Source organism: Sphingopyxis sp. (assembly GCF_034380315.1).
Classification (GTDB): domain Bacteria; phylum Pseudomonadota; class Alphaproteobacteria; order Sphingomonadales; family Sphingomonadaceae; genus Sphingopyxis.
In genome coordinates this window covers 115,100-170,278 of record NZ_JAXMPB010000007.1, presented here as the reverse complement: position 1 = coordinate 170,278, position 55,179 = coordinate 115,100, and the positions used below count along the sequence as shown (strand labels likewise).

The window sequence follows — 55,179 nt, the reverse complement described above, 5'->3', positions numbered from 1 at the left end:
CAAAGGTCGCCTTGGTCTGCCCCGGTGACAGGCAGGCCTGCCCGATCGTCGCCGCCTGTTGGTCGCCCGCCATGCCGCAGATCGGGATGGCGCCGCCGAACAGGGCTGGATCGGTCGCCCCGACGGTGGCGGTGCAGCCGGTGATTTCGGGCAGCAGCCGCAGCGGCACGCCCAGAATGTCGCAAAGCTCGGCGTCCCAACCGCCCGCGCCGTCAATGTCCATCAACAGGGTGCGCGAGGCATTGGTCGCGTCGCTCACATGGACACCGCCGGTCAGGCGATAGACGAGATAGGATTCGATCGTGCCGACCGCCAGCCGTTCGCCCGCCTCGGCCAGCTGTGGCCAGTTACGCAGCGCCCAGCCGATCTTGCTGCCGGAAAAATAAGGATCGAGCAGCAATCCGGTACGCTGCTGGACCAGTGCCTCATGTCCCGCCTCTTTCAGGGCGGCGCAATCGGGGGCGGTGCGGCGGTCCTGCCACACGATGGCGGGGGCCAGCGGGGCGCCGGTCTTTCGGTCCCAGAAGACGATGGTTTCGCGCTGGTTGGTGATGCCGATCGCGGCGACATGATCGGCACCGCCCGCCCGCATGATCATTTCGCGGGTGCAGGCCAGCGTCGCGGTCCAGATTTCTGCGGCATCATGCTCGACCAGCCCTGGCCCCGGATAATATTGGCGAAACTCGCGCTGTGCGCTGCCCAGCGGGGTGCCATCGGCGGCGAACAACATCGTGCGGGTCGATGTCGTGCCCTCGTCGATGACGATGATCTTGTCGGCCATGCCTCTCCCTTTCGCGCCGACCTTGGGCCAGCGACGCTGGGGAGGCAAGGGCGCGCGGCGGTCAGATGGTGTCGAGCGGTATCTTGAGATAGCGGCGGCCGTTCGCCTCGGCCGGGGGAAGCTCGCCCGCGCGGATGTTGACCTGAAGCGACGGCAGGATGAGCTGGGGCGCAGCCAGCCCCTTGTCGCGCGTGCTCCGCATCGTGACAAAGGAATCTTCGCTGACGCCCTCGTGGACGTGGATATTGGCGCGCTTCTGCTCGCCGACGGTTGACTCCCACTGCGGTTCGCTGCGGTCCTCGGTCGGATAGTCGTGACAGGTAAACAGGCGCGTCGCGTCGGGCAGCGCGAAAATCTTGCCGATCGATCGAAACAGCGTGCGGGCATCGCCGCCCGGAAAGTCGGCGCGCGCCGTTCCATAATCGGGCTGGAACAGGGTGTCGCCGATAAAGGCGGCGTCGCCCACGACATAGGTGACACAGGCCGGCGTATGGCCCGGCGTATGCAGAACCGAAATTTCGAGCGCGCCGAGCGGCAGTTTGTCGCCTTCGTCGACCAGCCGGGAAAAAGCGCTGCCGTCGGGCGTTACATCGTCGGCGCCGAACAGCGGTGCAAAGATGCGCTGCACATCGCCGATGTGGCGGCCGATGACGATCGGAGCGCCGGTGCGTTCGTGGATATGATGCGCAGCAGTCAGATGGTCGGCATGGGCGTGGGTTTCCAGCACATAGGTCAGCGTCAGTCCGCGCCGTGCGACCTCGTCGAGCAATCGGTCGGCGCTCGCGGTCGCGGTGCGTCCGTCGCGCTGGCTGAAATCCAGAACCGGATCGATAATCGCGGCCGCGCCGGTTTCCGGATCGGCGACGATATAGCTGACGGTGTTCGTGGCCGGATCGAAAAAGCCCTGAACGTCGGGGCGGAGTTCGGAAGCGGTCATGGTGGGTCTCCTTTGTTATTATATTAGTGCTTGCTAAATTAGAATCAACTAATATATTCGCATCATGATCGACCTGACCCAATTCGACCTTGCCGCGTTCGAGGCCAGCGCCACTCGTGCGGCGGCGCTTCTCCGTTCGCTCGCCAATGAACGACGGCTGATGATCCTGTGCCAGCTTGGCGGCGGCGAGTTGTCGGTGGGCGAGTTGCTGCCGCGCGTCGGCCTGTCGCAATCGGCGCTGTCACAGCATCTTGCGCTGCTGCGCGCCGAAGGGATCGTCGCGACGCGGCGCGAGGGGCAGTCGATCTTTTACCGTCTCGACGATCCGGCAGCGATCGGCGTCATCGCCACGCTCGCCGAGCATTTCTGCCCGCCCGCACAAGGACTTTTGCCATGACCCGCCTGACCCCGATCACCCCCGCCGCGCTTCACGAAGGGATGGCGGCGGGTCGCTACACGCTCATAGATATTCGCGAACGCGACGAGTTCGCGCGGTCGCGTATCGAAGGGGCGGTCAATCAGCCGCTTTCGGAATGGGAGGATGCTCACCTCTCCCTCGCTCCTGATCGCGATGTCGTCTTCACCTGTCGTTCGGGCATGCGGACCGAGGCAGCGTGCGCACGCCTGTCCGCGCGCGTGGCAGGAGAAGCGCTGTTGCTGTCGGGTGGTGTCGAGGCATGGCGGCGCGCCGGCCTGCCGCTGGCAGAGGATGCCGGCGCGCCGCTCGAACTGATGCGCCAGGTACAGATTGCGGCGGGCTCGCTCGTCCTGCTCGGCGTGCTGCTGGGCTGGTTGGTCGCGCCGCTGTGGTTTGGTCTTTCCGCCTTTGTTGGCGCGGGACTGGTCTTTGCCGGCGTGTCGGGTTTTTGCGGCATGGCGCGCCTGTTGTTGCTTGCACCCTGGAACCGGCGAGCGCTGGGCTGACATGGCCGAGGGCCTGATTCTGGCGGCGCTTGGGGGCGTCCTGATCGGCTTGCTGCTGACATTGTTCGGCGGTGGCGGGTCGGTGCTGGCGACGCCGTGGCTGATATATGTCGTGGGCGTTGCCGATACCCATGCGGCGATTGCGACCTCGGCGGCGGCGGTTGCCGTTAATGCCGCGACCGGGCTTGCGGCGCAGGCACGCGCCGGGCGCGTCAAATGGCCGTGCGCTACGGTCTTTGCCATTGCCGGGCTGGCGGGATCGGTGACGGGCGCGTGGCTTGCGATGATGGTCGACGGGGCCATGCTGATCCGCGCCTTTGGGGCCATGATGATCGCGATTGCGGTATCGATGCTGATACCGCGCAAAAGTGAAGGCGATCCGGCGGTGCGGTTGACCGGAACGATGATCTGGAAACTGGCTCCGGTCGGGTTGGTCGCCGGGCTGGCGGCCGGGTTCTTCGGGATCGGGGGCGGGTTTCTGATCGCGCCCGGATTGATGGCGGCCACGGGAATGACGCTCGCCAATGCGTCGGCCTCGTCTTTGTTGTCGGTGACGCTGTTCGGCAGCGCGACCAGCGCGACCTATGCGCTGCATGGCCAATTGCTGTGGCCGCTCTTCGCGGCGCTGGTCGCGGGCGGGGCGGCGGGAACGGTGCTGGCGATGCCGCTGCTGCGACGGATGGAGGGACGCGCGGCGTTGCTGCGCTATGGCTTTGCCGGACTGGTGATCGCGGTCGGTGCCTACATCCTTCTACGCTGACATCTTGCCAAATCGCGCCGATCGTGCCATATGATTGTGCAGCGCAGCATGGCGGGCCTTCCCGCCGCAACCACCGGCAGCGTGATTATCCCGACCAAGACAGGCGCGGGACGAGCCGGAGAAGCGCTTTGTCCCCAGAGGCACCCTTTCACGCGGGTCGTTTCGAACCCGCCCTCGCGCGCTTCCGGTGCATACCGGCGGCGCCGCGACCATTTTTGTGAGTAATGTAATGGAATTCAAAGACTTTGGTCTGCACGCCGACATCGAGCGTGCGCTTGCGGCCAAGCGCTACAGCCAGCCGACGCCGATCCAGCAACAGGCGATTCCCGTCCTCCTTGAAGGACGCGACCTGTGCGGCATCGCGCAGACCGGCACCGGCAAGACCGCGGCCTTTTCGCTGCCGTCGCTGCACTATATGCTGTCGAACCCCAAGCCGCGCACCCCGCGCGGTTGCCGGATGCTGGTGCTGTCGCCGACCCGCGAGCTTGCGGCGCAGATCGCGCAGAGCTGCCGTGACTATGGCCGCTTTGCCAAGCTGTCGGTGTCGACCGTGTTCGGCGGCGTGCCGATCAATCGCCAGATCCGCGATCTGGGGCAGGGCGTCGACATCCTTGTCGCGACCCCCGGCCGCCTCCTCGACCTTATCGACCAGCGCGCGCTGCGTCTCGACGATGTCGAAATCTTCGTCCTCGACGAAGCCGACCAGATGATGGACATGGGCTTCATCCATTCGCTGCGCCGGATTGCCAAGATCCTGCCGACGGAACGCCAGAATCTCTTTTTCTCGGCGACGATGCCCAAGGAAATCGCCGCGCTCGCGCAGCAGTTCCTCGATGATCCCGTCACCGTTTCGGTCACGCCGCAGGCGACCACGGCCGAAAAGATCCGTCAGCGCGTCACCTTTGTCGAACAAAAGGAAAAGCAGGCGCTGCTCCACCATGTGCTGCGCACCGAGGAAATCGATCGCGCGCTGATCTTTACCCGCACCAAGCATGGCGCCGACCGCGTCGTGCGCCATCTGAAGGGCGCCGGGATCGACGCCTTTGCGATCCATGGCAACAAGAGCCAGGCGCAGCGTACCACCGCGCTCCAGGCGTTTCGCTCGGGTCAGGTGCGCCTGCTCGTCGCGACCGATATTGCCGCGCGCGGGATCGACGTGTCGGGCGTCAGCCACGTCATCAATTTCGAGATTCCGAACGTCCCCGAACAATATGTCCACCGCATCGGCCGTACTGCGCGTGCCGGGGCGGAAGGCATTGCGATCAGTTTCGTGGCGCCCGATGAAAAGGCGTATTTGCGCGACATCGAACGCGTGACGCGCACCCGCGCCGAACCCGCCAAGCTGCCCGAAGGTTTTTCGGAAATGGTCCGCAACCTGCCCAAGCCGGTGAACCCGCCGCGCGATACGGGAAGCCGCGGCCGCAATCCGCAGCGTCAGCGCGAGGAAGCGCTGCGCGGAAAGGGCGCCAAAGGCGGCTCGGGCGGCGAGGGTGCACAGGGACGGGGCCCGCGCCGCGAGGGCGCGGCGGGAGAGGGCGCGCAGCCACAGCGCAATCGCCGCTTCCGTCCGCGCAACAAAAGCGTCGGTGCGCACAAGGCCGCGGTCAAGCGCGTCGGCTAACGCCTCCGGCCTTGCCGAAAATGTTGAGCCATTCTGGCGCGTTGACGCACGGCGTCGATGCGCTAGTCTGGCGCCAGCTCTGAGGGGGGCCTGATGATCGACGAAGATGATTTTGAATCGCCGCCGCCAAGGCGGTCGTTGTTCCGGCGCAAGCGGGTTCTGATCCCGCTCGCGGCGCTGCTTGCGCTGCTGGTCGCCTTTCTGCTGCTACGCACGCCCGACACCGATCGTGACGCCATGATCGCCAAATATGGCGGCAGCGACGCGACTTTTGCCGTCGGACCAGCGGGTCAGCGGATTCACTATCGCGATCAGGGGCGCCGCGACGCGCCTGCAATTATCCTGCTGCACGGGTCGAACGCCAGCCTTCATACGTGGGAGCCGCTGGTGAAGCGGCTGGGCGCCGACTGGCGTATCGTAACCCTTGATCTTCCCGGCCATGGCCTGACGGGGGGCACCCCGGACAAGGATTATGACGCGACCGGCATGGCCGCCGCGGTCGATGTCGTGGCGGCAAAGCTCGGGCTCGATCATTTCATTCTGGGCGGCAATTCGATGGGCGGCTGGGTGTCGTGGCGCTATGCGCTGGCGCGTCCGCAGCATGTCGACGCGCTGCTGCTGCTCGATGCGGCGGGGATGCCGCTGCGCGCGGGTGAAAAGGCGCCGCCGCTCAACCTTGGCTTTCGTATTCTGCAATATCCGGTCGGTCGCTGGCTGATGGAACGCATCACGCCGCGCGATCTGGTCGAAAAATCGCTGCGCGGGTCGGTCGAAAAGCAGGATATCGTCGACGATGCGATGGTCGACCTTTACTGGGAGTTGCTGCGCTTTCCCGGCAATCGCGAGGCAACATCGCTGCGGGCGATGCTCGACCGCGATCCCCCGATGGCTGACCGTATCGGCGCGATTGCGGTGCCGACCTTGATCCTGTTCGGAAAAGAGGACCGGCTGATCAACGCGACCGCCGCGCAAAGCTTCCACGAACGCATCGCGGGGTCGGAGGTCGTCCTCTTGGACGGCATCGGCCATCTGCCGATGGAGGAGGCCCCCGATGCGACGGCTGACGCCATCGCCGATTTCCTCAAGCGGCGTTTTGTGCCGCGCGCTCCGGACGGTCCAGAAACGCCCTGATCCGCGCCGCGACGGTCGCGGCGTGGGTAAAGGGAAACAGATGCGATCCCGGCATCATCTCGATTTCGGCGCCGTCGATCAGGTCGGCGATTGCCTGCCCGTGGCATGCGGGCACCACCCCGTCGCGTTCGCCCATCAGCACCAGCACGGGCACGTTGCCGATGCGGGGCAGCGCGGCGGCGCTCGACCATCCCGCCATCGCCATGCTTTGATAGGTAAGGCCGAGCGGCGTCGCGGTGGGCAGTTTCAGCCCGCTCGCCAGCATATCGTCGTCGAGCAGCGCTGCCCAACCGATCCCCGGCGCACTGACCGATGGCGTTGTCGCCATCAGCACGAGTCGACGGATGCGCGTTGAAAACTGGACAGCGACCTGCTGCGCCAATGCGCCACCCCAACTGAACCCGGCGAGGTCCAGTGCTCCACGGTGCCCCAACCGATCGGCGATTTCCATGACGGTCGCGGCCATCGTCGGCGCGCTATAGGGCAATAGTGCGTCGGGTGATCCTCCAACCCCCGGCATGTCCAGCGTCCACACTTCGCGGCCGGTAATCTGGGCCAGAAGCGGGGCTGCGGCGCCGATATCGGCGCCGATGCCGTTGAGGAACAAAAGAGGCGTCCCCGGCGCTCCTTCCCGCCAGCGCGCGACGCGCAGCGACAAGCCATAGAGATGATGGGTGCTGAGTGCGGGGCGGCCGCCGATCCGGGTCATGCCCGCCGCCTTGGCATGTTTCGATGACGGGCGAAAGTCGCTGGTTGGATCAATCGCTCGCCTCGGTCGCGGCTCGGGCTGCCTGTTCATAACGAAGGCAGTCAAATATCTTGGCCCCCGCCAGGAACACTGCGCCGCTGCATGCCGCCATCAACAGCTTGCCGCCGAACCCTGGATATTGGTCGAGATAGGCAACGCCGCGCGCCATGGCGCCGACCGCGAGTGCATAGATGATCAGGCACGCCTCAAAGCGGGTCTTGATGACAAACAGGCGTCCGATCTTCTTCAGCATCCCATATCCTCCGCCTTTTCGACGCAAGAGCCGTGCCAGTGGCGCAAATCCGGGATTCGGTGCCGCGGCATGATGGTAAACTGTAAATTAACCCGACAGCGGAGGGAAGGGGGAAGCCCCGCTTTGCCTGTCCTCCATTGGGAAATCGCCCGTTCGGCGCTGTCCGCCCGCCGGGTTGTCATGATGGAGCGGTTTGAAGGACGCCGCCAGGGGCGGGCCGGCTAAGCCTATTGCAGTTCGTCCAGCCCCAGCGCCTTCAACAGCGCGGCCCGCGCCTTGCGTACGTCGGTCACCAGTGCCGTGGAGGACAGGTCGCCCGGCGTGATCGCCTCGGGCCAGTGGCTGGCGATCACTTCGGCGATCGCGTCGAGCTTTGCCGCATCGGCCATGAAGCGCGGATCGACGGTGGCCGGATCGGCGACGACGCGCAGGCGCAAACAGGCGGGGCCGCCGCCGTTCGCCATCGACTGGCGGACGTTGACCGGGAACAGCTTGCGGATCGGACCATTGCCGGCGACATGCGCCTCCAGCCAGTTCCACACCGACGGCGTTTCGCGCGCTTCGGTCGGCAGGACCAGCCCCATGCCGCCGCCGCCGGGCAAGCTGACGAGCTGCGCGTTGAACAGATAGGATTTGATCGCATCGGGCAGGCTGACCGCGTGGGCGGGCACCTCGACGATCTCGACCGCTGGAAAGGCTGCACGGATTTCGGCATGCGCGGCGGCGCGGTCGTGAAAGGCGGTTTCGTGGGTGAACAGCACCCGCTCATTGGCGACGGCTACGACGTCGTTGTGAAAGGCGCCGCCCTGAATCGCGACATCCGACTGGCGGATGAACAGGGTGCGCGCCGGGTCGAGCCGGTGGCGGCGGGCGATCGCTTTCGATGCGTCAAGGTGCTGGCGCGCCGGAAAACGGCCACCGCCAACACCATAGACGAAGATTTCGACACCGGCACCGGCATGGCCGTCGCACAGCCGCATGTGGTTCGCCGCACCCTCGTCGCCGAACGGGGCGGGAACGGGGCCATGCACGGCAAAGGCCGGGTCGGCAAAGGCCAGCCGCAGCTGCGCCAGCGTGCCCTGCCATTCGTGGCTGCGGTGCGGCATCGTGACAAGATTGGCGACGGTCAGATGGCATTTGCCGTCCGCACTGTCGGCGGCAGGGGAAACGGTCGCGGCGTTGGCGGCCCACATCGACGATGCCGACCAGGCTTGCGCCCGCAAATGCGGCTCCGCCTCGTCGAGCGTGGTCGCCAGCATGTCCAGCCAGCGCGCATCGGGGCGGTCGAGCGGCATGAAAAAGCCTTGCGGCAGACCGAGCGCCAGATTGTGGCGCATCTTCTCAATCCCTTGCAGGGCCGCCGCGCGCGGTTGCGATACGTCGCCGGCGTTGGAGGCAGAGGCGATGTTGCCGCGGCTCAGCCCCGCATAATTGTGCGTGGGGCCGATAATTCCGTCGAAATTGATTTCGGTGAGCATGAAACGCCTTCCTCTCAAACCCCACCTCCGGACAAGAGGGAGGCCTGTCCTTCTTTTATCGCCCGATCCAGCTCAGCGGATCTCCGGCTGCTACGCCCAGCCGGACGGCAGTTTCGGCGTCGATGGTGGCGCCGTTTCCGACCTTGCCGAAACAGCAACGGAAATCGGCCAATTGGCCAGTGGCGACCAGCGCATCCTCGCCGCCCTCGGCGATGCCCGCCAGTTCGACATGCTGCGCGTTGCGGATGCTCGCGACCTGATCGGTGCGCGCGGTCATTGTTGGCCCGCCGTCAAAGATGTCGACGTAATTTTCAAAGGCAAAGCCTTCGTTCTCCAGCATCCGCATGGCGGCGCGGCCGGTCGGGTGCGGCATGCCGATGACGCTGCGCGCGGTTTCGGGGAGCATCGCGATATAGACAGGATGCTTGGGCATCAGGTCGGCGATGAACTGGTTGCCGTGGACCGCGTTGAACTGGTCGGCTTCCTGAAAGCTCATCCCGAAGAATTTGCCGGCGACCCCGTCCCAAAAGGGCGAGCCGCCCGCTTCGTCGATCACGCCGCGCAGTTCGGCCAGAATTCGGTCGCCGAAGCGCGCGCGGTGGCGTGCGATGAACAGATAGCGCGAGCGTGCGAGCAGCAATCCCAATCCGCCAGCGCGCGCCGCGGGGTGCAGGAACAGGCCCCCGACTTCGCTCGACCCGTTCAAATCATTGCTTAGCATCAAAACCTGAGCGTGAAAGGTACGCTCCAGCTGCTCGCTATGCTTGCTGTCGGTGCCGATGCGATAGGAATAAAAGGGCCAGCGCTGGCCGACCTGCCCGAAAATCTGACAGGTGCCGCGCACCTCGCCGCTGTCCAGATCTTCCAGGACCAGCAGGTATAGTTCGTCCGACGGATATTCGCGGTCGCTGGCAAAGCTCGCCTCGGCGCGCTCCAACTTGGCGCGCAGCGCCTTCTTGTCGGGGGGCAGGTTGGTAAAGCCGCCACCGGTCAGCTTCGCCATTTCATAGATGCTCTGAAGGTCGCCCGGCTTGGCCGCACGGATCACATAGTTCACACAGTCCCCCGTTCCGCTATTCGCATCATGGTCAGTGCCGACAACCGGGCCCGCTCGGCCAGGCTGTCGACGATCAGAAATTCATCCGACGAATGGATGGCACCACCGCGCGGCCCCATGGTGTCGACCACCGGAATCCCGCATGCGGCGATATTGTTGCCGTCGCATACGCCGCCCGTGGCTTTCCACGCAATATCGATTCCGAGCGCCGCGCCGCAATCGCGCACCAGCGTGAACAGCCGCGACGCCGCGGCGTCGAGCGGCTTGGGCGGGCGGTTGAAACCACCGTGCAGATGGCAATGCACGTCATGCTCGCGCGACACAGCGGCAATCGCGTCGCGCAGCGCGGCCTCGGCCGCTGCCATGGCTTCCGGCGTCGCGGGGCGCATGTTGACGCGCAATATCGCCTGATCGGGCACGACATTATTGGGGCCGCCGCCGTCGATTCGGGCCGGATTGACCTTGAGCTCGGGGGCTTTCAGCGCGTTGAGGCGCAGCGCGAGATCGGCCGCGGCGACCAGCGCGTTGCGGCCCTCTTCGGGATTGCGCCCGGCGTGTGCGCTGCGGCCATGGATCAGCACCGAAAAATTGCCGCTGCCCGGCCGGGCGCCCGCCAGCGTGCCGTCGGGCAGCGCGGGTTCATAGGTCAGCGCGGCGGTCTTTCCTTTCGCCAGCTCGGCGATCAGCGCGGCAGAGGCGTGGCTGCCGGTTTCCTCGTCGCTGTTGATCATCACGTCATAACCGACGCGGGGGGCGAGTGGCGAGGCTTCCAGCGCAGTCAGCGCGGCGAGGATCACCGAAATCCCACCCTTCATGTCGGCGGTGCCGGGGCCGTTCAACACGCCGTCTTCCAGCCAGCGCAGCGTCTGAAAGGGATGATCGGCGGCGAACACCGTGTCCATATGACCGGTCAGCAGCAACTGCACCGGCGCTTCGGGGCGCACGCGCAGGTGCAGATGGTCGCCGCGCTGTGCCGTTTTGATATTGCCGGCGGCATCGACGCTTTCGACCGGATCGGGTGCGACCAGGCGGATGGCGCCGGGCAGCACCGAAAAGGCGTCGGCCAATTCACCGGCCACGGTCTTCAGCCCGGCCAGATTGCCGGTGCCGCTGTTGATCGCCGCCCATTGCTCGACCTGGCGCAGCATCGGGGCATCGGCGGCACGTTCCAGCGCCGCATTTTCGATTGCGGTGAATTGGGTCATCGCGCGGCTATAGCGAGCGCCGCAGCGCTTTTGCACCCCCGCCGAAGAGAATTGTTGTCGATATCGCCATTGCGGCCGTCCGGCGTGATTTTGGCGTGCCGTACGATGGGGATGGTGCGGCAGGGAAAGGCAGGATATTCAGGCGCTTGATACTGCATCGATGGGGACGAAAAATGGCGGAAAAGGGCAGGGCGGCGCTTCTATCCCGCCGCGCGGCGATCGCGATGACGGCCGGCGCCGCGGCCACCGCAATCTTGCCGCGAAGCGCGGCGGCGCGCGGAGCAGGGCGCAGCTGGATTCCGGGCGCGGCGCTCGTCGAACGGTTCGGGCCGTGGATGCGACATCATGCGGTGCCCGGTATGGCGATCGCGGTGGTGGAGGATGGTGCGCTAGCCTGGCAGGGGCACTATGGCGCCGCCAATATCGAAACGGGGCAAGCCGTCGACACGCAAACCCTGTTCCAGGCGGCCTCGCTGTCGAAGCCGGTGTTCGCCTATGTCGTGATGCAGTTGGTGGAGGAAGGGCGGGTCGCGCTCGATGACCGCGTCGCCGATTATGTCCGCCCGACCGGCGGCGCGGATGATCCGCGCATCGACGCGGTCACGGTGCGCCATGTCCTTTGCCACGCGACCGGCCTTCCGAACTGGCGTGACGAACGCAGCGCCGACGATCTGCTGGTTCCGGCTTTTGCCCCCGGACAGGATTATTCCTATTCCGGCGAAGCCTTTTACTGGCTGCAGCAACTGGTCGAAGCGGTGACGGGACAGGGCATCGCGGCGGTCATGGCCCAGCGGCTGTTCACGCCCGCCGGGCTCGATATGGCGATGGGGTGGTCGCCCGAACGCGACCGCCGCGAGGTGGAGGCGCATGGGGTCGCCCCGGACGGGCGGCCAATGTTGCTGCCCAGCGCGTTCCGGCGAGAGCATTGGCCCCGGCTGCACGCGGTCGCGGCGCGATGGGGACGGCCCGTCGCCACGTGGCGCGAACCCGACTTTCATGCCGCGTGCGCGGTCATGCGTCCGCACACGGCCGAAGATTTCGCGGGCTGGCCGATGTGGAAGTGGCGCCTGCCCGGCAATGCGGTCGTCGATGTGGCGTCGAGCGTGCGTGCGAGCCCCGCCGATTATGCGCGGTTTCTGGCGCTGATGATGCCGGCGTCGGCTGCGACGGGTCGCCCGCTGATCAGCGACGCATCGCGGCGCCTGATGCTGACGCCCCAGCTTGAGCGGGCCGATCGGCCGCATCTGCCGCGAGGGATCGGCTGGGGGCTCGAGCGCGATGGCGGCGACCTGCTTTTCTATCATTGGGGGAAAAATGGCCGGGCGCATATCTCGGTCGCGCTCGGCGATCCCGCACGGCGGCGCGGGCTGGTGGTGATGGTGAACGGAGTGAACGGCGGGGCGCTCGCCGAACAGGTCGCCGCCGCGATGACCGGCAAGCGATACGCCAGCATCAGCTGACAGCAGGGGTCGTCACGGCGGCGGCGCGGGCATCGCGCGCCCGATACCGTAAGTTACTGTCTCTTCGTCGCGCCAGCCGCGACAGTCCGATCGCAGGCGGTGGATTCGCGATCCGTTAACCGAAATTTCGTGCCCGCCTGAAAAAGGGGCCGTCCATAATGACAAAAAAAGTGGGTCGATGACTGCTGCCTTCGTTCTTGGCATCAACATGTTTGTGGTCGGTGTTTTTGCCGTCGCCTTCGGCGTGGTCGCCGCGACGAATCGCGGGGCCAGGGGCGCGCGGTGGATGGCGTTCGGCTATGCCTCGGGCATTCTGGCGGTGGGGCTCGAATATGTGCTGCCGTGGCAGTCCGATCCGACGCCGGTGGGGGTGTCCATCTACCTCGCCTATCTCCTCGCCATGACTCTGTGCGTCGTCGGTATCGCGCGCCATTATCGCGCCGATCCGCCGTGGCTGGTCGTGCTGACGATCTGGGGGGGCAGCATCATGATGGTGCCGCTGATCTTTTCACTGGCCTATGGGTCGCCGCTGCGCCTCGCGCTCTACCAGTTTTCCTATTTCGTGATGCAGGCGCTAGCGCTGATGCTCGTGTGGCGATCGGGTCAGCGCCAGCGACTCGACATGCTGCTCATGTGCCTTATGGCGCTGGCCGCCCTGATCTATATCGCCAAGCCGCTCATCGCGTGGAAAGTCGGCACTGCCGCCACGCCCCAGGGTTATATGGAGACGATCTACGCCGCCATTTCGCAAAGCCTGGGGGCGGGAACGCTGGTCGCGCTGGCGCTGGTGCTGTTGCTGATCATGATGCGCGACACGACCGCGGAAATCATCGCCCGGTCCGAAACCGACGCCTTGTCGGGCGTGCTCAACCGCCGGGGTTTTGGGGCCCATGCCGAACGCGCGCTGGACAAGGCGCGCGAGGCGGGACGCTCGGCCGTGCTGGTCGCGGCCGACCTCGACCATTTCAAGGCGATCAACGACAGTTTCGGTCATGCCGCGGGCGATGGTGTGATCGTGCGCTTTGCCGCCATGCTGCGCGCCGCTGCCCCGGCCGGGGCGATCGTCAGCCGTCCGGGGGGAGAGGAGTTTGCGGTACTGTTGACGGGGGCGACGCTCGCCGACGGCCGGCTTTATGCCGAAGGCGTCCGGCGCGACTTTGCGTCCTGCTCGTTGATCGACGCCGGGGTCGATTCGCCCGTTTCGGCATCCTTCGGGGTGGCGCAGATGATGCCGGGCGACGGCCTGTCGAGCTTGTGGCGGCGCGCCGACGATGCCCTTTATCGGGCGAAGGCGGGGGGGCGCAATCGGGTGTCGCTGGCCTTGGCAGAGCTTCCGTCCGGCACGCGCAGGGCGGCGGGCACGGCGCTCTAGGCGGCGGTTGCCATCGCCCTGTTTTCGCGGCATAGGCGGGCGGCCCTTTCCTCCCCGGGTCAACTTGCGCATCCGCGCCGACCAAAGGGTATTTGCATGACCGACTTTCTCGACCGCCACGGCCTGTCTGTCGATTCGCGCCTTGTCGCCTTTATCGAAGAACGGGCGATTCCGGGCACCGGGGTCGATGTTGATAAATTCTGGGCCGATTTCGCGGCACTGCTCGGCAAGTTCGCGCCCGAAAATGCCGCGCTGCTGGCAAAGCGGGAGGATCTGCAGGCGCAGATCGACGCCTGGCACCTGGATCGCGCCGGTCAGCCGATCGATGCCGCCGCCTATCAGGGCTTTTTGCGCGAGATCGGCTATCTCGTTCCCGAACCCGCGCCGTTCCAGGTCGGTACGGCAAATGTCGATCCCGAAATCGCGGCGATGGCGGGGCCGCAGCTCGTCGTCCCCGCGCTCAACGCGCGCTTCGCGCTCAACGCCGCCAACGCCCGCTGGGGCAGCCTTTATGATGCCCTTTATGGCACCGACGCGCTCGATGCGCCGCCGGCCCGGCCCGGCGGTTATGACGCCGAACGCGGTGCAGCGGTGATCGCGCGGGCCAAGGCCTTCCTCGACGAAGCGGTGCCGCTGGCATCGGGCCAATGGGCCGACTGGCAGGGCGGACAGCTTCTGCTGGCCGATCCTGCGCAGTGGGTGGGCAGCAAGCCCGGCGGCATCTTGCTCAAACATAATGGCCTGCACATCGAATTGGTGATCGACGAAGGCAGCGCGATCGGTGCGACCGATCCGGCGGGCATCGCCGATGTCGTGATGGAAGCGGCGCTGACGACCATCATCGATCTCGAAGACAGCGTTGCCGCGGTCGACGGCGAGGACAAGGCGCTGGGCTATGCCAACTGGCTCGGCCTGATGCGCGGCGATCTGGTCGAAAGCTTTGACAAGGGGGGAAGGACGGTGACGCGCGCCATGGCCGCTGACCGCGACTGGACCGCTCCCGATGGCACGCCCTTTACCCTACATGGGCGCAGCGTCATGTTCGTCCGCAATGTCGGCCATTTGATGACGACCCCGATGATCCGCCTGCCCGACGGCTCGGAAGCGCCCGAGGGGCTGTGCGATGCCGTCATCACCGGCCTGTGCTCGCTTCATGACCTCAAGGGGCTGGGGACGCTTCGGAACAGCCGTGCGGGCAGCATCTATATCGTCAAGCCCAAGCAGCATGGACCGGAAGAATGCGGTTTCACCGACCGGCTGTTCGACGCGGTCGAGGATATGCTCGGCCTTGCGCGCCATACGATGAAGGTCGGGGTGATGGACGAGGAACGCCGGACGTCCGCCAATCTCGCCGCCTGTATCGAAGCGGTGAAGGACCGCATCGTCTTCATCAACACCGGCTTCCTCGACCGGACGGGGGACGAGATTCACACTTCGATGCGCGCCGGGCCGATGATCCCGAAGGGCGAGATGAAGGCGAGCGACTGGATCGCGGCTTATGAGGATCGCAACGTCCGCATCGGGCTGGCCTGCGGCCTTTCGGGCAAGGCCCAGATCGGCAAGGGGATGTGGGCGATGCCCGACCTCATGAAAGCGATGCTGGACGCAAAGATCGGCCATCCGAAATCGGGCGCCAACACCGCCTGGGTGCCGTCGCCGACCGCCGCGACGCTGCACGCGCTCCATTATCACTTGGTCGATGTCTTCGCGCGGCAGCGTGAGATTGCGGGAGAGGCGGTGCCGGGACTCGACCGGCTGCTCGCAATTCCCGTCGCGACAGGGCGCAACTGGAGCGAGGCGGAACTCACCCGCGAACTCGACAATAATTGCCAGGGCATATTGGGCTATGTCGTGCGCTGGATCGACCAGGGCGTCGGCTGTTCGAAGGTGCCCGACATCGATGACATCGGCCTGATGGAAGACCGCGCGACCTTGCGTATTTCCAGCCAGGCGCTTGCCAACTGGCTGCTCCACGGCGTTTGCACGGCAGAACAGGTCGATGCGGCGCTGGCGCGCATGGCGGCCAAGGTCGATGCGCAAAATGCCGGCGATCCGCTTTACGAGCCGCTGACTCCCGACGGCATCGCATGGCAGGCCGCGCGCGCGCTGATCTTCGAAGGCGTGACCCAGCCATCGGGTTACACCGAACCGCTGCTCCACAAATATCGGCAGATGAAGAAAGCCGCGGCCTGACCGCCCGGCCACGGCTACTGGTTGGCGGCCAATGGCCGCTGCCGGTTCCGGCGCCGGCTATGTCCGCGAACGGGGAAGGGTGAGCGCCGGGTCTGGCCTTCGGGGCGGCCCCCTGGGTCTCGGTCACGCTCCCTTCTGTGCCGCGTGCGACAATCTGCTGTCCTACGATATGGCGCCGCGCTAAGTTCTTCCCAAGTTGTCGTTGGGCGACGGCGGGGGATATAGGCGTTCGGCATTCCGGCGATAAAGTCATGGATACCGCATTATTGGGTTTCTTGTGCGGCGCTTTTGTGGCTTTAAGGGTCGCGCGGGGTCGCGATCAACATCGGTAAAAAAACCGAATCCAGAGTGAAGTTGCGCAGTTTTGCAGGCTTTTTTGCGTGCGGCACGGGCAGGGGGCATGGATGATGACGGCACCGTTCAACTTCGGGCAGCAACGCTTTTTGAAAGCGCTGACAGAGGCGCTCTTTCATGGCGCTGACATGGTGATTTCGGCCGATCAGGTCGTCGACAATGTCAGCGCGCTGTTCGCAAAAGTCGGTGGAACCAAGCTCGACGAAATCCGCCTGTCGCTGACGGCAACCGAACTGGTTCTGGGTGGGCCCTTTTTCACCGAGGACAGCGTCGCCGACCGCGCGGAAAAGCTGCGGTCGCGTTTCCAGCATAGCCAGATCGACCTGTTCCAGGACATGGCGCGGCTGCGCGGCATCATCTACGCCTGCTATTATGGCCATTGGCAACCGGGCGGCGAGGACGAAAATGTCGCCAACCCGGTGCACGCCCAGATCGGTTTCACGCTGCCCAAATTTCGTCAGCGCGGCGCTGGAGAGATGCCGATCACGCTGGTCGAGGGGCGAGAGATTGATCCGGACCATATTCTGGACGGTGCGACGCTCGACGACGAATATGACGTGATCGTCGTCGGATCGGGTGCGGGCGGCGCGATTGCGGCGCATAATGTCGCGGCCCAGGGATATCGGGTGCTGATTGTCGAGGCGGGGCCTTTCCATTCGTCGCCCGACATCAGCCATCACGAACTCGACATGATCGCGCGGCTGTACAAGCATGGGGCGCTGCAAACCTCGACCAACCGCGATTTCGTGGTTTTCCAGGGGCGCTGTGTCGGCGGTTCATCGACGATCAACAACGGTATCTGCCTGCGCGTCAACGAACCCGGGCGTACGCATCCCGATGCGCTCGACGTTCTCGCCAAATGGGCCAGCATCGGCGCACCGGTCGATGCGGCTGACTTTCACGCCGCCTATGATGCGGTGCAGCAACGGCTGGGCATCGCGCCGATCGAACCGCGCAGTGGGCGGCACAATGGTCCGCATCTGATCAACGGCTGGAACGCCTATGCGGCGACCTCCACCGATCCGCGCGATCAGCGCGCGGTTGCCGACTGGTTCGCAAAGAACTTCGGGCCGCCGAACACGCCGAACGCTTGTGCCTATTGCGGCTATTGCAACGCGGGCTGTGCCTATGGCCGGCGAATGGGGATGGCGCAAACCTATCTGCCCTGGGCCTGCCGAGATCATGGCGCGCGGATTCTGCCGGGAACCAAGGCGGCCGAAATCGTCTGGCAGACCGCGATCGACGGGCGGCGCGAGGCGGAGGCGGTGCGGCTGGTGTTGCCCGACGGCAATCGCGTACAGGTGCGGGCGCGCGTCGGGGTGATCGTCGCGGCCGGGACCATCGCATCGTCCAAGCTGCTTCATCGCAGCGATATTTCGGGCACCGGCTATCAGGTGTCGCTCAACGTCGCTTCGCCGGTCGTGGCGTTGATGCCCGAAGGTGCCGGGGGCAATGCCTGGGATGAAGACCAGATGACCAGCTATGTCGATCGCGGCGATTTCCTGCTCGAAAGCCATTTTCAGCCGCCGATGTCGATGGCTTCGCTGATGCCGGGCTGGTTCGGCGACCATGCCGGGCGGATGAAGAATTTCGGGCGCGTTCATTCGGCGGGCATCCTGTTCCCCGCCGACCGGCGTGGCCAGATCGTCAATGGCAAGCTCAAGTTCCGGCTCGATCGCGAAGATGACCTGCCGGTGCTGCGCCGCGCGATGGCGACGTTGACCAAGGTGCATTTCGCCGCCGGGGCGATCGAATGCTATCCCGCGCTGTCGGTGGGGCAGACCGTGACGCCGGACATGGACATCGACGGCTTTTTCGAAAGCGCGATCCGCGAGGCCGACGATGTGACGCTGTCGAGCAGCCATCCGCACGGCGGCAATACGATGCACGAAAATCCCCAGCATGGCGTCGTCGATACCGACTGCCGCGTCCATGGCACCACCAATGTCCTTGTCACCGACGCCAGCGTTTTCCCAAGCTGCATTCGCGTCAATGCCCAGTGGACGACCATGGCTATGGCCCACTATGCGACTGCGCGCGGCGATCCGTTCCGCTAATCCGCCCCTGCGTCCAATCCGCCCAAGCGGAGAACCGGGTGCCTCGCCATGTCGGCCGGATTTGTGTAGGGCGCGCGCATCATGACCTTCACCGTTGCCGCCCTCTATCGCTTCGCCCCCTTTGACGACCCCGCCGCCCTGCGCCAGCCGCTGTACGACCTTTGCACTGCCGGGGGGGTGAAGGGGACATTGCTGCTGGCGCGCGAGGGGGTGAACGGCACCATCGCTGGCACCGAAGCGGCGATTGGGGCGGTGATCGCACATATTCGGGCGCTTCCGGGCTGCGCCGACCTCGACGTCAAATATTCGTCGGCCGCCGCCATGCCCTTTCAGCGGCTCAAGGTCCGGCTGAAAAAGGAAATCGTCACGATGAAGGTGCCGGGTATCGACCCGGCCCGCCAAGTGGGCACTTATGTCGCTCCTGCCGACTGGAACGCGGTGGTCGACGATCCCGATACGGTGGTCATCGACACCCGCAATGATTTCGAGGTCGGCTATGGCAGTTTCGATGGCGCGCTCAATCCGCATACCAAAAGCTTTGGCGAGTTTCCCGACTGGTGGCGCGCCCATGCTGGCGAATTTGCTGGAAAGCGGATCGCGATGTTCTGTACCGGCGGCATTCGCTGCGAAAAATCGACCGCCTTCCTGCGTGCGGAAGGTATCGACGATGTCGTCCATCTGAAGGGCGGTATCCTCGCCTATCTGGAACAGGTGCCCGCCGCCGACAGCCGCTGGCAGGGCAGTTGCTTTGTCTTCGACGAGCGCGTCAGCGTCGGCCACGGCCTGATCGAAGTGGGGGACAAGGCATAGGCTGCGCCAGCCGCCCCGGAATGCTTACCCTTGCCATGGCGGCGCATTTTCCCCACATCGCTGGGCATGAACGCTCCCAATCCGCCGCTCAAGGCCGCCATCGTCCCCGTCACCGCCTTTCAGCAGAATTGTACCCTTTTGTGGTGCACCGAAACCAACAAGGCGGCGTTCGTCGATCCCGGCGGCGACCTCGAAAAGCTGAAGGATGCGGTGCGCCAGACGGGGGTGGAGGTAGAGAAAATTCTCGTCACCCACGGCCACATGGATCATTGCGGCCAGGCGGGGATGCTTGCGAAGGAACTCGGCGTTCCCATCGAGGGGCCGCACGAAGACGACCGTTTCTGGATCGAACGCTTTGCAGAGGACGGCGCGCGTTTCGGTATGGTGGGCGAAGCGTTCGAACCCGACCGCTGGCTGGTCGACGGCGACAAGGTGACGGTCGGCAATCTCAGCCTCGATGTCATCCACTGCCCGGGGCACACGCCGGGTCATGTGGTGTTTCATCATGCGCCGTCGAAACTTGCGATTGTCGGCGATGTGCTGTTCCAGGGCTCGATCGGTCGCACCGACTTTCCGCGCGGCAATCATCAGCAACTGCTCGATTCGATCACCGGTAAATTATGGCCTTTGGGCGACGATACCGTCTTCCTGCCGGGGCATGGTCCGCACAGCAGCTTTGCCCAGGAGCGACGGACCAATCCCTATGTCGGCGATTCGGTCGTGGGGTAACATCCGGGCGGTGATCGGCGCGCGAAGGAGAAGACCGTCATGCGTATCAACATCGCCACGCTGGGCACACGCGGGGACGTCCAACCCTATCTGGCGCTGGCCCGGGGTCTCGTCGCGCGGGGGCACGCGGTACAGATCGCCGGTCCCGAACAGTTCGGTGAATTTGTCGGATCGGCGGGCATCGACTTCGCCCCGCTGCCGGGCGAGTTTCTGGCGCTGCTCGATACGCCGGAGGGCAAGGCCGCGGTTGCCGGGGGAAAGGGTTTCAGCGCGGGCTTCAAGCTTTTGAAGCATGTGCGGCCGCTGATGGGGCGGCTGCTGGATGCGGAATGGGACGCGGTCCGCGCCTTTTCTCCCGATCTTATCATTCATCACCCCAAATCGATCGCCTCTCCGCATATGGCGGAGCGCCTTGGCATCCCGCATATTCTGGCCTCGCCGCTTCCCGGCTTCACGCCGACGGCGGCCTTTCCCAGCCCGCTGCTGCCGATGGCGAATCTTGGCCCGTTCAATCGAGCCAGCCATCGCCTGTCGATCCATGGCGGCGAGCTGTTGTTCCGCAAGATGCTGCGCGAATGGCGCTTTTCCACGCTCGGCCTCGGCAAGCGTCGGGCCGGGAGCGGTCCGATTGCCACGCTCTATGCCTACAGCCCTCATGTCTTGCCAAAGCCGCAGGACTGGGATGATTCGGTCGGCGTCACCGGATATTGGTTTCTGGACGAGGGGAAGGGCTGGACGATGCCCGCCGGGCTCGGCGATTTCCTGGATCGGGGCGACCCGCCCATCTATGTCGGTTTCGGCAGTATGCCTGGCGTCGATCCCGTCCGGCTGGGGGCGGTGGTGGTGGAGGCGCTGGCCAGGGCCGGGCGCCGCGCCATCGTTGCGACCGGCGGCGGCGCGCTGGAGATCGGCGACGTGCCGTCGCATGTGCATGTCCTGTCGTCGGCGCCGCATGATGTGCTGTTCCGGCACGTCGGCGCGGCGCTCCATCACGGCGGAGCGGGGACGACCGGTGCGTCGTTGCGGGCGGGGCTGCCGACGATCATCTGCCCCTTCATGGGGGACCAGCCTTTTTGGGCGCGTCGGGTCGCGGCGCTGGGATGCGGGCCGCCGCCGCTCGATCGTAACCGGCTGGATGTCGCGGCCTTGGCCGGCGCGTTCGCGGCGACCGGAGATGCGGGAATGAAGGATCGCGCCGCGATTCTCGGCCGGCGAATCGCGGCGGAAGATGGTGTGACGGCGGCGGTCGAGCATATCGAGCGCGCCGCCGCCGGTTGCGGGTGGTGATTCTGAACGACCCGATGCGTTTCCCGCAATTGCGCGTCGCTTACTGCGCGGCGGGCGTTTCGGTTTCGACGATCTCGGTCGCGATGATTTCGGTCGGCGTCATATAGACGGCGGCCAGCGCGGTAATCGCCAGACCCAATTGGGTCAGCATGGTGATGATGGTGCCGGCAAAGCGCGCCCACATCGTGCCATCCATGCCGACGGCGTGCAGGACGCGGCCGACCAGATAGAGCGCCCCGGCGCCCCACAGCCACAGCGAAGATCCCGTGCCCAGCTCGACCAGCGCGATCAGGATCAACACAAAGGCGGTGTTTTCGACATAATTGCTGTGCGCGCGCATCCGCCGCGTCACCAGTTCATTGCCGCCGTCTCCGACGAAGATCTTTTCCTTGGTCCGGACGCGCCCGACGCGCATAGAAAGCCAGATGTTCAGCAGGGCCGCACCGGCGGCTATCGTCAGGCTGACGGGCAACATGATCATTTCGCTTCCCCTTGTTTCTTGGCACGCGCATCAGGATCGCGCGGCGGCCCAGGCTGTGGCATTCCGTCGCGCGTACCGCAAGCCTTGGTATGGCGGACCTTCGGGGCTTGCCTTTGTGGGCAAAAACGCTATAGCCGCGCCCGATCCGGCACCCGACACCATCAGGCGTTGAGGCACCTTCCGGCGGAAGATTATCCTGCGATATCAGTGCAGGGCAGCCTTCGGCGCGGCGGGCGGGCCAGTCATTCTCCGAATAGTCGGGGGGCGACAAATCCGGGTTTGCCGATTCGTGTAAACAATTGAGAATGCAGGAAATATCATGGCCGTCCCCAAGCGAAAAACCTCGCCCTCAAAGCGCGGCATGCGTCGTAGCCACGACAGCCTGAAGGTTGAAGCCTTTCAGGAATGCCCCAACTGCGGCGAACTGAAGCGCCCGCACAATCTTTGCAACGCTTGTGGCCACTACAATGGCCGTGAAGTGGTGTCGGTCGGCGCATAAACCCTAGCCGGAGGGCTAGCCGGAGGGGATGTTCATGAGCCTGACACCGCGAATCGCGATCGATGCGATGGGCGGTGACGTCGGCGTGCGCGTGATGTGCGCCGGCGCGGCCATGGCCCGCCACCGGCACGATGGGCTGCGTTTTCTGCTCGTCGGCGACGAGACGCGGATCAAGGCAGCCCTCGACAACCACCCCAATCTGCGCGCCGCGTCGGATATTATCCATACCGACGTCGTCGTGTCGGGTGAGGACAAGCCGAGCCAGGCGTTGCGCAAGGCGCGTAACAGCTCGATGGGGCTCGCGATCGATGCGGTAAAGCGCGGCGATGCGGGCGGTGCTGTGTCCGCCGGAAACACCGGCGCGCTGATGGCGATGGCAAAGGTCGCCTTGCGTACCATGCCGGGCATCGACCGGCCCGCACTGGCCGCCCTGCTTCCTTCGCTGGGCGCCAATGACGTCGTCATGCTCGACCTTGGCGCCAACACCGATTGCGATGCGACCAACCTGACCCAGTTTGCGGTGATGGGCGCAGCCTATGCGCGGACCGCCATGGGGCTGGAGAGGCCGCGTGTGGCCTTGCTCAACATCGGCACCGAAGAGTTGAAGGGCACCGACGAGATTCGGGATGCCGCGGCGATGCTGCGCGGCGCCGAGGGCCTGCCGATGGAGTTCGTTGGCTTCATCGAAGGCGACAAGCTGTCGCGCGGCGATGTCGATGTCGTGGTCCATGACGGATTTTCGGGCAATATCGCGCTCAAGACGATCGAGGGAACGGCGCGTTTCGTGACCGACCTGCTGCGCCGCGCCTTCACCAGTTCGGTGCGTTCGAAGATCGGCTTTCTGATTTCGCGCCCCGCGACCGAATTGCTTCGGCATCATCTCGATCCCAATAATCATAATGGCGCCGTGTTCCTCGGCCTCAACGGCGTGGTGCTCAAGAGCCATGGCAGCGCCGATGCCAAGGGCGTGGCCAATGCGGTGCATTTGTGCGCTGAACTCGTGGAAAAGGACATTACGCGCCAAGTGACCGAGGATCTTGCCAATTTCCGTCGCGAAGACGCCGCATGACGCTGCGTGCGATACTTGCCGGTACCGGGTCGGCGCTGCCGCGGACGCGGGTTTCGAATGAAGAACTGACCCGCCGGGTCGATACCAGCGATGAATGGATCGTCGAGCGCACCGGCATCCGCTTTCGCCATATTGCCGAGGCTGATGAAACGACCGCGACGCTCGGCGCTGCGGCGGCGCGCGAGGCGCTCGCGGCGGCGGGGCTCCAGCCGGCCGATATCGGGCTGATCATCGTCGCCACGGCGACTCCCGACAATACCTTTCCGGCCAGCGCGACCAAGGTTCAGGCGCTTCTGGGGACCCCGGACTGCATCGCCTTTGACGTTGCGGCGGTGTGTTCGGGATTCCTTTATGCGGTATCGGTCGCCGATTCGATGCTCCGCACAGGGGCGGCCAAACATGCGCTGGTGATCGGATCGGAAACCTTCAGTCGTATTCTCGACTGGGAAGATCGCACGACCTGCGTTTTGTTCGGCGACGGGGCCGGGGCGGTCGTGCTGTCGGCAAAAGAGGTTGCGGACGATCGCGGGATTCTGGCGACGCGCCTTCATGCCGAGGGGCAATATGCCGACATGCTTTATGTCGATGGCGGTCCTTCGACGACCGGTACGGTCGGCCATGTCCGGATGCAGGGGCGCGAGGTGTTTCGCCATGCCGTGACCAATCTGGCGTCGGTGCTGGGCGAGGTTCTGGCCGACACCGGCCTGTCGGCGGCGGACATCGACTGGGTTGTCCCGCACCAGGCGAACAAGCGGATCATCGACGCGACGGCGAAGAAGCTCGGCCTTCCGGCCGACCGGGTGGTGGTGACCGTTGATCAGCACGCCAACACGTCGGCGGCGTCGGTGCCGCTCGCACTCGACCTTGCGGTCCGCGACGGACGGGTAAAGCGCGGCGATCTCGTGGTGCTGGAGGCTATGGGCGGCGGCTTCACCTGGGGTGCGGCCGTCCTGCGGGTCTGATCAAGCGCTGCGGGACGGAGCCCGTGCCGGCTCGGCAATCCTGTCGCATCAACTCTTCCGTCCATCCGTTTCAGTTTGGCGGATTAATTCGCTTTTGTTACATTGCGATCCGGGACTCGCGAAGGTTGGGGGCCTTGGCCTGTCCCGATCGTTCATCCACTTCAGGAGGGGGAAGGGAAACATCATGACAGCAGGAACGCTTACGCGCGCAGATATTGCGGCACGGATCAATCAGCAGATTGGCCTGTCGCGTAACGAATCGGCGAATATTGTCGAATCGATTCTGGAACATATGTCCGACGCGCTGGCCGATGGGCAGAATGTGAAAATCTCCGGTTTCGGTACGTTCGTCCTGCGCGACAAGGCGCAGCGCATCGGCCGTAATCCCAAAACGGGAATAGAAGTGCCGATCCTGCCGCGCCGGGTCATGACCTTTCGGGCCAGCCAGGCGATGCGTGCCCGGGTTGCTGGCAAGTAACCGGAAAATTTCTTGATGTCTGACGCTGATGAACCAAATGGGGGGGGCAAGGCCGCTGGCGCCATGCTGTCCATCGGGGAATTGGCGAGCGAGCTTGGCGTTCCGGCGCATGTGCTGCGATACTGGGAAACCCGCTTTCCTCAGTTGAAGCCGCTTCAGCGTTCGGGGCGCCGCCGCTATTATCGAACGGGTGATGTCGCGCTGGCGAAGCGCATCCATCACCTGCTCCATGTTCAGGGTTATACGATCGACGGCGCACGAAAGGCGCTGAACGATGACGGGGCGCCCGCCGTTGTGGCCGAAGCACCGCGTGCATCCCCGGCTTTGCCCCGGCCTTCCGGGGTGCCGGTCGATGCGCTGGTCGCGCTTCGTGAAAGGCTCGCTGCCGCGCTCGGCTGAGCGGGGCTTTCAGGCGGCGTCGCGCAGCGCCGGGCTGCCGATTCGATTGCCGATCTGCCGCGCTGCCGCCAGTGCCTCTGGGGCTTGCGCCGGATCGAGCACGGCCAAAAGGTCGGACGACAGGACCCGCGCGCCGCAATAATCGAAAATGCCATGTTCGATCTGCGTCTTCATGGCGTCGGAATAGCCATGCTTGGCATAGGTGCCGGCGTTGGTCGCCCCGATCGCGATCAGATGGACGCCCAGCCGGTCCAGCTTCTTTTCCACCTTGCCGCCGAGGCTCTCCTCATAGGCCCAGCCATTGGCAAAGACGCGATCGATCCACCCCTTCAACAGCGCGGGCATCGACCACCAATAGACCGGATAGACAAGCACCAGCCTGTCGGCGCGATCGATGCGCGCCTGTTCGGCCAGGATGCTCGCGGGCGGGGACGCGACCTGGCCAAAGGTCTCGATGTCGGACATCGAAAATCGCGGATCGAACCCTTCGGCGGTCAGGTCCGCAATCTCCACCTCATTGCCTGCGGCGGCGGCGGCGATGGCATCGCCGACTTCCTTGCCCACGGCATGGGTCAGCGACGAACGATTGGGATGCGACAGAATGATCAGGCTGTGCATGACGGTAAATCCAATAGGCTTGAGGTGAGGGGCAGGTATCTATATACTTTTAGTAAGTTACTAATGGTATATAAAGATGTCAAGCCGCCAGCCCATGCCCGCAAAGTCTGAAACTCGTCGCCGCCTGTCGCGGGACGATCGCTTTCGTCAACTTGTCGAAACCGCCTGGCGGATGCTGGGGCAGGAGGGGGCGGATGCGCTCTCGCTGGGGCGGCTTGCCGAGCGGGCCGGGGTAACGAAGCCCTTGGTCTATGATCATTTCGGCACGCGAGAGGGGCTGCTCGCTGCCCTGTTTCGTGACTTTGACCGGCGCCAGGCCGAAACGATGAATGCCGCGCTCGCCGCGAGTGCCGACACGTTGGAAGCCAAGGCGGAGGTGCTGGCCGACGCCTATGTCGAATGCGTGGCACGGCAGGGCCGCGAAATACCCGGCATCCTCGCAGCGCTGGCGGGCTCGCCGGAAATGAATGCGATCATTCGCGAACATGAACGGGTGTTCACCGCCAAATGTCGGCGTCTGTTCGCACCCTTTGCCGGAGATCGGGAGCCGGGGGCTGCGGCGCTATGGGCAATGCTCGGCAGCGCCGACGCGCTTTCGCGGGCGGCGGCGGCGGGCGATCTGTCGGCGGACGAGGCGCGCGCCGAACTGTACCGGACGATTGTTCAGATGGTCCGGCGGACCTGGGCGGCCGATGACAGCTAGTCGATCACCGGCGACAGTGCGGGATCGAGGTCGCGGGGGCGGATGAAGGCGGTAAAGCGCGCTTGTCCCCAATCGATCGCGTGCCAGTCGTCTATATCGATCTCCAGCCGCGCCAGCGCCGCGGTCGGCAGCTTTTCCTCGACCTTCGCGCGCAGCGCGTCGTCGGGGGTTTCGGGAACGAGCATTAGGATCAGGTCTTCCAGCCCCGGATTATGACCGGCGATCAACAGATGCCGTGCATCGCGCCCGGTTTCGCGGATCACGTCGAGCAGCGTCGCCGCCGAAGCCAGATAGATGCGCCGGTCCCAATGCGGTTCGATGGCATCGAGCCCCGCCGCGGGTTGAAAAATGTCGAGCGTTTCGATGACTCGCACCGCGGGCGAGGCGATGATGCGGTCGATGCTCAATCCCTGTCTCTTCGCATATTGGCCGACCAGTTCGGCGCCGCGGCGCCCGCGCGGATTGATCGGGCGGTCGAAATCGCGTTCGACCGGCGCGTCCCAGCCCGACTTTGCATGACGCAGGATGGTCAAACTCTTCAAAATCTCTCCCCGCGCCGCGCGCTGTCGCTGAATCGGCTGCCTTGTGCCGCAAACTCATGACCATGAAAAGGCGGCTTGAACGGTCAGGAGGTTAATCGTGCCGCGCGGTCGGCGGGTTTTACGCCGCGGCGTCGCTCGACATTGGCGGCGGCAACATGGTTCACCGCCTCGTCGAGGGGCAGGCGGCGGATCGGCGTGCCGTCGGGAAAGGCGGTCAACAGCCGCGACGGCACGCTTGGCGACAGCATGACGAACTGGCCGAAATCGTCGGCGCGCCGGATCAGCCGCCCGAACGCCTGGCCGATGCGGGCGCGAATGACCATGTCGTCATAGCGCCCGCCGCCCTGTGCGGCGCGGCGTGCGGCGTGCAGGATCGTCGGGCGCGGCCAGGGCACGCCCTCCATGATCACCAGCCGCAGCGAATCGCCGGGAACATCGACCCCGTCGCGCAAGGCGTCGGTGCCGAGCAGCGAGGCGTGCGGGTCGGCACGGAAAATATCGACGAGCGTGCCGGTGTCGAGCGGGTCGACATGCTGGGCAAACAGCGGCAGCCCGGCGCGCGCCAGCCGGTCGGCGATGCGGGCATGGACGATGCGCAGCCGCCGGATCGCGCTAAACAGCCCCAGTGCGCCGCCGCCCGCCGCCTCGATCAACCGGCTATAGGCGCCCGCCAGCGCCGCCAGGTCGCCGCGCGCGATGTCGGTGACGACCAGCACCTCCGACTGGCGGGCATAGTCAAAGGGGCTGGCAACCGCGAAATGCCGCACCCCGCCATCGATGTGCCGTGCACCAGTGCGGATGTTGGCGTCGTCCCAGTCGCCCGCGCCATGACCGCCGCCACGCAGCGTCGCCGAGGTGACGAGCACGCCCTGCGCGGGGCGGTACACCGCTTCGGCCACCGGCCGCGCCGGGTCGAGCCAGTGGCGATGCAGCCCGCAGTCGAACTCGCGCCCATCATAGCGCTCGACGGCCAGCCAATCGACGAAATCGGGGTCGGCGGGGCCGCCGACCCGGCCCAGCAGCGACAGCCAGCCGCCCAGCGTGTCGATACGGGTGCCCAGGCTGTGGCGCGCGCCGTCGACGCGGGCGCGCGCCTGCCCGTCGAGCCAGTCGGGCGGATCGTCGATCAGCGCGTCGAGCCGCTTGCCGAGCGCCATCAGCGGGCGCAGCAGCGCCTCGATCGCGTCGCTGGCGTCGGCCGCTGCGGCCACCAGTTCGGGGTCGGGGTCGGCGAGTTCGGTTTCGAGACCATAGCCGCTGTCGGCATTCTTGGGATCGACGCTGCGGGCATAGACCATCGCCCGCACCGCGGCGAGCAGCCGCTCGATCGCGCCCCAGGGGGCCTTTTCGGCGAGCCGTCCCAGCCATCCTTCGCCAGGCAATTCGGCGGCGGCGGCGATGGCGGCCTGGATCGCCTTGTCTCCCGCTTCGTCATAGCTTGCGACGTCGGCGAGCCGCGCGGCGAGGCCGCGCCGCCGCCCACGCGATTTGCCTTCGGGCCCCATGACCCAGCGGCGGATTTCGACCGTTTCCTGCCCGGTCAGCGCGGCCGCGAACATCGAATCGGCAGCGTCCCACAGATGATGGCCCTCGTCAAAGATCAGCCGGGTCGCGGCCGTATTGCCGCCGTCGCGCGGCCGCGCCGCCTGCACCATGGTCAGCGCATGATTGGCGATCACGATTTCGGCCTGGCTTGCGGCCCGCGCCGAGCGTTCGATGAAGCATTTGCGGAAATGCGGACAGCCCGCATAGATGCACTCGCCGCGCCGGTCGGTCAGCGCGGTGGTGCCGTTGCGACGAAACAGCGCGGGCAGCCAGCCGGGCAAATCGCCGCCGATCATGTCGCCGTCGCGGGTATAGGCCGCCCAGCGCGCGACCAGCTGCGCCAGGATCGCGGCGCGCCCCGAAAAGCCGCCTTGCAGCGCATCTTCCAGGTTCAACAGGCACAGATAATTCTCGCGCCCCTTGCGCACCACCACCTTTTCGCGGTGCGTTGCGGGGTCGGGATACAGCCGCTCGGTCTCGCGTGCCAACTGGCGCTGCAATGCCTTGGTATAGGTCGAAATGCACACGCTGCCTGCCGACTGATTGATCCACTGCTTGGCGGGGGCGAGGTAGCCGAGCGTCTTGCCGATCCCGGTTCCGGCCTCGGCGACCAGCATCTGCGGCAAGTCTTTTCGCTCGCGCGGGGCAAAGATGGCGGCGACGGCGCTGGCATAATCGCGCTGCCCGGCGCGCCGTTCGGCGCCGTCGCCGGTCAGCCGGTCCAGCCGCGCGGTGACATCCTCCGCATTGATCGTCACGGTGCGCGGCTGCGGGCGCGGCGGCGCTTCTTCCCATTCGGGCAGGCGCGCGAACAGCCAGCGGTCGGCCGCGCCGGGGGAGCCGAGGCGCGGCTGGATCAGCGGCGCCCACGGCCAGCGCTGACGCGCCAGCGCTTGCAAGCCATGCCATGCGCCTTCGCGCTCGGGCCACGCCGGATCGTCGAGGACGCCGAGCATCGCAGCCGCCGCATGCGGGAGAAAGGCGGCGATGTCCGCTTCGGTCTCGGGCGCGTCGATTGCGAGCGCCGCGGCCAACCCCGCTGGAGTCGGTACGGCAAAGCGCGCGGGGAAGATGAAGGCGAACAGTTCGAGCAGGTCGAGCCCCGACAGTTCGGGATAGCCCAGCCGGTCGCCGGTCAGCGCCGCGCCGAGCAGCAGGTGCGGGGTCGCCGCGACGGCGGCCATGGCCTCGCCGCGCCCGACGCGCGTGGTGCGGCCTGCGGTGTCGGCGATCCATATGCCGATGTGGCTCGCATGGATCGCGGGCAGGGAGAGGGGATCGGGGAGCACCGCGCCACGCTAGGCACAAAGCGCGAACGCGGCAAGGGCGGCTGACAGAACTGTCTTGCGGCGCGGGCACAGCGGAACCGCTGGGACGGGCGCGCGAAACGGCTCCCTTTCAAGGCGCCAGACCCGGATTCGGCGCGCGGTGGGGCGATTAACTCAGCCCGCGACGTCCGAATCCGGTCGCCCGGCTGTGCATGAAAATTTGCGCCGGGCTCGAAGGCAGGGCGCCGCGCGCGCGTTCCAGCGCGTTGAACAGTGGGCCGCTCGTCAGCTCATAGGGGAAGCGGACGCCCATACGGTCGAATTCGGACCACATGACCACGGCATAAACGATCTGGCCCGCATAGTGGATTTCGCATCGCGACCGGGCGGGCATGCTTGCTCCATCGATCCGCGCTCCGCCTTCGGACAGGTCGGAAATCGTGCCTTCGACAAGGTTCAGAACGCCGTTGACGGTCACTTCGATGTCGACGGGCGTGCGCTTGTGCTGGCGCGGGCGGGGATCGGGCGAACGGGTCATGAATCGGATGCTATGCCGCTGATGGTAAATTTCCGGTAACCATGATTGCTTGCCAGAAAAAGCAGGCCGTTCGGCCTTTCCTAAATTGTCGGTGGGTGATCCCAATGGGTCGATGCCCATCGCGAATCATCTGCGCCCAAGACAATCGGCCAAGGCTGCACTGCCCACAGCCGCGCTGAAAGCCGCAAGGGTGGCAACGGCACCGGCGTGGCCGCCTTCGTACCGGACTATTGTGGCCTTGTCCGCGTGGCATCGGCGTTGCGGGCGTGAATCGCGAGTAAAGTTAGGCGGTTTTCCGTGCTTCTTTCCATCGACCGCGCTTGCCGCTATGTGCGCCTCATGACTGACTTGCACCTTCACCCTTCGCTGCGCGAACCCGCGCAAACGTCCAAGGCCTGGCCGTTCGAGGAAGCGCGCAAGCTCATTAAACGCTATCCGGGTGGAAAGCCCGACGGCGCGCCGGTGCTGTTCGAAACCGGCTATGGCCCGTCGGGGCTGCCGCACATCGGCACCTTCAACGAAGTGCTGCGCACGACGATGGTGCGCCGCGCCTATGAAACGCTGACCGCCGATGCGAACGGCACCCCCGCGGCGACGCGGCTGGTGGCGTTCAGCGACGATATGGACGGGCTGCGCAAGGTGCCCGACAATGTCCCCAACGGCGACATGCTGCGCGAATATCTGGGGCGGCCGCTGACCGCGATCCCCGATCCCTTCGGCAAATATGAAAGTTTCGCTGATCACAACAATGCGATGCTGCGTGAATTTCTCGACCGGTTCGGCTTCGATTATGAATTTGTCAGCTCGACCGAACGCTACAGCTCGGGCGCGTTCGACGGCGCGCTCGCCAATGTGCTGCGCCACAATCAGGATATCCTCGACATCATGTTGCCGACGCTGCGCGCCGAACGCGCCGCGACCTATTCGCCGATCCTGCCGGTCAGCCCGAAATCGGGCATCGTCCTGCAGGTTCCGGTCACTGTCGTCGATGCCGATGCGGGGCTGGTGTCGTTCGAGGATGAGGGCGAGACGATCACCCATTGCATCTTCGGCGGCGGGGCCAAGCTGCAGTGGAAGGTTGACTGGGCGATGCGCTGGGTCGCGCTCGGCGTCGATTATGAAATGTATGGCAAGGATCTGACCGACAGCGGGGTCCAGTCGGGCAGGATCGCCAAGGCGCTCGGCGGGCGCAAGCCCGAGGGGCTGATCTATGAAATGTTCCTCGACGAAAAGGGCGAGAAGATTTCAAAGTCGAAGGGCAATGGCCTGTCGATGGAGCAATGGCTGACCTATGGCAGCGAGGAAAGCCTTGCCTTCTTCGCCTATCGCGAGCCCAAGGCCGCGAAACAGCTCCATATCGGCGTCGTGCCCAAGGCGATCGACGAATATCTCCAGATGCGCGGCAATTACCCGGCGCAGGAAGCGGAGAAGAAGCTCGGCAATCCGGTGCATCATGTCCACGCGGCGCGCGGGCAGGCGGTGCCGACGACCGAATTGCCGGTGACCTTCGGCCTGCTGCTCAACCTTGTGGGGGTGATGGGCGCCGATGCGTCAAAGGACCAGATCTGGCGCTATCTAGGCCAATATGTCGCGGGCGCCGATGCCGCGGCCTATCCCGAACTCGACGGCCTCATCGACAATGCGATGGCCTATAATCGCGACTATGTCGCCCCGACACTCAAGCGCCGCAAGCCGCAGGGCGGCGAGGTCGCGGCGCTGCGCGATCTCGATACGCGGCTCGCCGCTCTGCCCGCCGATGCGGCTGCCGACGACATCCAGAACATCGTTTACGAGATCGGCAAGAACGAAGCCTATGGTTTTGAAAATCTGCGCGATTGGTTCAAGGCTTTGTACGAAACGCTGCTCGGGTCGAGCGCCGGTCCGCGCATGGGCAGCTTCATCGCCTTATTTGGTATCGACAATACGCGCCGTCTGATTGCGGAGGCTTTGCAATGTTGAAGACGCATAAAATGGCGGCGGCCGCGGCGTTGCTCTGTGTCGCCGGACCGCTGGCCGTGCCGCTGATGGCCCAGCCGCAATATGCGGGCGGCAATCGTCCGGTGACGCTGCGCGCGATGGACGATCTCGACCCCTGCTCGGTCGGCAAGGTCGCCGATCAATGGTCCGAGGGGGCCGTGATGGTGTTCCCGGGGGACAGCACCGATCTCGATGCGGTTGACCATCTTCCCGGCGGCACGAAGGTTTGGCTTTGCGACAGCAATGAAGCGGGCGACATGGTCGGCATCGTCTATTCGCTCGAACCCGGCACCGATTGCGGGGTCAGCACGCCGGTGTCCGCCGATCGCGACTATCTTGGTCCCTGTTCCTGGGGCTGGGTCAAGTCGCAGTGGATCGAGGTGGAAGCCGGGTGATGATCGAAATCTTCACCACCGGCGGCACGATCGACAAGGTCTATTTCGACGCGCTCAGCGAGTTTCAGATCGGCCCGGCGGCGATTCCCGACATGCTGCGCGAAAACAATGTCCATGTCCCGCACCGCGTCACCCAGCTGATGCGCAAGGACAGCCTGGAACTGGACGATGCCGACCGCGAGGCGATCCGCGCGGCGGTGGCGGCGAGTGATGCGGCGCATATCCTTGTCACCCACGGCACCGACACCATGGTCCAGACGGGACGAGTGCTTCAGTCGATCGCGGGAAAGACGATCGTGATGACGGGGGCAATGCAGCCCGCTTCGGTGCGCGCGAGCGACGCTGAATTCAACGTCGGTTTCGCGCTCGCGGCAGTGCAGACGCTGCCACCCGGCGTCTATGTCGCGATGAACGGGATGATCTTTGATCCGGCGACAACGGTAAAGGATCGTGCGGGCGCGCGCTTCGTCCGGCAGGGCTGATGGTCAGGCCTGGCGCGTAACCTGGCGCAGCACCGCGGCATAGCCGGGGGCGATCGTCATTGCCGGATGCTTGCCGGCGCGGCCCAGCGCGGCATGGACCGCGGGCAGGCGGTAACAGGGCACCGCCATGAACAGGTGGTGCTCGGCATGATAATTGACCCAATAGGGCGCCACCGTCGCCCGCTCGATCCAGTTGGCATGGGTCGTGCGCGCATGGGTGAAGGGATCCTCGCTGCCCGTCGTGGTGCAGGCATGTTCGGCGATGTTACGGATACGCAGATATAGCTGGAAGGTCGTCGCGAGCCCCGCCAGCCAGAGAAGATAGGGCGTCCAGCCATAAAGCGCGAGCGACAGGCCGAGCAGCAACGCTTGGACGATCAGAAAGCGGCCCACCGCGCGGGTCACCGCCATCGCCCCCGCAATGTCGATCGTCGGTGACGTCATGCCGTCGTCGGATTGCTTGTTGAACGGCGTCCCGGCCTTGGTGCTCGCACTGCCCCTCTGCGCCTCTTGGCCGCGCAGCATGGCTTTTAGCCCGGCAAGGGCAAAGGCGAATTGCGCCATGCGCTGCTTGAAAAAGGTCTGCCCGGTCAGATCGCGCAGCATCTTGCGGCGCAGGCTGGCGCGGCTGGTTGGAAAGGGTTTCGACAGCGACAGGTCGGGGTCTTCGGCCTGCTGGGTGAATTTATGATGCCGCAGATGATAGGTGCGATAGGCGATCAAATCGGAACCGACCGCGGCTCCGGTCAGCCACTGTCCCATGAAATTGTTGATTTTCCGGCTCGGATGCAGCGCGCCGTGGGCGGCATCGTGCATCAATATGGCCAGCCCCAGCTGACGTCCGCCGACCAGAATGATGGCGAGCAGCCAGCCGAGCGGATTCTGCATCCAGGCGGCAAGGCTTACCGCTGCGACACTGACCATCCAGGCATGCGCGACAAGCCAGATTCCGCGCCAGGACGAAACCCGGGTTAAAGCCGACCATTCCGGATGATCGAAAAAGCGGTTCGGCGGCAGGAGACGGACGGCGGGCATGGCGCAAGCTTATCAAGTTGCAAAGGGCAACGAAAGTACTTCCGTTTTTGGGACAGGTGGGCTGCGATAATCGGGCCTCTGGTAAGGATTTGGAAACCCAAGTCCGACAGTGAAGCCCCCAGGACCAAAGGGTTAGGAAGCGCGTTGGGGGTTCGAAGCCGCATTGTCGGGCCGGTGAGCATGGAACTGGCCGAAGGGGAATCATTGTTCGATTCGCCCACACTGGTGCGCCGCTTGCTGCGTGTCGCCCAGCTTTGGCATTATGTGCTCGTCGCGCGGGTTCTGGCCTTCCTTGTTTTCGCCTTTGCGCCGGGGCTTGCCGGATTCTTCGATCGACCGGCCGAATGGTTGGTGATGGCGGCGGGCCTCGCGTGCGATTTGGTGCTGACGGTGATCGGGCAGGCCAGCCGCGCTGATCGGGGATGGTCGCCGCGCCGGGTGCGACAGATGGCGGTGCTGGCCATGGCGCTTGTCGCCGCCGGCACCTTGCTGCATTCCGCCGGTCTGTTCTCGGGCGTCGCGCATTCGCACGACCATCGATTTTTCGATGCTTTTGTCGCGATTCAGGTCGGGTCGATCCTGGTCGCCGTGTCGGCGTCGGCGATCATGCGACCGGCCCTTTTCGCTGTTGCTGGGGCGACCGCCTTTGGCGGAGCGATCGGGGTCGCCTCCTGGCCGTTCGCGGTCGCGGGGGTGGTGTTCCTCGGGATGCTGATCGTCATGACGCGCGAAGACATGCGGCACCAGCGCCGCGCGACGCGCGCCAGCGCGCAGGCGATCGCTGAACAGGAACGCGCCCACAATCTGGTACGCGATTTCGAACAGGCGGGGCGGGGCTGGTTCTGGGAAACCGACCGCAACGGAAATCTGGTCTATATTTCGTCGACCGTGGCGGGGCGGCTGGGCCGTCCGCTGAACGAGATCATGGGACGCCCCTTTACCGATATCATTCGCAAGCGGATCGGCCGCGACGAGAGCGAAGAGCGGACCTTGGGGTTCAGTCTTTCCTCGCGTACGCCTTTCAAGGATTTGAACGTCCAGGCGGCCGTACAGGGTGAAGAGCGATGGTGGTCGATATCGGGCCATCCGATCGGGAACGAGTTCGGGCATTTTCAGGGGTTCCGCGGCAGCGGCACCGATCTGACCGACAAGAAACGCTCGGAACGCGAGATCAATCAACTTGCCCGCTATGACACGCTGACGGGCTTGGCGAACCGCCTGCACATCAATGACCTGCTCGACCGCGCGCTCAAAAACCATATCGGCCAGCCGCAGCCGTGCGCATTGCTGCTGATGGACCTCGACCGCTTCAAGGCGGTCAACGACACGATGGGGCATCCGGCGGGCGATCAGTTGCTGCAACAGGTCGCGGGCCGCCTGACCCAGACGGTCGGCGACAAGGGGCAGGTCGGACGCCTCGGCGGCGATGAATTCCAGATCGTGCTGCCTCAGATTATCCAGCCCGAAGCGCTGGCCGGGATCGCCAACGCGCTCATCCTCAGCCTTGCCAAGCCCTTCGCTATCGATGGCGAACAGGTGCGCATCGGATCGTCGATCGGTATCGCGGTGTCGGAGGGGCAGGGGGTCGCGCCTTCGGCGCTGATCCGCAACGCCGACCTCGCGCTTTACGCCGCCAAGGACGCCGGGCGCGGGGTCTATCGCTTCTATGCCGATGCGATGCACAATCAGGCGAGCGAGCGAAAGGCGATCGAGGATTCGCTGCGCGACGCGCTCGCGCGCGACGAACTGCAGCTGCTTTATCAGCCGATTGTCGATGTAAAGAGCGAGCGCGTCACGGGTTTCGAGGCGCTCATTCGCTGGCGTCGCGGCGCTGACGAAGTGATCAGCCCCACCAAATTCATTCCGATCGCGGAAGAATCAAAGCTGATCGTGCCAATCGGCGAATGGATCATCCGGACCGCCTGTGCGACGATTGCCCAGCTTGGGTCCGATTATCGCGTCGCAATCAATGTGTCGCCGCGCCAATTCGCCAATGAAAAGCTGCCCGCGATCATCCTGAACGCCGTTTCGTCGGCGGGCATCCGGCCCGATCAGTTGGAACTGGAGATTACCGAGGGCATTTTCCTTGATGAAAGTCCCGAAAATCTGGCGATGTTCCAAAAACTCAAGCGGACCGGCGTGCGGCTGGCGCTCGACGATTTCGGGACAGGTTATTCGGCGCTCGGCTATCTGAAGAAGGCGCCGTTCGACAAGATCAAGATCGACCAAAGCTTCGTTCTGGGGGCGGCCGACCGCGACAGCATGAACGCCGCGATCATCTCGTCGATCGTCGGCTTGGCTAGCGCACTGAACATGGAAACCACGGCCGAAGGGGTCGAAACTCACGACGATCTTGCACTGATCCGCGAGCTGGGATGCAGCCATGTCCAAGGCTATATTTATGGCAAGCCGATGGCGCTCGAAGAAATTCTGGCGCTGCTGGATCGGGGCGGCGGCCATGTAACCGCGCGCGGGTTCAAAAGCGCGCGCGAACCGCGACGCACGACGTTTCGTACGATTCGGATTGCCAGCGGCGGACATGAGTATGAAGCGATCGTCCGCAATGTCGCGTCGCGCGGCGCGCTGATCGAAGGGTTGTGGAATGTTCCGATGGGGACCGATCTGCGGCTGGAGTTCGCGCCGGGCTTGGTGATCGAAGCTGAAGCGCGTTGGTCGACCGAAAACCGCGTTGGCGTCGAGTTTCTAGAAGCGGTCGATATCGACACGCTGATCGGCGTGCCGGGGACAGGGCGCATTCCGGCCGCGCGGCCCCGTATCGACCGCGCGGCCTGAACGACGCAGCCGGGATCAATCGGCGATCCGGCCGCGCGCCATGACCCAGTCGACTTTTTCCAGCGCCGTGATGTCCGCCAATGGATCGCCCGAAACGGCGATCATGTCGGCCGACATGCCGGGCGCGATACGCCCGATCTCGCTTTCCATCGACAGCGCGGCGGCAGCGACCGTCGTGGCGCTCGCCAGCGCCTCGCGCGGGGTCAGCCCCGCCTTGACCAGCAGCGCGAATTCCCCGGCGTTGCGGCCATGTTCAAAAACGCCGGCATCGGTGCCAAAGGCGACGGGAACCCCCATCGCCTTGGCGCGCGTTACGGCCTGGCCGACATGGCCCATGGTCATACGGACCTTTTCTTCGACCGTCGGTGTATAGATGCCTTTGCCCAGCCGTTCGCGAATGCCTTCGAATGCCATCAGCGTGGGCACCAGATAGCTTCCCTTCGCCTTCATCACCTTCAGCGCAGTGTCGTCGGCAAAGGTGCCATGGTCGATGGTGTCGATCCCTGCGGCGGCGGCCGCCTCGATGCCTCGGGCGCCATGGGCGTGCGCCATCACTTTCAGGCCCAGCGAATGGGCGGTATCGGCGATGCTTTGAAGTTCGGGCGTCGTGAAATGCCCCTCCAGCCCGCGCCCCTGCTGCGACAGGACGCCGCCGGTTGCGGTGATCTTGATGACATTCGCGCCGGCGCGTGACGCCTTGCGCACCTTTTCGGCGCATTCGACGGGCCCGGTGCAGGTATAGCCGTCATCAAGAACATCATGAATATCCTCACGAAAGCCGGTGACATCGCCATGGCCACCGACGATCGACAAGGCTGGGCCTGCGGCAATGATCCGCGGCCCTTCGATCACGCCTTCATCGGTTCCGCGACGGAGCGAATAGGCGGTGTACTGGCCCGAACCGGCTTCGCGGACGGTGGTGAAACCCGCGCGCAGGGTGATGCGGGCGTTTTTTACGCCGACAACGACGCCCCACTCATTGGGCTCCACCGCCGCATTGCGATAATCGCCCCCCGGATCGCCGGTCAGGTGAACGTGCAGGTCGATCAGGCCGGGGAGCAGTGTCTTGTCGCCCAGATCGATCACCTCTGCACCATCGGGGGCTGGCGAGCGGCCCGGTGTGACCGCGGAGATGCGGTTGTCGGTGACGATGACGGTCGATGGGCCCTGGGGAGGTTTCGCCGGGTCGGTAATGATCCGCGCGGCATAGATGACGGTCGTTCCCGCACTGGCTGTGGTGGTCAGCAAGAACGATGTCGCCGCGGCGGCGAGCAAGCTCAGTTTGCGCATGATTTCTCCCCTGTTGTCAGCGCCATGGTGCCAAGCTGGCAGGGGAAGGGCAAGGGCATAAAAAGAGGGCCGGCAAAGCACCGGCCCTCCAGTTGAACTTCCGGTAACCGAAAGGAATATTACCAGAAGAAATCGTGGATCACGTCGACGACGCGGCCTGAATAGACATCGACGAGCAGCGCATCGTCATAATAGCGCACCCAGCGATAGTCGCCATACGCTGGCGGCAGGCGGTAGTACCACGGGTCGTTGATCCAGTAGCGCTGACCATAAAAGAGCGAGCCCAGCGTGAAACCGATGCTGAACCGCGTATAGCGATGGTTGCGATAGGGGGCGTAATAGCGGGGCAGGCGGTAATAGTCGCGGTGCCGCGCCCGATAGTCGCGCCAGTCATAGCGGCGATCGTCGCGCCAGTGGCGGTTCCAATTGTCATAGCGGCGGTTGTCGCGATACCGGCGGTCGACATACCCGTCGCGATTGCGATCATAGCGCCGATCGACCCGACCATTGTCGTTGCGATCCCAGCGGCGATCCAGGCTCCCGTCGCGGTTCCGGTCATAGCGGCGGTCGACGCGGCCATCGCGGTCGCGATCCCACTGCCGATCCGTGCGGCCGTCCCGGTTGCGGTCCCACTGCCGGTCGTTTCGATCATTTCGATCATTTCGATCATAGCCGCCGCGACGCGATTGGTCGTCCCCGCGTTGTCGCTGCCAACGTTCGCGCTGCGCGTCGGCGGTGCGCTGGCGCTCGGCGGAACGATCGGTCCGTTCGCTCCGGTCCTGCCAGTTGCGCCGATCGGCGCGCGGTTCGCGTTGTGTCTCTGTCCGGGGTGTGCGGACGCGGTCGCTGTGGGCTTCGCCGCGGCTATGATCGCGGCGAACGTCCGGGCCGCGCGGCCTGCGGTCGTCGCGTTCGCCCCGCTGGGCGATCTGGATGCGCTCGCCGCTCGACTGTGCGGCAGCGGAGGCCAGCGGCGTCAACATCGTCGCGGCGACCAGCAACCCTCCAAATACCGTCTTCATTGCGCCTGTCTCCAACTCATGTCCCATCGGCTGCAAATGCCAGCCGGGAAGATGAATCGAAATTACCGACGACAAGATGAGTCACTGCTGAACCGCCGTGTTGTCTCCGGTTCAGCTTTTGGGGGCCGGGCGCAGGGCTGGAACCTCCCGCGCGGCATCTTCTGGACGGATGCCAGGCGGAGGCGCTGCGGCGATGCGCTCCTCGCCGCGCAGCACCCGCCCGGCGAGCCGAATTGCGGCGCGGATACGCGGATAGGTGCCGCAGCGACAGATATTGGTCATCGCGGCATCGATTTCGGCATCGCTGGGATTGCTGTTGGAACGCAGCAATGCCGTGGCCGCCATGATCATTCCGGATTGGCAGAAACCGCACTGCGGCACCTGTTCGGCGACCCATGCCTGCTGCACCGGATGGCTGCGGTCGCGAGACAGCCCTTCGATCGTCGTGACGAAGCGGCCCTCGCATTCGGCGATGGTCACGAGGCAGCTTCGTATGGCTTCCCCGTCGATATCGACGGTGCAGGCCCCGCATTCGCCGGTGCCGCATCCATATTTCGTGCCGGTCAGATTGGACGCATCGCGCAGCGCCCACAAAAGGGGCGTTTCGGGTTCCATGCGATACTCGACCGGCCGGTCGTTGACGGAAAAGCGAGTCATGCCAACAGGGAAAGCCCCTCCGCCTTGTTCCTGTCAAACTTTATCGACCCACGGGCCGTGCTTGAATCATCGTCAACGCTCCCTTTATGTGATGGTATTACATGAAAGGGGTGTTGAAATGTCGTTATCGGAAGTTGCCTTGCGGTCGGCGCTTATCGGGGTCGGCGCGACGATCATGCTCGATATTTGGGCGTCGCTCGCGCAGCGCTTGTTGGGGATTCCTCGGCCCGATTGGGGAATGTTCGGCCGCTGGATCGGCCACATCCCTGATGGCCGCTGGTTTCATTCGGGTATCGCGGCAAGTCGGGCGATGCCCGGCGAACGGGTGATGGGATGGTGTGCCCATTATGCCGTCGGCATCGTTTTTGCCGCCATGCTGCTCGTCCTCGCCGGCCCAGCATGGTTTCGGAACCCGACCTTTCTGCCAGCCTTCACGATGGGGGTCGTCACGGTTGCGGCACCATTCTTCATTCTTCAGCCAGCGATGGGCGCCGGAGTCGCCGGATCGCGAACGCCGAGCCCTTGGCGGACACGATCAAGCAGTTTGCTGTCGCACAGCGTTTTCGGCCTCGGCCTCTACGTCGCAGCGGTTCTCGTCGCCGAATTGACGGGCTGATATCGCGTCCGATCAGTCGCGCCAGCCCGTATCGATCTTGTCGACCTTGCGTACCATCGCGTCAAACTCGGCCTTGCCTGACTGCCCCGGGATAGCGGCCAGATACAGGTCGCGCTGGTGGACCTTGACGACGTCGTCGGCGATCAGGATCGGCTTGCCCATGCTCATCGTCGCGAGCTGGATTTCGCAGGCGCGCTGCAACGCCCAATATTTGATGAAGGCATCGCTCAGCGACTTGCCCATCACGACCGGACCATGGTTGCGCAGCATCAGGATACGCTTGTCGCCCAGATTGCGGACCAGGCGCTCGCCTTCCTCTTCGCGTACCGTGACGCCTTCGAAGTCATGATAGGCGAGCTGACCGATAAAGTTGCAGGCATAGAAATTGGTCGGCTGCAGCCCGGATTCCAGCCCGCAAACCGCCATGGTCGCAGTGGTGTGGGTATGGATAATCGCATGCGCGTCGGGCAGGACGCGGTGGAACAGGCTGTGCTGGACGAACCCGGCCTTGTTGACGTGCCAGGGATTGTCGGCGTCGAGCTTGTTGCCGTCGATGTCGATCTTGATCAGGCTGGATGCGGTGATTTCGCTGAAATGCATGCCATAGGGATTGATCAGGAACGCGCCTTCCTGATCGGGGACCTTCACCGTGATGTGGTTATAGATCATTTCGTCCCAGCCCATCATCGCAAAGATGCGATAGCAGGCGGCGAGTTCCTGCCGTGCCGTCCATTCGGCTTCGCTATACTTGCTGTTGCGCTTGAGCTGGGTCGCCATCGCCTTTTCCTCTTCCCGTTTATCGGTTTCGTCCTGCTACCTATGCCATAGGAAAGCGGTGGGCGGCAATCCCGCACAAAGCGCTTGGGTGACGGTTCGCCGCGCGAGGGCTTGCATTTAAGAGCGAATCCCTTTAGGGGCGCAGCATTCGAACGTCGCGGGTTCGCGGCGCTCCTTTTATTGCCCGAATATCGGCGACCGTGGTAAACCGGATGCAGACCGGGGCCATCGGCCGTTTGACGAACAGGAGACGACACGGCGTATGCAGATTATCGTTCGCGACAACAATGTCGACCAGGCCCTTCGCGCGCTCAAGAAGAAGCTGCAGCGGGAGGGCGTGTATCGCGAAATGAAGCTGCGCCGTCATTATGAAAAGCCCAGCGAAAAGCGCGCGCGCGAGCGTGCCGCCGCTGTCCGCCGCGCCCGCAAGATGGAGCGCAAGCGGATGGAGCGCGACGGTATCAAGTAACCGTCCTTCCCGTTCGGGATCCTGATCGTGAAAAGGGCGCTGCGGCAACGCGGCGCCCTTTTTCGTGCGCGCTCGATGGACTTTGTGTCTAGACCGGTTGCCGCCGCTCCGCCTATAGGCAGCCGCAAGACGCGCCCGACGGCGCCAAGGAAGGACTGCAACGATGAGTGTGACGACGGTTCCATTGCGCCCGGTCAGCAAGGGCGGCTTGTGGCTGATGTGGATCGGCATTCTTGCGCTGTTGGGTGCAGGTGCGGCCTTTGCCTATCAGGTCACGCCGCGCATCGGTTTCCAGGTCGTCAAGGAAGGAACGGGCGCCAGCCCGACGATCAGCGATGTCGTGCTGGTCAAATATGAAGGCAAGCTTGACGATGGAACGGTCTTCGACGCCAATGAACAGGCGCCGATGCAGGTTGCTGGCGTTGTCCCCGGCTTTGGCGAGGCGCTGACCCGCATGAAGAAGGGCGGCAAGTACAAGATCAGCATTCCGCCGCAGCTTGGCTATGGCGATCGCGCAGTTGGGCCGATCCCGGCAAACAGCACGCTTCACTTCGATGTCGAACTGATCGACTTCCGCACCGAAGCCGAGGTGCGCGCGATGCAGCAGATGATGCAACAGCAACAGCAGATGATGCAGGGCGGCGCTCCCGGAGCGCCGGGTGCTCCGCCTGCGCCGCAAGGCGCGCCGCAGCCCTGATCGCGCTGCGTTGATATTCGGGGATCAGACAGGCGGCGGGGTCAACCGGACTCCGCCGCCTTTGTCATAACAGGTGCCGCATCGGCGTTACGCTCGGCCTCGCGTTCCAGGGCGACCTTGATCATTGCGACGATGGGGTCGGCCAGCGCCAGTCCCAGAATGCCGAGCAGCGCGCCGAGCAATATCTGGGCACCGAGGACCAGGGCAGGGGCAAGGTCGACCGTTTGCTTGGCGACCATCGGCACGATCAGATAGCCGTCGACCGTTTGCACCACCAGATAGATCGCCATCGCGTAAAAGCCGGTATCGGTCCCCGCCGAAAAACCGACAAGGATCAGCAGCACGCCCGACACGATGGCGCCGATATTGGGAATGAAGGCGAGAAGCCCGGTCAACAGCCCCATCAGGGCGGCCATCGGGATGCCCACCGCCAGGCAAGCCAACCAGGTGCCAATCCCTTCGACGAGCATGCCGAGCAAGCGTCCGGCCATCAGGCGGCGGAGCGTGAATCCCATGCGCGCGGTCGTGATATAGAAATCGCCGCGCATCCGCATCGGCAGCATCCACGCGACCCCGCGTTCGTAAAGGCGCGGTTCGATCGCGATGAAGATGCCGAGCACGACGATCATCACCAGGCTGGTGATCGCGCCGACGACCGATCCGACTGCGGCGGTGACGCGGCCCACGGTACCCGCAATATTGTCCGATATCGTTTTGGCGTCGATTTCTACATTGCCCATTCCATGGTCGCTGGCCCAGGCGGCCAGTCGCTCGACTTGTGCCATCACGACCTTTTGCAGCGTCGCGGCCTGGTCGGCGATCTGGGAGCCTGCGAACAAAATGGCCCATGCCAGAAAGGCCAGCAGCGACAGGCATATGATCAGCAGGCGCCAAGCGCGTCCGATCGGCAGGACGCGCCCGAGCAGCCGGGTGCCGCCATCAAGCATGGACGCCATGACGATGCCGGCAAAGATCAGCAGGATGGGTTGGATCAGGATGATGCAGGCGCCAACCAGCAGTGCGAGACCGATCCAGGCCCCGGCTTTCAGCAGTTCGGTGCGGACAAGCTGGCTACGGATTTCGGTGGGACCGGGCCTTTCCGTGCGTCGTTCCCGTCCCGCCATTCCGTCGCTCCTATTTGGTGCTGCTATCCTGCTCCGGGCGCAGGCTGTTGCCAGCGCGGTCCGATCGCAGGGCTGCGAACCAGCTTAACGGATTGTACCAACTCGCCGTTCCATCGGTCGAAAAACTGATAATCTCGGCCCGGCCGGCAATGGCTTCAAAGGGTACGGGGCCATTCAGTCCCTTCTGGCTGGTCGGAACGCGACTGTCGGCGCTGCCGTCCCGGTTGTCGCCCATCAGGAACAAATGACCATCGGGAACGGTGATGGGACCGAAATCGTCCGTGGGATAACCTGGCCCCATGTCGATCGTGTCGAAGCTAGCTCCGCCGGGCAGGGTTTCGCGGACGATCGGCACCTCCAGCACGGGCTTTCCATTCTCGCCCTCGACGATGAAACGATGCAGGCTGCTGCCCGGCCCAGGGGTGTTGCGATCGACCGGAATAGCCAGCATCGGCTGAACCTCGCGCTTGATCGGCTGGCCGTTGATGCTCAACTCGCCGTTCCGCATCTCGATCCGGTCGCCAGGCAGGCCGATGACGCGCTTGATATAATCGACACGCAGTTCGGGATGTTCCAGCACAACGATGTCTCCGCGTGCGGGCAGCTTGGCAAACAGGCGGCCGTCCATCTTTGGCGCGAGGTGAAAGCTGACCGAAGCATAGGACCAGCCATAGGGATATTTGCTGACGATCAGCCGATCGCCGTTGCGCAGCACCGGCATCATCGAGTCCGACGGAATGTAAAAGGGCTTGGCCACGCAGCTGTGTATGCCGAGCACGAGCAGCAGGATGACCGCAATGTCGCGGATCAGCTTCCCCCAGCCGCCTTCGTCTTCGTCTTTGGTTTTCGCCATTACTCGTCCTTGATCGCTTCGATGATGACGAAGGCCTGCGCCCACGGATGGTCGTCGGTCAGCGTCAGGTGAATATGCGCGCTATGTCCGGCGGGCGTCATTTCGGCCAGCCGTTCGGCGGCGCCGCCAGTCAATTTCAGCGTGGGGGCGCCGGACGGGGCATTTACGACGCCGATGTCCTTCATGAACACCCCGCGTTTGAATCCCGTGCCGACGGCTTTGGAAAAGGCCTCCTTGGCGGCAAAGCGTTTTGCATAGGTGCCGGCACGGGTGAAAGGTCGGCGGGCTGCCTTCGCTCGCTCGACATCGGTGAAGACCCTATTTTCGAAGCGTTCACCGAACCGGTCGAGCGAATGCTGGATGCGCTCGATATTGCAAAGATCGGAGCCCAGCCCGATGATCATGACGACCCTCGCGCTTCGTCCATCAGATTGCGCATCCGCCGCACGGCATCCTCGAGCCCGGTAAAGATCGCCTCGCCGATCAGGTAATGGCCGATGTTAAGTTCCGCGAGTTGCGGGATCGCGGCGACCGGAACGACATTTTCATATGTCAGTCCATGTCCGGCGTGCGGCTCGATGCCATTTTTCCATGCCAGCGCTGCCGCATCCTCGATGCGGCGCAACTCGGCGGCGCGCTCCTCGCCGGTGGCGTGGGCGTATCGCCCGGTATGGAATTCGACCACAGGCGCCTTCAGGCGCATGGCGGCTTCGATTTGCCGCGGGTCAGGCTCGATGAACAGGCTGACGCGAATGCCTGCATCGGACAAGCGCGAAACGATCGGCGCCAGATGGTTGTGCTGCCCCGCAGCATCAAGCCCGCCCTCGGTCGTGCGCTCTTCGCGCTTTTCGGGGACGATGCAGGCTGCGTGCGGGCTATGGCGCAGCGCGATTTCGACCATTTCGTCGGTTGCGGCCATTTCCAGGTTGAGCGGCAGATCGGTCGCCGCTTGAATTCTGGCAAGATCGGCGTCCCTGATATGACGGCGATCTTCGCGAAGGTGGGCCGTTATGCCGTCGCCGCCCACTGCGGCCACGATTTCCGCCGCGCGCACCGGGTCGGGGTGTTCGCCGCCCCGCGCGTTGCGGATCGTCGCAACATGGTCGATGTTGACGCCGAGCCGCAAGCGCTGGGACGGGGAGGGGGTCAAGCTGCGGCGCTCCGGCTGCCGGGCTTGATCGCGGGCGTCGCGGCCAGCTCGGGGGGCAACTCGTCCTCGGCATAGGTCGGGAAATTAATTGCGACCAGCGGATAGAAGGGGACGCCCAAATCGACGCTCCCTGCCGACCGGTCGACCAGCGCTGCCTCGGCCAGCACGTCGCCGCCGACTGCGCGTACGGCTTCCATCGCTTCGCGCGATGACAGGCCGGTGGTCACGACGTCTTCGACCATCAGCACCTTGCTACCGGGTGGGAGGGCAAAGCCGCGCCGCAGTTCAAAGGTGCCGGTTGGACGCTCGACGAACATTGCGGGCTTGCCGAGGGCGCGGCCCATTTCATGTCCGATGATGACGCCGCCCATGGCCGGCGACACGACGACGTCGATTGCCTGGCGCAGATCGCGGGGCAGCTTGGCGGCAAGCGCCGAAGCGAGGCGACCGGCGCGCGTGGTGTCCATCAGGACGCGGGCGCACTGGAGATAATATTCGCTGTGCCGCCCGGAAGAGAGCAGGAAGTGGCCCTGCAGCAGGGCTTCGGCGGCTCGGAACTCGGCCAGGATTTCGTCGTCAGTCATCGGGAGATTGTTCTTCATGTCCATGTAATTGCCGACCGGAAGCGGCCGGATCGCGCGGCAGAGATTTGCTCGCTGCAAAATAGTGTTAGAGATGCTTGAGGCAAGCGGCAAGCGGGTCTATAGCGCCCGCGAGATTCAGCCCGTCGCCGGCTGCCCGGATTTGTGTCCGGGGTTGGGGGAGAAGCGGGTTGGAACGACCAAAAGAGCAACAGGCAACGGGCGGCACTATCCTTATGAAGAGCTTGAAAACCCTTGTAATCGCGGCGGCTTTGTCGCTTGGCGCCGTGGGCGCGGCCCATGCGCAGCTTCCGGCTGAAGCGCCGACTGCGGCGGCCCCTGCGAATCCGGCTGCTGCTGCGGCAGCTTCCGATGCAGCGGCTCCCGCCACGACGCCCGCCGAAGCGTCGGCGCCGGCAGGTGATGCGACCTATGTCCCAATGAAGCCGACGCAGGGCGTCGGTCAGCCGGTCGATGCCGGCGTGGATTTCCAGCCGCAGGTCACCCCGATCGGCGATCAGGCCTATTGGTTCAACCATGTCATCCTGCTGCCGATCATCACGATTATCTCGCTGCTTGTTCTTGGACTCCTTCTGTGGGTGATTTTCCGTTACCGCGCCAAGGCGAACCCGGTTCCGTCGAAGACCACGCACAACACGTTCATCGAAATCATCTGGACCGCTATTCCCGTCCTGATTCTCGCGCTGGTTGCCGTGCCTTCGATCCGTCTGCTCGCGGCGCAGTACGAGCCGCCGTCGAAGGACGCGCTGACCATCAAGGTGACGGGCTATCAGTGGTATTGGGGCTATGCCTATCCCGACCAGGGCATTGGCGAATATGTCTCGAAAATGCTGACCAAGGAACAGGCGGAAGCCGCCGGTGAACCGCATCAGCTTGCGGTCGACAACCGCATGGTCGTGCCCGTTGGCCGCCAGGTGAAGCTGATCGTTACCGGCGCCGACGTGATCCACAGCTTCGCGGTCCCCGCTTTCTGGACCAAGATGGACGCCGTCCCTGGCCGTGCCAACGAAGTGACCTTCACGGCGAACAAGGTCGGCGTCTATTACGGCCAGTGTTCGGAACTTTGCGGCGTCGATCACGGATATATGCCGATCGCGGTTGAAGTGCTGCCTGTCGACAGGTGGGAGGCTTGGGTGCGTTCGAAGGGCGGTAATCCGTCGGGCGAAGAAGCGGCGGCGCCCGCCGCTGCTGCCGCTCCGGCTCCGGCCGCCGTTACCACGACCGAAGCAGCCCCGGCTGCGGCGCCTGCCGCTGCACCGGCCGCCACGAATTAATCAGGGGGTCTGACAGATGACCGATATTGCAGCGACTGCACCCGCCGCGCACGGCCACGACCATGCGCATGACGATCATGACACGCCGGGCTTTTTCGTCCGCTGGTTCATGTCGACCAACCACAAGGACATCGGGACCCTCTACCTGATCTTCGCAATCGTTGCCGGCATCGTCGGTGGCGTGCTGTCGGGGATGATGCGTCTCGAACTCGCCGAACCGGGTATTCAGTATCTGACCGGCTGGGCTCAGTTCTTCGACCCGGCAGCGGGCGATGTGCAGGGCAAGCATTTCTGGAACGTCATGATCACCGCCCACGGTCTGATCATGGTGTTCTTCATGGTCATGCCGGCGATGATCGGCGGCTTCGGCAACTGGTTCGTTCCGTTGATGATCGGCGCGCCTGACATGGCGTTTCCGCGCATGAACAACGTCAGCTTCTGGCTGACCTTTGTTGCGTTCGTCATGCTGGTCGGATCGATGTTCGTTCCCGGTGGCAGCGGCCTTGGCGCTGGAACCGGCTGGACGGTTTATGCCCCGCTGTCGACCAGCGGTTCGGCTGGCCCGGCCGTCGACATGGCGATCTTTTCGCTTCACCTTGCCGGTGCGGCGTCGATCCTTGGTGCGATCAACTTCATCACCACCATCTTCAACATGCGCGCGCCGGGGATGACCCTGCACAAAATGCCGCTGTTCGTATGGTCGGTGCTGGTCACGGCTTTCCTTCTGTTGCTTGCGCTGCCGGTTCTGGCCGCCGCGATCACCATGCTGCTGACCGACCGCAACTTCGGCACTACCTTCTATGATGCGACGGGCGGCGGCGATCCGGTGCTCTATCAGCATCTCTTCTGGTTCTTCGGCCATCCCGAAGTGTACATCATGATTCTGCCGGGCTTCGGCATCGTCAGCCAGATCATCTCGACCTTCAGCCGCAAGCCGGTGTTCGGCTATCTCGGCATGGCCTATGCCATGGTCGCGATCGGCGTCGTCGGTTTCATCGTGTGGGCGCACCACATGTTCACCGTCGGCATGAGCGTGAATCTCAAGATGTACTTCACCGCCGCGACGATGGTCATCGCCGTCCCGACGGGGATCAAGATTTTCAGCTGGATCGCCACCATGTGGGGCGGTTCGATGAGCTTCAAGACCCCGATGGTCTGGTCCTTGGGCTTCATCTTCATGTTCACCGTGGGCGGCGTGACCGGCGTCGTGCTCGCCAATGGCGGCGTCGACACCAACCTGCACGACACCTATTATGTCGTCGCGCACTTCCACTATGTGCTGTCGCTGGGCGCGGTCTTCTCGCTCTTTGCCGGATTCTATTACTGGTTCCCCAAAATGTCGGGCCGGATGTACAGCGAGGTCCTGGGCCAGCTGCACTTCTGGATCTTCTTCATCGGCGTCAACATTCTGTTCTTCCCCCAGCATTTCCTGGGTCAACAGGGCATGCCGCGCCGTTATCCCGACTATACGGACGCCTACGCCTATTGGCACCTGATCTCGTCCTATGGCTATGTGATCATGGGCGTCGGGATGATCTTCTTCTTCGTGAACATCGGCTGGTCGCTGTTCGCGGGCAAGAAGGCTGTCGACAATCCCTGGGGCGAAGGCGCGACGACGCTCGAATGGACGCTGTCGAGCCCGCCGCCGTTCCACCAGTTCAACGAACTGCCGCGTATCGCCTGACACGTTTCGCCCCCTGCTGACAGCCTTGGCAGGGGGCGATCTCGCTTTTCCGGCCGGGAGTTAGCATGGCGCAGAGCCTGACACATGGAACGATGCCGCTGCCGGCGGATTGGCGCGACCTGTTCGCGCTGACCAAGCCGCGCGTGATGTCGCTCGTGGTGTTCACCGCGCTATGCGGTCTGCTCGCGGCGCCGGGAGACAAGCATCCGGTTCTGGCTTTCGCCTCGATCCTGTCGATCGCGCTGGGGGCAGGGGCGTCGGGCGCGCTCAATCAATGGTATGAGGCTGGCCTCGACGCCAAGATGAAACGGACCGCAGGCCGGCCGCTGCCGTCCGGGCGTCTTGATCGGCAGACAGCGCTGCAGTTTGGGGTCGGCCTTGCCGCCTTCTCTGTGTTTCTGATGCTGTTTGCGTCGAACTGGCAGGCGGCGGCGCTGTTGGCGGTGTCGATCCTGTTCTATGTTTTCATCTATACGATGTGGCTCAAGCCGCGGACACCCCAGAATATCGTGATCGGCGGGGCGGCGGGCGCCTTTCCGCCGCTGATCGGATGGGTCGCGGTGACGGGACAGGTCGCGCCGCTGCCGGTGCTGCTGTTCCTGCTCATCTTTCTGTGGACGCCGCCGCATTTCTGGGCGCTCGCGCTGTTCGTCCGGTCGGACTATGCGGCAGCGGGAATTCCGATGATGCCGGTCGTCGCGGGCGAGCGTTCGACCCGGCGCCAGATCCTCTTCTATGCGCTCATCATGGCCGTGGCCGCGGTCGCGCCGTGGCCCTTGGGCTATGCCGGCGCACTCTATGGCTGGGTTGCGACGGTGATGTCGGCCATTTTCGTGGCACTGTCGATTCAGGTCGGCACCCGAACCACGGGCGAAGGCGATCTGATGCAGCCTGAAAAGCGGCTGTTCGCTTTTTCCATCGCCTATCTCTTTATCCTCTTTGGCGCCGTTGTTGCCGACCATTGGTGGACGTTATGACCGACGAACCGACGAACGAACCTTTTGATGAGGCCGAGTATCGCCGCCGCCAGCGCAGTCGCGCGAACATGATGGCGTGGATGCTGGGCGGTCTTGCCGTTCTGTTTTTCTTCATCACCATTGCGAAGATGCAGATTTTCCAATGAAGCTTGCCCTGTCGCCTAACGCCCGGACGGCGGGACTGGCAACGATGCTTGCCGTATCGATGGTCGGTCTCGGCTTTGCGGCGGTGCCGCTATACGACCTGTTCTGCCGGGTGACGGGATTCGGAGGGACGACGCAGCGCGTCGACGGGGGCGCGGTGGCGGTTGGCGAAACGCCGGTGCTCAGCCGGACGATGTCGATCCGTTTCGACGCCAATGTTTCGCCGAAGCTGCCATGGTCCTTCCGTCCGGAACATCCGCGTGACACGGTCAGCATCGGCGCGCGCGACATGGCGATCTATATTGCGGAAAATAATTCGCCGCACCCCGTGACGGGCACGGCGGCCTTCAACGTCACGCCAACCCAGGCGGGCAAATATTTTACCAAGATCCAGTGCTTCTGTTTCACCCAGCAAAAGCTGGAACCGGGACAGCAGATGCGCATGCCGGTCCTCTTCTATGTCGATCCCAAGATCATGGATGATCCCGACGCGCGCGACATTCAGGAAATCACCCTTAGCTATACCTTCTACCCGGTGGACGAGGGGTAAAAGGCGAGCTAAGGCCACAACAAAGAGTCTTACAAGGACCGGCGGGTGATGGGGAATCACCAGGCTGGGGCAGAAAACGGGAACAGTGACATGGCCGGTGCCAAAAATCATGACTACCACCTCGTAAATCCCAGCGTCTGGCCGTTGATCGGCTCGCTCGCCGCGATGGTGATGTTCTTCGGTCTCGTGATGTACATGCACGAGGATTATTTCGGCGCAGCCGGAAAGTGGGTTCTCGGCCTTGGTTTCATGGGCGTGATTCTCACCTTCTTCAGCTGGTGGGGCGACGTGATCAAGGAAGCCCATGCGGGCGACCATACTCCGGTGGTTCAGCTTCACCTGCGCTATGGCATGATCCTATTCATCGCGTCGGAAGTCATGTTCTTCGTCGGCTGGTTCTGGGCGTGGTTCGATTTCTCGCTGTTCCCGGTTCCGATCGAATATGCGGACGGCGCCATCACGTCGCTTTTCGGCCAGGAAGGCGCGGACGCGATCACCCAGTGGCCGCCGAAGGGCATGGAAGTCATCGACCCCTTCTCGCTGCCGCTGCTCAATACGCTGATCCTGCTTTGCTCGGGCACGACCATCACCTGGGCGCATCACGCGCTGATCCACGGCGACCGTGACGGGCTTAAAAAGGGCCTTTGGGCGACCATCATCCTCGGCGTCGTCTTCTCGGCGATCCAGGCTTATGAATATATCCATGCGCCCTGGGGTTTTGGCGGCAGCAACTATAGCTCGGCCTTTTACATGGCGACCGGCTTCCACGGTTTCCACGTGTTGGTCGGCACGATCTTCCTGATCGTTTGCCTGGTTCGCGCGTACAAGGGGCATTTCACGCCCAAGCAGCATTTCGGTTTCGAGGCCGCTGCCTGGTACTGGCACTTCGTTGACGTCGTGTGGCTGTTCCTTTTCATCATCATCTATGTGTGGGGCGGCTGGGGCGCACCGATCGCCGCGCACTAAATTGGCACCTGCCGAACATCCGCAAAAGGGGCAGCCGCCAATATGGCGCGCTGCCCTTTTTGGCCTTTGCCCCGAATGCGGCGCCCCGACCTTGTTCGACGGGCCGATCAAATTTAGCGAGCGCTGCGATGCCTGCGGCCTCGACTATGGCCGCTATAATGTCGGGGATGGGCCCGCGGCCTTCCTAACGCTGATTATCGGCGCACTGCTGATCATATGCGCGCTGTTTCTCGATTTCGCGGTTCAGCCGCCGCTCTGGGTGCATATTCTGCTCTGGGTGCCGTTGACCGCGGCGGCGGTGGTGTATGGCCTGCGTCTCGGCAAGGGCGCGCTGCTGGCGAGCGAGCATCAGCGACAGGCCACCGAGGGGCGAGCGATGAAAGACGATGATGACTGAGGTGGCAGACACCAGGCCGCGCTGGCCGTTGGTCCCGACATTGCTTGTTCTCGCGGCGGTGGCGATCATGATCGCGCTCGGCGTTTGGCAATTGCAGCGCAAGTCGGAAAAGGAGGCGCTGATTGCGCTATATGCCCGCAACATGGCGATGCCGTCGCCGGTCGCCTATCCCAAGCTTCCGCCAGTCCCCAATGCCATGCTCTATCGCAAGAGCAGCGTCGTGTGCCTGGAGGTCGTCCGCTGGGATCCGCGCGGCGGCAGCGATCGGCGAGGGCGGACGGGCATCCGGATGATCGCCGATTGCCGTACCGGTGCGGAGGGGCCCGGGGTGTTGATCGATGTCGGTACCGCCGATGATTTCAAAACGCCGGAGTGGAAGGGCGGCGTCGTCGCTGGAACCATCGTGCCGGGACCGGAACAGCCCACGCTGATCCAGCGATTGGCGGGCAAGGCGGTCGCCGCGCGTGCGATGCTGGTCGCCGATGCCCCGGTTGCCGGGCTGCGGCCGAGTGCGGTCCCATCGGCCGCCGATACGCCGAATAATCATCTCGCCTATGCCGGGCAGTGGTTCCTGTTCGCGGTTGCGGCCCTTGCGATCTACATCCTGGCGGTGCGCCGCCGCTTGCGGCCTTGACCTGCCGCCGCTAGGCGCATTCCGTCATGGATTATATCAGCACTCGCGGCTCCGCGCCGACCCTCGACTTTCGTGCCGCCACACTTGCCGGTCTCGCTGGCGACGGTGGGCTGTATGTCCCGGCCCGTTGGCCGCAAATGTCGGCCGACGAAATTCGTTCGCTCGCCGGCCTCGATTATGTTGAAACGGCGGTTCGCGTAATGACGCCCTTCGTCGCGGGCGCCTTGTCCGAAGACGAGCTGCGCCACCTGTGCCGGGCCGCCTATGGCCGCTTCAGCCATGATGCGATCACCCCGCTGGTCCAGCTCGACCATCGCCACTGGCTGCTCGAACTGTTCCACGGTCCGACGCTGGCGTTCAAGGATGTCGCGCTCCAGCTTCTTGGACAGCTGTTCGAGAAATTTCTCAGCGGCGGCGATACCGATATCACGATCGTCGGTGCGACCTCGGGCGATACCGGGTCGGCGGCGATCGAGGCGGTCGCCGGGCGCGAACATATTCGCATTTTCATGCTCCACCCCGAAGGGCGGGTCAGCGATGTCCAGCGTCGCCAGATGACGACGGTGCTCGCCCCCAACGTCCACAATATCGCGATCGACGGCAGCTTCGACGATGCGCAGGCGATGGTGAAACGCCTGTTCGGCGATGCCGAGGCGCGCGATGCCTTGACCCTGTCGGCGGTGAACAGCATCAATTGGGCGCGGCTGATGGCGCAGGTCGTCTATTATTTCTATGCCGCCGTTCGGCTTGGCGCGCCGGACCGGCAAATTGCGTTCAGCGTCCCGACCGGCAATTTCGGCGATGTGTTCGCGGGCAATGTCGCGGCGCAGATGGGGCTGCCCGTCGCGCGGCTGATCGTCGCAACCAATGTCAACGACATCCTCCACCGCGCCCTGTCGAGCGGGGATTACAGCGCCGGCACGGTGACGCCCACGGCGACGCCCAGCATGGACATCCAGGTCAGCAGCAATTTCGAACGCCTGCTGTTCGATCTGTCGGGGCGCGATGGCGGTGCGATTGCCCGCATGATGGCTGAATTCGATGCCAGCCGCGCGATGACCATTCCAGCCGACATGCTGTCAGGTGCTGCGACCTTGTTTTCGAGCGCCAGCATCGACGGCGACCAGATGGCCCTGGCGCTTCGCTGGGCGCAGGAACATGGCGGCCAGATCATCGATCCGCACAGCGCCGTCGGCCTTGCCGCCGCGCGGCTTTGCGACGTCGATGCCGATATTCCGGTTGTTACCCTGGCGACGGCCCATCCGGCCAAATTCCGCGAGGCGGTGGAACGTGCGACCGGCGTGCGCCCGACGCTTCCCGCACGTCTCGGCAATTTGTTCGATCGCGAGGAACGCTATGAAAAGCTGCCCGGCGATTATGACGCGGTAAAGGCTCATATATTGGCGGTGGCCCGCCGTGGCTGACCTTCTTCCCCTGGCGACCCTGGTGGGGGAGGCCTGGGACGATTATGGCCTCATCGACAGTGGCGGGGGGCGGAAGCTTGAACGCTATGGCCGCTATCGTTTCATCCGTCCCGAACCGCAGGCGATGTGGCAGCCGGCGCTGCCGGCCGGTGACTGGGACGCCGCCGATGGCGAGTTCATTCCGGCCTCGGACGAGGATGGCGGCGGGCGCTGGTATTTCAACAAACCGGTTCCGCCGGAAGGTTGGCCGCTCGCCTGGCGCGAGGCGCAATTTACCGCCAGCTGTACGCCCTTTCGCCATTTGGGCTTTTTCCCCGACATGGCCCCGGTCTGGGACTGGTTGCGCGGGCAGGTCGCTGACAAGCCTGAACCGGCATTTTTGAACCTGTTCGGCTACACCGGGGTCGGCAGCCAGGCGCTTGCGGCCGCTGGGGCGTCGGTCACGCATGTCGATGCGTCAAAGAAGTCGGTGGCCCAGGCGCGTGACAATGCTGCGCTCGCCGGAATGGCGGAACGGCCGATCCGCTGGATCGTCGATGATGCCGGAAAGTTCACCGCTCGCGAGGTGCGGCGGGGGCGGCGCTATGACGCGATCCTGCTCGACCCGCCGAAATTCGGGCGCGGCCCCAATAATGAGCGTTGGCAATTGGAAGAGGGGCTCGCCCCCTTGCTCGCCGATTGCCGACAATTGCTCGACGCCGACAGCCGCGCGCTGTTCCTGACCGTCTATGCGGTCCGCATGTCGGCGCTCGCGATCGGCGAGCTTCTGGCGCAGCTTTTCGCCGATTTGCCGGGCCAGGTTGAATGCGGCGAACTTGCCGTGCGCGAAGAGGCGCGGGGGCTGTTATTGCCCACGGCCATCTTTGCTCGCTGGCACCGCTGACCCGGCCAGAATCATTGCGGGCGGCCAGCGCCATGCCGACCACCCGCA

General features: G+C 64.4%; 57 protein-coding genes (1 of these 57 running past the window's edge). 35 read left to right on the top strand and 22 right to left on the bottom strand.

Annotated elements, in window-relative coordinates; all coding sequences use genetic code 11:
- Together U0S50_RS14150 and U0S50_RS14145 are read right to left on the bottom strand one after the other, a co-directional pair.
- Positions 1-781 carry the 5' portion of a glycerol kinase gene (locus tag U0S50_RS14150; protein ID WP_322309411.1) on the bottom strand. Its footprint begins 692 nt before the window's first position, so the window shows 781 of its 1,473 coding nt (coding positions 1-781); its start codon is at positions 779-781; the stop codon falls past the left edge of the window.
- Between the two features lie 61 nt (positions 782-842).
- On the bottom strand, positions 843-1,718 hold the full coding sequence (locus tag U0S50_RS14145) for an MBL fold metallo-hydrolase (RefSeq protein WP_322309410.1): 876 nt from the start codon (positions 1,716-1,718) through the stop codon (positions 843-845).
- Positions 1,719-1,782: 64 nt separating this feature from the next.
- On the opposite strand from U0S50_RS14145, the gene U0S50_RS14140 reads away from it, so the two are divergent.
- From U0S50_RS14140 to U0S50_RS14120, 5 genes are all read left to right on the top strand, one after another.
- Positions 1,783-2,115: a metalloregulator ArsR/SmtB family transcription factor gene (locus tag U0S50_RS14140; RefSeq protein ID WP_322309409.1), complete on the top strand. Its 333-nt coding sequence runs from the start codon at positions 1,783-1,785 to the stop codon at positions 2,113-2,115.
- Positions 2,112-2,642, top strand: a complete 531-nt coding sequence (locus U0S50_RS14135; protein ID WP_322309408.1) for a rhodanese-like domain-containing protein — start codon at positions 2,112-2,114, stop codon at positions 2,640-2,642. The genes U0S50_RS14140 and U0S50_RS14135 overlap by 4 nt, the downstream gene beginning before the upstream one ends.
- A gap of 1 nt (position 2,643) precedes the next feature.
- Entirely contained in the window at positions 2,644-3,402 is a 759-nt protein-coding gene (locus U0S50_RS14130) for a sulfite exporter TauE/SafE family protein (protein ID WP_322309407.1), read from the top strand.
- Between the two features lie 229 nt (positions 3,403-3,631).
- Positions 3,632-5,023: a DEAD/DEAH box helicase gene (locus tag U0S50_RS14125; RefSeq protein ID WP_322309406.1), complete on the top strand. Its 1,392-nt coding sequence runs from the start codon at positions 3,632-3,634 to the stop codon at positions 5,021-5,023.
- 93 nt (positions 5,024-5,116) lie between these two features.
- The gene (locus tag U0S50_RS14120; protein ID WP_322309405.1) at positions 5,117-6,154 is read left to right on the top strand and encodes an alpha/beta hydrolase; all 1,038 of its coding nucleotides are present in this window, start codon (positions 5,117-5,119) and stop codon (positions 6,152-6,154) included.
- On the opposite strand, the gene U0S50_RS14115 is transcribed toward U0S50_RS14120, so the two are convergent.
- The 5 genes from U0S50_RS14115 to U0S50_RS14095 form a co-directional block, all read right to left on the bottom strand.
- Complete coding sequence (locus U0S50_RS14115; RefSeq protein ID WP_322309404.1) at positions 6,105-6,863, bottom strand: alpha/beta fold hydrolase; 759 nt, start codon at positions 6,861-6,863, stop codon at positions 6,105-6,107. The two genes, U0S50_RS14120 and U0S50_RS14115, sit on opposite strands and share 50 nt — an antisense overlap.
- A gap of 49 nt (positions 6,864-6,912) precedes the next feature.
- Complete coding sequence (locus U0S50_RS14110) at positions 6,913-7,155, bottom strand: hypothetical protein (RefSeq protein WP_322309403.1); 243 nt, start codon at positions 7,153-7,155, stop codon at positions 6,913-6,915.
- 227 nt (positions 7,156-7,382) lie between these two features.
- Positions 7,383-8,633 (bottom strand): N-succinylarginine dihydrolase, encoded by a 1,251-nt coding sequence (locus tag U0S50_RS14105; RefSeq protein WP_322309402.1) that lies wholly within the window; start codon positions 8,631-8,633, stop codon positions 7,383-7,385.
- A gap of 55 nt (positions 8,634-8,688) precedes the next feature.
- A complete protein-coding gene (locus U0S50_RS14100) occupies positions 8,689-9,690 on the bottom strand; it encodes an arginine N-succinyltransferase (protein ID WP_322309401.1) in 1,002 nt (333 codons plus the stop codon).
- Positions 9,687-10,895 (bottom strand): hydrolase, encoded by a 1,209-nt coding sequence (locus U0S50_RS14095; protein WP_322309400.1) that lies wholly within the window; start codon positions 10,893-10,895, stop codon positions 9,687-9,689. The genes U0S50_RS14100 and U0S50_RS14095 overlap by 4 nt, the downstream gene beginning before the upstream one ends.
- A gap of 173 nt (positions 10,896-11,068) precedes the next feature.
- Between U0S50_RS14095 and U0S50_RS14090 the strand changes: the two genes are divergently transcribed.
- The 7 genes from U0S50_RS14090 (at position 11,069) to U0S50_RS14060 (ending at position 21,157) form a co-directional block, all read left to right on the top strand.
- Positions 11,069-12,355, top strand: a complete 1,287-nt coding sequence (locus tag U0S50_RS14090; RefSeq protein ID WP_322309399.1) for a serine hydrolase domain-containing protein — start codon at positions 11,069-11,071, stop codon at positions 12,353-12,355.
- 178 nt (positions 12,356-12,533) lie between these two features.
- Positions 12,534-13,727, top strand: a complete 1,194-nt coding sequence (locus U0S50_RS14085; RefSeq protein WP_322309398.1) for a GGDEF domain-containing protein — start codon at positions 12,534-12,536, stop codon at positions 13,725-13,727.
- A gap of 96 nt (positions 13,728-13,823) precedes the next feature.
- Positions 13,824-15,920 carry a malate synthase G gene (locus U0S50_RS14080; RefSeq protein WP_322309397.1) on the top strand — a complete coding sequence of 699 codons (2,097 nt, stop codon included), beginning with the start codon at positions 13,824-13,826 and terminating at the stop codon, positions 15,918-15,920.
- 404 nt (positions 15,921-16,324) lie between these two features.
- Positions 16,325-18,331, top strand: a complete 2,007-nt coding sequence (locus U0S50_RS14075; RefSeq protein ID WP_322309396.1) for a GMC family oxidoreductase N-terminal domain-containing protein — start codon at positions 16,325-16,327, stop codon at positions 18,329-18,331.
- Positions 18,332-18,412: 81 nt separating this feature from the next.
- Complete coding sequence (locus U0S50_RS14070) at positions 18,413-19,141, top strand: rhodanese-related sulfurtransferase (protein ID WP_322309395.1); 729 nt, start codon at positions 18,413-18,415, stop codon at positions 19,139-19,141.
- 66 nt (positions 19,142-19,207) lie between these two features.
- On the top strand, positions 19,208-19,870 hold the full coding sequence (locus U0S50_RS14065) for an MBL fold metallo-hydrolase (protein ID WP_322309394.1): 663 nt from the start codon (positions 19,208-19,210) through the stop codon (positions 19,868-19,870).
- A gap of 39 nt (positions 19,871-19,909) precedes the next feature.
- A complete protein-coding gene (locus U0S50_RS14060) occupies positions 19,910-21,157 on the top strand; it encodes a glycosyltransferase (RefSeq protein ID WP_322309393.1) in 1,248 nt (415 codons plus the stop codon).
- A 40-nt stretch (positions 21,158-21,197) separates the two neighbouring features.
- Here the strand turns inward: U0S50_RS14060 and U0S50_RS14055 are convergent, their stop codons facing one another.
- Complete coding sequence (locus tag U0S50_RS14055; RefSeq protein WP_322309392.1) at positions 21,198-21,638, bottom strand: MAPEG family protein; 441 nt, start codon at positions 21,636-21,638, stop codon at positions 21,198-21,200.
- Positions 21,639-21,957: 319 nt separating this feature from the next.
- On the opposite strand from U0S50_RS14055, the gene rpmF reads away from it, so the two are divergent.
- From rpmF to U0S50_RS14030, 5 genes are all read left to right on the top strand, one after another.
- Positions 21,958-22,137 carry a 50S ribosomal protein L32 gene (gene rpmF, locus U0S50_RS14050; RefSeq protein WP_011541714.1) on the top strand — a complete coding sequence of 60 codons (180 nt, stop codon included), beginning with the start codon at positions 21,958-21,960 and terminating at the stop codon, positions 22,135-22,137.
- 34 nt (positions 22,138-22,171) lie between these two features.
- Complete coding sequence (gene plsX, locus U0S50_RS14045) at positions 22,172-23,206, top strand: phosphate acyltransferase PlsX (RefSeq protein WP_322309391.1); 1,035 nt, start codon at positions 22,172-22,174, stop codon at positions 23,204-23,206.
- Positions 23,203-24,168, top strand: a complete 966-nt coding sequence (locus U0S50_RS14040; RefSeq protein WP_322309390.1) for a beta-ketoacyl-ACP synthase III — start codon at positions 23,203-23,205, stop codon at positions 24,166-24,168. Before plsX ends, U0S50_RS14040 begins: the two co-directional genes overlap by 4 nt.
- Positions 24,169-24,352: 184 nt before the next feature.
- Entirely contained in the window at positions 24,353-24,646 is a 294-nt protein-coding gene (locus U0S50_RS14035) for an integration host factor subunit alpha (RefSeq protein ID WP_322309389.1), read from the top strand.
- A gap of 63 nt (positions 24,647-24,709) precedes the next feature.
- Positions 24,710-25,045 (top strand): MerR family transcriptional regulator, encoded by a 336-nt coding sequence (locus U0S50_RS14030; protein WP_322309388.1) that lies wholly within the window; start codon positions 24,710-24,712, stop codon positions 25,043-25,045.
- Positions 25,046-25,054: 9 nt separating this feature from the next.
- Here U0S50_RS14030 and U0S50_RS14025 read toward each other — a convergent pair whose 3' ends face one another.
- Complete coding sequence (locus tag U0S50_RS14025) at positions 25,055-25,663, bottom strand: NAD(P)H-dependent oxidoreductase (protein ID WP_322309387.1); 609 nt, start codon at positions 25,661-25,663, stop codon at positions 25,055-25,057.
- A gap of 94 nt (positions 25,664-25,757) precedes the next feature.
- On the opposite strand from U0S50_RS14025, the gene U0S50_RS14020 reads away from it, so the two are divergent.
- Complete coding sequence (locus tag U0S50_RS14020; RefSeq protein ID WP_322309386.1) at positions 25,758-26,366, top strand: helix-turn-helix domain-containing protein; 609 nt, start codon at positions 25,758-25,760, stop codon at positions 26,364-26,366.
- On the opposite strand, the gene U0S50_RS14015 is transcribed toward U0S50_RS14020, so the two are convergent.
- From U0S50_RS14015 to U0S50_RS14005, 3 genes are all read right to left on the bottom strand, one after another.
- Positions 26,363-26,908, bottom strand: a complete 546-nt coding sequence (locus U0S50_RS14015; protein WP_322309385.1) for a histidine phosphatase family protein — start codon at positions 26,906-26,908, stop codon at positions 26,363-26,365. The two genes, U0S50_RS14020 and U0S50_RS14015, sit on opposite strands and share 4 nt — an antisense overlap.
- Before the next feature lie 83 nt (positions 26,909-26,991).
- Positions 26,992-29,742, bottom strand: coding sequence for an ATP-dependent DNA helicase (locus tag U0S50_RS14010; RefSeq protein WP_322309384.1), 2,751 nt, complete (start codon positions 29,740-29,742; stop codon positions 26,992-26,994).
- A gap of 148 nt (positions 29,743-29,890) precedes the next feature.
- Complete coding sequence (locus U0S50_RS14005; RefSeq protein ID WP_322309383.1) at positions 29,891-30,259, bottom strand: PilZ domain-containing protein; 369 nt, start codon at positions 30,257-30,259, stop codon at positions 29,891-29,893.
- A 339-nt stretch (positions 30,260-30,598) separates the two neighbouring features.
- Here U0S50_RS14005 and U0S50_RS14000 point away from each other — a divergent pair, with 339 nt between their 5' ends.
- From U0S50_RS14000 to U0S50_RS13990, 3 genes are read left to right on the top strand one after another with little or no spacing between them, the layout of a single operon-like run.
- A complete protein-coding gene (locus tag U0S50_RS14000) occupies positions 30,599-32,218 on the top strand; it encodes a lysine--tRNA ligase (RefSeq protein ID WP_322309382.1) in 1,620 nt (539 codons plus the stop codon).
- Positions 32,212-32,631 (top strand): hypothetical protein, encoded by a 420-nt coding sequence (locus U0S50_RS13995; protein WP_322309381.1) that lies wholly within the window; start codon positions 32,212-32,214, stop codon positions 32,629-32,631. Before U0S50_RS14000 ends, U0S50_RS13995 begins: the two co-directional genes overlap by 7 nt.
- Entirely contained in the window at positions 32,631-33,113 is a 483-nt protein-coding gene (locus tag U0S50_RS13990; RefSeq protein WP_322309452.1) for an asparaginase domain-containing protein, read from the top strand. The genes U0S50_RS13995 and U0S50_RS13990 overlap by 1 nt, the downstream gene beginning before the upstream one ends.
- Positions 33,114-33,116: 3 nt before the next feature.
- Here U0S50_RS13990 and U0S50_RS13985 read toward each other — a convergent pair whose 3' ends face one another.
- A complete protein-coding gene (locus U0S50_RS13985; protein WP_322309380.1) occupies positions 33,117-34,148 on the bottom strand; it encodes a fatty acid desaturase family protein in 1,032 nt (343 codons plus the stop codon).
- A gap of 204 nt (positions 34,149-34,352) precedes the next feature.
- Between U0S50_RS13985 and U0S50_RS13980 the strand changes: the two genes are divergently transcribed.
- Complete coding sequence (locus tag U0S50_RS13980; protein ID WP_322309379.1) at positions 34,353-36,941, top strand: EAL domain-containing protein; 2,589 nt, start codon at positions 34,353-34,355, stop codon at positions 36,939-36,941.
- Between the two features lie 15 nt (positions 36,942-36,956).
- Here U0S50_RS13980 and U0S50_RS13975 read toward each other — a convergent pair whose 3' ends face one another.
- The 3 genes from U0S50_RS13975 to U0S50_RS13965 all read right to left on the bottom strand — a co-directional run bounded on the left by U0S50_RS13975 (position 36,957) and on the right by U0S50_RS13965 (position 39,910).
- Complete coding sequence (locus U0S50_RS13975; protein WP_322309378.1) at positions 36,957-38,231, bottom strand: amidohydrolase family protein; 1,275 nt, start codon at positions 38,229-38,231, stop codon at positions 36,957-36,959.
- Positions 38,232-38,350: 119 nt separating this feature from the next.
- Positions 38,351-39,253, bottom strand: coding sequence for an RcnB family protein (locus U0S50_RS13970; RefSeq protein WP_322309377.1), 903 nt, complete (start codon positions 39,251-39,253; stop codon positions 38,351-38,353).
- A gap of 111 nt (positions 39,254-39,364) precedes the next feature.
- Positions 39,365-39,910 carry a (2Fe-2S)-binding protein gene (locus U0S50_RS13965; RefSeq protein ID WP_322309376.1) on the bottom strand — a complete coding sequence of 182 codons (546 nt, stop codon included), beginning with the start codon at positions 39,908-39,910 and terminating at the stop codon, positions 39,365-39,367.
- A 118-nt stretch (positions 39,911-40,028) separates the two neighbouring features.
- Between U0S50_RS13965 and U0S50_RS13960 the strand changes: the two genes are divergently transcribed.
- Positions 40,029-40,526 carry a DUF2938 domain-containing protein gene (locus tag U0S50_RS13960; protein ID WP_322309375.1) on the top strand — a complete coding sequence of 166 codons (498 nt, stop codon included), beginning with the start codon at positions 40,029-40,031 and terminating at the stop codon, positions 40,524-40,526.
- 12 nt (positions 40,527-40,538) lie between these two features.
- Here the strand turns inward: U0S50_RS13960 and U0S50_RS13955 are convergent, their stop codons facing one another.
- Positions 40,539-41,303, bottom strand: a complete 765-nt coding sequence (locus U0S50_RS13955; RefSeq protein ID WP_322309374.1) for a class II aldolase/adducin family protein — start codon at positions 41,301-41,303, stop codon at positions 40,539-40,541.
- Positions 41,304-41,565: 262 nt separating this feature from the next.
- Between U0S50_RS13955 and rpsU the strand changes: the two genes are divergently transcribed.
- The gene (rpsU, locus tag U0S50_RS13950; protein WP_003047635.1) at positions 41,566-41,772 is read left to right on the top strand and encodes a 30S ribosomal protein S21; all 207 of its coding nucleotides are present in this window, start codon (positions 41,566-41,568) and stop codon (positions 41,770-41,772) included.
- 163 nt (positions 41,773-41,935) lie between these two features.
- Entirely contained in the window at positions 41,936-42,469 is a 534-nt protein-coding gene (locus U0S50_RS13945; protein WP_322309373.1) for an FKBP-type peptidyl-prolyl cis-trans isomerase, read from the top strand.
- 41 nt (positions 42,470-42,510) lie between these two features.
- On the opposite strand, the gene U0S50_RS13940 is transcribed toward U0S50_RS13945, so the two are convergent.
- The 5 genes from U0S50_RS13940 to pyrE are packed head-to-tail and all read right to left on the bottom strand — an operon-like array spanning position 42,511 to position 46,180.
- On the bottom strand, positions 42,511-43,593 hold the full coding sequence (locus tag U0S50_RS13940) for an AI-2E family transporter (RefSeq protein ID WP_322309372.1): 1,083 nt from the start codon (positions 43,591-43,593) through the stop codon (positions 42,511-42,513).
- A gap of 10 nt (positions 43,594-43,603) precedes the next feature.
- Positions 43,604-44,446, bottom strand: a complete 843-nt coding sequence (gene lepB / locus U0S50_RS13935) for a signal peptidase I (RefSeq protein WP_322309371.1) — start codon at positions 44,444-44,446, stop codon at positions 43,604-43,606.
- Entirely contained in the window at positions 44,446-44,850 is a 405-nt protein-coding gene (gene acpS / locus U0S50_RS13930; RefSeq protein ID WP_322309370.1) for a holo-ACP synthase, read from the bottom strand. Before acpS ends, lepB begins: the two co-directional genes overlap by 1 nt.
- Positions 44,847-45,596, bottom strand: a complete 750-nt coding sequence (locus U0S50_RS13925) for a pyridoxine 5'-phosphate synthase (protein WP_322309369.1) — start codon at positions 45,594-45,596, stop codon at positions 44,847-44,849. Before U0S50_RS13925 ends, acpS begins: the two co-directional genes overlap by 4 nt.
- Complete coding sequence (gene pyrE / locus U0S50_RS13920) at positions 45,593-46,180, bottom strand: orotate phosphoribosyltransferase (protein ID WP_322309368.1); 588 nt, start codon at positions 46,178-46,180, stop codon at positions 45,593-45,595. Before pyrE ends, U0S50_RS13925 begins: the two co-directional genes overlap by 4 nt.
- Before the next feature lie 233 nt (positions 46,181-46,413).
- Between pyrE and coxB the strand changes: the two genes are divergently transcribed.
- From coxB to U0S50_RS13870, 10 genes are all read left to right on the top strand, one after another.
- Positions 46,414-47,472: a cytochrome c oxidase subunit II gene (gene coxB, locus U0S50_RS13915; protein WP_322309367.1), complete on the top strand. Its 1,059-nt coding sequence runs from the start codon at positions 46,414-46,416 to the stop codon at positions 47,470-47,472.
- Positions 47,473-47,488: 16 nt separating this feature from the next.
- Positions 47,489-49,156: a cytochrome c oxidase subunit I gene (ctaD, locus tag U0S50_RS13910; protein ID WP_322309366.1), complete on the top strand. Its 1,668-nt coding sequence runs from the start codon at positions 47,489-47,491 to the stop codon at positions 49,154-49,156.
- Positions 49,157-49,221: 65 nt separating this feature from the next.
- Positions 49,222-50,133, top strand: a complete 912-nt coding sequence (locus U0S50_RS13905; RefSeq protein WP_322309365.1) for a heme o synthase — start codon at positions 49,222-49,224, stop codon at positions 50,131-50,133.
- Complete coding sequence (locus U0S50_RS13900) at positions 50,130-50,279, top strand: hypothetical protein (RefSeq protein ID WP_322309364.1); 150 nt, start codon at positions 50,130-50,132, stop codon at positions 50,277-50,279. The genes U0S50_RS13905 and U0S50_RS13900 overlap by 4 nt, the downstream gene beginning before the upstream one ends.
- The gene (locus tag U0S50_RS13895) at positions 50,276-50,827 is read left to right on the top strand and encodes a cytochrome c oxidase assembly protein (protein WP_322309363.1); all 552 of its coding nucleotides are present in this window, start codon (positions 50,276-50,278) and stop codon (positions 50,825-50,827) included. The genes U0S50_RS13900 and U0S50_RS13895 overlap by 4 nt, the downstream gene beginning before the upstream one ends.
- A gap of 90 nt (positions 50,828-50,917) precedes the next feature.
- Positions 50,918-51,793 carry a cytochrome c oxidase subunit 3 gene (locus tag U0S50_RS13890; RefSeq protein WP_322309362.1) on the top strand — a complete coding sequence of 292 codons (876 nt, stop codon included), beginning with the start codon at positions 50,918-50,920 and terminating at the stop codon, positions 51,791-51,793.
- Complete coding sequence (locus U0S50_RS13885) at positions 51,753-52,190, top strand: DUF983 domain-containing protein (protein ID WP_322309361.1); 438 nt, start codon at positions 51,753-51,755, stop codon at positions 52,188-52,190. Before U0S50_RS13890 ends, U0S50_RS13885 begins: the two co-directional genes overlap by 41 nt.
- Positions 52,183-52,824, top strand: coding sequence for an SURF1 family protein (locus U0S50_RS13880; RefSeq protein ID WP_416194995.1), 642 nt, complete (start codon positions 52,183-52,185; stop codon positions 52,822-52,824). Before U0S50_RS13885 ends, U0S50_RS13880 begins: the two co-directional genes overlap by 8 nt.
- A 26-nt stretch (positions 52,825-52,850) precedes the next feature.
- Positions 52,851-54,248 carry a threonine synthase gene (gene thrC / locus U0S50_RS13875; RefSeq protein WP_322309359.1) on the top strand — a complete coding sequence of 466 codons (1,398 nt, stop codon included), beginning with the start codon at positions 52,851-52,853 and terminating at the stop codon, positions 54,246-54,248.
- Complete coding sequence (locus U0S50_RS13870) at positions 54,241-55,131, top strand: class I SAM-dependent methyltransferase (protein WP_322309358.1); 891 nt, start codon at positions 54,241-54,243, stop codon at positions 55,129-55,131. The genes thrC and U0S50_RS13870 overlap by 8 nt, the downstream gene beginning before the upstream one ends.
- Positions 55,132-55,179 lie beyond the last annotated feature (48 nt).

Bases quoted from the DNA above. Each gene is read 5' to 3' on its own strand.
- U0S50_RS14145 (WP_322309410.1), bottom strand. From the start codon at position 1,718: ATGACCGCTTCCGAACTCCGCCCCGACGTTCAGGGCTTTTTCGATCCG.
- U0S50_RS14140 (WP_322309409.1), top strand. From the start codon at position 1,783: ATGATCGACCTGACCCAATTCGACCTTGCCGCGTTCGAGGCCAGCGCC.
- U0S50_RS14135 (WP_322309408.1), top strand. From the start codon at position 2,112: ATGACCCGCCTGACCCCGATCACCCCCGCCGCGCTTCACGAAGGGATG.
- U0S50_RS14130 (WP_322309407.1), top strand. From the start codon at position 2,644: ATGGCCGAGGGCCTGATTCTGGCGGCGCTTGGGGGCGTCCTGATCGGC.
- U0S50_RS14125 (WP_322309406.1), top strand. From the start codon at position 3,632: ATGGAATTCAAAGACTTTGGTCTGCACGCCGACATCGAGCGTGCGCTT.
- U0S50_RS14120 (WP_322309405.1), top strand. From the start codon at position 5,117: ATGATCGACGAAGATGATTTTGAATCGCCGCCGCCAAGGCGGTCGTTG.
- U0S50_RS14115 (WP_322309404.1), bottom strand. From the start codon at position 6,863: ATGACCCGGATCGGCGGCCGCCCCGCACTCAGCACCCATCATCTCTAT.
- U0S50_RS14110 (WP_322309403.1), bottom strand. From the start codon at position 7,155: ATGCTGAAGAAGATCGGACGCCTGTTTGTCATCAAGACCCGCTTTGAG.
- U0S50_RS14105 (WP_322309402.1), bottom strand. From the start codon at position 8,633: ATGCTCACCGAAATCAATTTCGACGGAATTATCGGCCCCACGCACAAT.
- U0S50_RS14095 (WP_322309400.1), bottom strand. From the start codon at position 10,895: ATGACCCAATTCACCGCAATCGAAAATGCGGCGCTGGAACGTGCCGCC.
- U0S50_RS14090 (WP_322309399.1), top strand. From the start codon at position 11,069: ATGGCGGAAAAGGGCAGGGCGGCGCTTCTATCCCGCCGCGCGGCGATC.
- U0S50_RS14085 (WP_322309398.1), top strand. From the start codon at position 12,534: ATGACTGCTGCCTTCGTTCTTGGCATCAACATGTTTGTGGTCGGTGTT.
- U0S50_RS14080 (WP_322309397.1), top strand. From the start codon at position 13,824: ATGACCGACTTTCTCGACCGCCACGGCCTGTCTGTCGATTCGCGCCTT.
- U0S50_RS14075 (WP_322309396.1), top strand. From the start codon at position 16,325: ATGATGACGGCACCGTTCAACTTCGGGCAGCAACGCTTTTTGAAAGCG.
- U0S50_RS14070 (WP_322309395.1), top strand. From the start codon at position 18,413: ATGACCTTCACCGTTGCCGCCCTCTATCGCTTCGCCCCCTTTGACGAC.
- U0S50_RS14065 (WP_322309394.1), top strand. From the start codon at position 19,208: ATGAACGCTCCCAATCCGCCGCTCAAGGCCGCCATCGTCCCCGTCACC.
- U0S50_RS14060 (WP_322309393.1), top strand. From the start codon at position 19,910: ATGCGTATCAACATCGCCACGCTGGGCACACGCGGGGACGTCCAACCC.
- U0S50_RS14055 (WP_322309392.1), bottom strand. From the start codon at position 21,638: ATGATCATGTTGCCCGTCAGCCTGACGATAGCCGCCGGTGCGGCCCTG.
- rpmF (WP_011541714.1), top strand. From the start codon at position 21,958: ATGGCCGTCCCCAAGCGAAAAACCTCGCCCTCAAAGCGCGGCATGCGT.
- plsX (WP_322309391.1), top strand. From the start codon at position 22,172: ATGAGCCTGACACCGCGAATCGCGATCGATGCGATGGGCGGTGACGTC.
- U0S50_RS14040 (WP_322309390.1), top strand. From the start codon at position 23,203: ATGACGCTGCGTGCGATACTTGCCGGTACCGGGTCGGCGCTGCCGCGG.
- U0S50_RS14035 (WP_322309389.1), top strand. From the start codon at position 24,353: ATGACAGCAGGAACGCTTACGCGCGCAGATATTGCGGCACGGATCAAT.
- U0S50_RS14030 (WP_322309388.1), top strand. From the start codon at position 24,710: ATGCTGTCCATCGGGGAATTGGCGAGCGAGCTTGGCGTTCCGGCGCAT.
- U0S50_RS14025 (WP_322309387.1), bottom strand. From the start codon at position 25,663: ATGCACAGCCTGATCATTCTGTCGCATCCCAATCGTTCGTCGCTGACC.
- U0S50_RS14020 (WP_322309386.1), top strand. From the start codon at position 25,758: ATGCCCGCAAAGTCTGAAACTCGTCGCCGCCTGTCGCGGGACGATCGC.
- U0S50_RS14005 (WP_322309383.1), bottom strand. From the start codon at position 30,259: ATGACCCGTTCGCCCGATCCCCGCCCGCGCCAGCACAAGCGCACGCCC.
- U0S50_RS14000 (WP_322309382.1), top strand. From the start codon at position 30,599: ATGACTGACTTGCACCTTCACCCTTCGCTGCGCGAACCCGCGCAAACG.
- U0S50_RS13995 (WP_322309381.1), top strand. From the start codon at position 32,212: ATGTTGAAGACGCATAAAATGGCGGCGGCCGCGGCGTTGCTCTGTGTC.
- U0S50_RS13990 (WP_322309452.1), top strand. From the start codon at position 32,631: ATGATCGAAATCTTCACCACCGGCGGCACGATCGACAAGGTCTATTTC.
- U0S50_RS13985 (WP_322309380.1), bottom strand. From the start codon at position 34,148: ATGCCCGCCGTCCGTCTCCTGCCGCCGAACCGCTTTTTCGATCATCCG.
- U0S50_RS13975 (WP_322309378.1), bottom strand. From the start codon at position 38,231: ATGCGCAAACTGAGCTTGCTCGCCGCCGCGGCGACATCGTTCTTGCTG.
- U0S50_RS13970 (WP_322309377.1), bottom strand. From the start codon at position 39,253: ATGAAGACGGTATTTGGAGGGTTGCTGGTCGCCGCGACGATGTTGACG.
- U0S50_RS13965 (WP_322309376.1), bottom strand. From the start codon at position 39,910: ATGACTCGCTTTTCCGTCAACGACCGGCCGGTCGAGTATCGCATGGAA.
- U0S50_RS13960 (WP_322309375.1), top strand. From the start codon at position 40,029: ATGTCGTTATCGGAAGTTGCCTTGCGGTCGGCGCTTATCGGGGTCGGC.
- U0S50_RS13955 (WP_322309374.1), bottom strand. From the start codon at position 41,303: ATGGCGACCCAGCTCAAGCGCAACAGCAAGTATAGCGAAGCCGAATGG.
- rpsU (WP_003047635.1), top strand. From the start codon at position 41,566: ATGCAGATTATCGTTCGCGACAACAATGTCGACCAGGCCCTTCGCGCG.
- U0S50_RS13945 (WP_322309373.1), top strand. From the start codon at position 41,936: ATGAGTGTGACGACGGTTCCATTGCGCCCGGTCAGCAAGGGCGGCTTG.
- U0S50_RS13940 (WP_322309372.1), bottom strand. From the start codon at position 43,593: ATGGCGGGACGGGAACGACGCACGGAAAGGCCCGGTCCCACCGAAATC.
- lepB (WP_322309371.1), bottom strand. From the start codon at position 44,446: ATGGCGAAAACCAAAGACGAAGACGAAGGCGGCTGGGGGAAGCTGATC.
- acpS (WP_322309370.1), bottom strand. From the start codon at position 44,850: ATGATCATCGGGCTGGGCTCCGATCTTTGCAATATCGAGCGCATCCAG.
- pyrE (WP_322309368.1), bottom strand. From the start codon at position 46,180: ATGACTGACGACGAAATCCTGGCCGAGTTCCGAGCCGCCGAAGCCCTG.
- coxB (WP_322309367.1), top strand. From the start codon at position 46,414: ATGAAGAGCTTGAAAACCCTTGTAATCGCGGCGGCTTTGTCGCTTGGC.
- ctaD (WP_322309366.1), top strand. From the start codon at position 47,489: ATGACCGATATTGCAGCGACTGCACCCGCCGCGCACGGCCACGACCAT.
- U0S50_RS13905 (WP_322309365.1), top strand. From the start codon at position 49,222: ATGGCGCAGAGCCTGACACATGGAACGATGCCGCTGCCGGCGGATTGG.
- U0S50_RS13900 (WP_322309364.1), top strand. From the start codon at position 50,130: ATGACCGACGAACCGACGAACGAACCTTTTGATGAGGCCGAGTATCGC.
- U0S50_RS13895 (WP_322309363.1), top strand. From the start codon at position 50,276: ATGAAGCTTGCCCTGTCGCCTAACGCCCGGACGGCGGGACTGGCAACG.
- U0S50_RS13890 (WP_322309362.1), top strand. From the start codon at position 50,918: ATGGCCGGTGCCAAAAATCATGACTACCACCTCGTAAATCCCAGCGTC.
- U0S50_RS13885 (WP_322309361.1), top strand. From the start codon at position 51,753: ATGTGTGGGGCGGCTGGGGCGCACCGATCGCCGCGCACTAAATTGGCA.
- U0S50_RS13880 (WP_416194995.1), top strand. From the start codon at position 52,183: ATGACTGAGGTGGCAGACACCAGGCCGCGCTGGCCGTTGGTCCCGACA.
- thrC (WP_322309359.1), top strand. From the start codon at position 52,851: ATGGATTATATCAGCACTCGCGGCTCCGCGCCGACCCTCGACTTTCGT.